The organism is Cohnella sp. GCM10012308 (assembly GCF_042649185.1).
Classification (GTDB): Bacteria; Bacillota; Bacilli; order Paenibacillales; family Paenibacillaceae; genus Cohnella.
In genome coordinates this window covers 1-57671 of the sequence record NZ_JBHRYU010000035.1, presented here as the reverse complement: position 1 = coordinate 57671, position 57671 = coordinate 1, and the positions used below count along the sequence as shown (strand labels likewise).

Annotated in this window: 46 protein-coding genes and 2 pseudogenes (1 of these 48 running past the window's edge); 9 read left to right on the top strand and 39 right to left on the bottom strand. The window is 57.3% G+C overall.

Features of this window, described 5'->3' with window-relative positions; translation table 11 throughout:
- Window positions 1-885: the 5' portion of a BMP family ABC transporter substrate-binding protein gene (locus ACFOTD_RS28295; RefSeq protein WP_378123308.1), read on the bottom strand. 267 nt of this gene lie to the left of the window's left edge; 885 of the gene's 1152 nt are visible here — the first part of the coding sequence; the start codon lies at window positions 883-885; its stop codon lies off the left edge, out of view.
- 321 nt (window positions 886-1206) lie between these two features.
- Between ACFOTD_RS28295 and ACFOTD_RS28290 the strand changes: the two genes are divergently transcribed.
- Window positions 1207-1719, top strand: a complete 513-nt coding sequence (locus tag ACFOTD_RS28290; protein ID WP_378123307.1) for an Lrp/AsnC family transcriptional regulator — start codon at window positions 1207-1209, stop codon at window positions 1717-1719.
- Window positions 1720-1869: 150 nt separating this feature from the next.
- Here ACFOTD_RS28290 and ACFOTD_RS28285 read toward each other — a convergent pair whose 3' ends face one another.
- From ACFOTD_RS28285 to ACFOTD_RS28230, 12 genes and pseudogenes are all read right to left on the bottom strand, one after another.
- Window positions 1870-2388 carry a gamma carbonic anhydrase gene (locus ACFOTD_RS28285; protein WP_378123306.1) on the bottom strand — a complete coding sequence of 173 codons (519 nt, stop codon included), beginning with the start codon at window positions 2386-2388 and terminating at the stop codon, window positions 1870-1872.
- Window positions 2389-2668: 280 nt separating this feature from the next.
- Entirely contained in the window at window positions 2669-3064 is a 396-nt protein-coding gene (locus tag ACFOTD_RS28280) for a hypothetical protein (protein WP_378123305.1), read from the bottom strand.
- Window positions 3065-3080: 16 nt separating this feature from the next.
- On the bottom strand, window positions 3081-8897 hold the full coding sequence (locus tag ACFOTD_RS28275; RefSeq protein WP_378123304.1) for an RHS repeat domain-containing protein: 5817 nt from the start codon (window positions 8895-8897) through the stop codon (window positions 3081-3083).
- A 46-nt stretch (window positions 8898-8943) separates the two neighbouring features.
- Window positions 8944-9384, bottom strand: coding sequence for a hypothetical protein (locus ACFOTD_RS28270; RefSeq protein ID WP_378123303.1), 441 nt, complete (start codon window positions 9382-9384; stop codon window positions 8944-8946).
- A 3-nt stretch (window positions 9385-9387) separates the two neighbouring features.
- A pseudogene (locus tag ACFOTD_RS28265) lies at window positions 9388-9528 on the bottom strand (fibronectin type III domain-containing protein); the annotation flags it as partial.
- 36 nt (window positions 9529-9564) lie between these two features.
- Window positions 9565-10056 carry a hypothetical protein gene (locus ACFOTD_RS28260; protein WP_378123302.1) on the bottom strand — a complete coding sequence of 164 codons (492 nt, stop codon included), beginning with the start codon at window positions 10054-10056 and terminating at the stop codon, window positions 9565-9567.
- A 419-nt stretch (window positions 10057-10475) separates the two neighbouring features.
- Entirely contained in the window at window positions 10476-10700 is a 225-nt protein-coding gene (locus tag ACFOTD_RS28255; protein ID WP_378123301.1) for a hypothetical protein, read from the bottom strand.
- Window positions 10697-11806: a GerAB/ArcD/ProY family transporter gene (locus ACFOTD_RS28250; protein WP_378123300.1), complete on the bottom strand. Its 1110-nt coding sequence runs from the start codon at window positions 11804-11806 to the stop codon at window positions 10697-10699. The genes ACFOTD_RS28255 and ACFOTD_RS28250 overlap by 4 nt, the downstream gene beginning before the upstream one ends.
- Window positions 11788-13032, bottom strand: a complete 1245-nt coding sequence (locus ACFOTD_RS28245) for a Ger(x)C family spore germination protein (RefSeq protein WP_378123299.1) — start codon at window positions 13030-13032, stop codon at window positions 11788-11790. Before ACFOTD_RS28245 ends, ACFOTD_RS28250 begins: the two co-directional genes overlap by 19 nt.
- Entirely contained in the window at window positions 13029-14576 is a 1548-nt protein-coding gene (locus tag ACFOTD_RS28240; protein ID WP_378123298.1) for a spore germination protein, read from the bottom strand. Before ACFOTD_RS28240 ends, ACFOTD_RS28245 begins: the two co-directional genes overlap by 4 nt.
- Window positions 14577-14734: 158 nt before the next feature.
- Window positions 14735-15007: a hypothetical protein gene (locus tag ACFOTD_RS28235; protein ID WP_378123297.1), complete on the bottom strand. Its 273-nt coding sequence runs from the start codon at window positions 15005-15007 to the stop codon at window positions 14735-14737.
- Window positions 14976-15884 carry a CPBP family glutamic-type intramembrane protease gene (locus tag ACFOTD_RS28230; RefSeq protein WP_378123296.1) on the bottom strand — a complete coding sequence of 303 codons (909 nt, stop codon included), beginning with the start codon at window positions 15882-15884 and terminating at the stop codon, window positions 14976-14978. The genes ACFOTD_RS28235 and ACFOTD_RS28230 overlap by 32 nt, the downstream gene beginning before the upstream one ends.
- A 296-nt stretch (window positions 15885-16180) precedes the next feature.
- On the opposite strand from ACFOTD_RS28230, the gene ACFOTD_RS28225 reads away from it, so the two are divergent.
- Window positions 16181-16720 (top strand): hypothetical protein, encoded by a 540-nt coding sequence (locus tag ACFOTD_RS28225; RefSeq protein ID WP_378123295.1) that lies wholly within the window; start codon window positions 16181-16183, stop codon window positions 16718-16720.
- Between the two features lie 57 nt (window positions 16721-16777).
- On the opposite strand, the gene ACFOTD_RS28220 is transcribed toward ACFOTD_RS28225, so the two are convergent.
- Complete coding sequence (locus tag ACFOTD_RS28220; RefSeq protein WP_378123294.1) at window positions 16778-17701, bottom strand: S66 peptidase family protein; 924 nt, start codon at window positions 17699-17701, stop codon at window positions 16778-16780.
- Between the two features lie 117 nt (window positions 17702-17818).
- Between ACFOTD_RS28220 and ACFOTD_RS28215 the strand changes: the two genes are divergently transcribed.
- Together ACFOTD_RS28215 and ACFOTD_RS28210 are read left to right on the top strand one after the other, a co-directional pair.
- Window positions 17819-19324, top strand: a complete 1506-nt coding sequence (locus ACFOTD_RS28215; RefSeq protein WP_378123293.1) for an FAD-dependent oxidoreductase — start codon at window positions 17819-17821, stop codon at window positions 19322-19324.
- Between the two features lie 90 nt (window positions 19325-19414).
- Window positions 19415-19648, top strand: a complete 234-nt coding sequence (locus tag ACFOTD_RS28210; RefSeq protein ID WP_378123292.1) for a hypothetical protein — start codon at window positions 19415-19417, stop codon at window positions 19646-19648.
- 54 nt (window positions 19649-19702) lie between these two features.
- On the opposite strand, the gene ACFOTD_RS28205 is transcribed toward ACFOTD_RS28210, so the two are convergent.
- From ACFOTD_RS28205 to ACFOTD_RS28175, 7 genes are all read right to left on the bottom strand, one after another.
- Window positions 19703-20728: a DUF7309 domain-containing protein gene (locus ACFOTD_RS28205; protein WP_378123291.1), complete on the bottom strand. Its 1026-nt coding sequence runs from the start codon at window positions 20726-20728 to the stop codon at window positions 19703-19705.
- 183 nt (window positions 20729-20911) lie between these two features.
- The gene (locus tag ACFOTD_RS28200) at window positions 20912-22657 is read right to left on the bottom strand and encodes a cellulase family glycosylhydrolase (protein ID WP_378123290.1); all 1746 of its coding nucleotides are present in this window, start codon (window positions 22655-22657) and stop codon (window positions 20912-20914) included.
- Window positions 22654-23568, bottom strand: a complete 915-nt coding sequence (locus ACFOTD_RS28195; RefSeq protein ID WP_378123289.1) for a carbohydrate ABC transporter permease — start codon at window positions 23566-23568, stop codon at window positions 22654-22656. Before ACFOTD_RS28195 ends, ACFOTD_RS28200 begins: the two co-directional genes overlap by 4 nt.
- A complete protein-coding gene (locus tag ACFOTD_RS28190) occupies window positions 23565-24452 on the bottom strand; it encodes a carbohydrate ABC transporter permease (RefSeq protein WP_378123288.1) in 888 nt (295 codons plus the stop codon). The genes ACFOTD_RS28195 and ACFOTD_RS28190 overlap by 4 nt, the downstream gene beginning before the upstream one ends.
- Before the next feature lie 79 nt (window positions 24453-24531).
- On the bottom strand, window positions 24532-25875 hold the full coding sequence (locus ACFOTD_RS28185) for an ABC transporter substrate-binding protein (RefSeq protein ID WP_378123287.1): 1344 nt from the start codon (window positions 25873-25875) through the stop codon (window positions 24532-24534).
- Between the two features lie 130 nt (window positions 25876-26005).
- Entirely contained in the window at window positions 26006-27193 is a 1188-nt protein-coding gene (locus tag ACFOTD_RS28180) for a response regulator (protein WP_378123286.1), read from the bottom strand.
- Window positions 27183-29021: a sensor histidine kinase gene (locus tag ACFOTD_RS28175; protein ID WP_378123285.1), complete on the bottom strand. Its 1839-nt coding sequence runs from the start codon at window positions 29019-29021 to the stop codon at window positions 27183-27185. The genes ACFOTD_RS28180 and ACFOTD_RS28175 overlap by 11 nt, the downstream gene beginning before the upstream one ends.
- Window positions 29022-29144: 123 nt before the next feature.
- Between ACFOTD_RS28175 and ACFOTD_RS28170 the strand changes: the two genes are divergently transcribed.
- The 3 genes from ACFOTD_RS28170 (at window position 29145) to ACFOTD_RS28160 (ending at window position 31445) form a co-directional block, all read left to right on the top strand.
- Complete coding sequence (locus ACFOTD_RS28170; RefSeq protein ID WP_378123284.1) at window positions 29145-29480, top strand: L,D-transpeptidase; 336 nt, start codon at window positions 29145-29147, stop codon at window positions 29478-29480.
- Between the two features lie 140 nt (window positions 29481-29620).
- Entirely contained in the window at window positions 29621-30208 is a 588-nt protein-coding gene (locus tag ACFOTD_RS28165) for a hypothetical protein (protein ID WP_378123283.1), read from the top strand.
- A gap of 292 nt (window positions 30209-30500) precedes the next feature.
- Window positions 30501-31445, top strand: coding sequence for an IS1595 family transposase (locus ACFOTD_RS28160; RefSeq protein WP_378123282.1), 945 nt, complete (start codon window positions 30501-30503; stop codon window positions 31443-31445).
- Between the two features lie 323 nt (window positions 31446-31768).
- Here ACFOTD_RS28160 and ACFOTD_RS28155 read toward each other — a convergent pair whose 3' ends face one another.
- From ACFOTD_RS28155 to ACFOTD_RS28090, 14 genes and pseudogenes are all read right to left on the bottom strand, one after another.
- On the bottom strand, window positions 31769-35080 hold the full coding sequence (locus ACFOTD_RS28155; RefSeq protein WP_378123281.1) for an ATP-binding protein: 3312 nt from the start codon (window positions 35078-35080) through the stop codon (window positions 31769-31771).
- Window positions 35067-35729, bottom strand: coding sequence for a response regulator (locus ACFOTD_RS28150; RefSeq protein WP_378123280.1), 663 nt, complete (start codon window positions 35727-35729; stop codon window positions 35067-35069). The genes ACFOTD_RS28155 and ACFOTD_RS28150 overlap by 14 nt, the downstream gene beginning before the upstream one ends.
- Window positions 35730-36047: 318 nt before the next feature.
- On the bottom strand, window positions 36048-37097 hold the full coding sequence (locus tag ACFOTD_RS28145; RefSeq protein ID WP_378123279.1) for a lactonase family protein: 1050 nt from the start codon (window positions 37095-37097) through the stop codon (window positions 36048-36050).
- 38 nt (window positions 37098-37135) lie between these two features.
- Window positions 37136-38056, bottom strand: a complete 921-nt coding sequence (locus ACFOTD_RS28140) for a hypothetical protein (protein ID WP_378123278.1) — start codon at window positions 38054-38056, stop codon at window positions 37136-37138.
- 12 nt (window positions 38057-38068) lie between these two features.
- A complete protein-coding gene (locus tag ACFOTD_RS28135; RefSeq protein WP_378123277.1) occupies window positions 38069-38944 on the bottom strand; it encodes an ROK family protein in 876 nt (291 codons plus the stop codon).
- A 181-nt stretch (window positions 38945-39125) separates the two neighbouring features.
- The gene (locus ACFOTD_RS28130) at window positions 39126-39623 is read right to left on the bottom strand and encodes a hypothetical protein (RefSeq protein ID WP_378123276.1); all 498 of its coding nucleotides are present in this window, start codon (window positions 39621-39623) and stop codon (window positions 39126-39128) included.
- Window positions 39624-39747: 124 nt separating this feature from the next.
- Window positions 39748-42135, bottom strand: coding sequence for an ATP-dependent helicase (locus tag ACFOTD_RS28125; protein WP_378123275.1), 2388 nt, complete (start codon window positions 42133-42135; stop codon window positions 39748-39750).
- Between the two features lie 128 nt (window positions 42136-42263).
- Window positions 42264-43346 (bottom strand): lactonase family protein, encoded by a 1083-nt coding sequence (locus tag ACFOTD_RS28120; RefSeq protein ID WP_378123274.1) that lies wholly within the window; start codon window positions 43344-43346, stop codon window positions 42264-42266.
- Between the two features lie 731 nt (window positions 43347-44077).
- Window positions 44078-45156 (bottom strand): annotated as a pseudogene (locus tag ACFOTD_RS28115) (MFS transporter).
- 311 nt (window positions 45157-45467) lie between these two features.
- On the bottom strand, window positions 45468-45932 hold the full coding sequence (locus ACFOTD_RS28110; protein WP_378123273.1) for a DinB family protein: 465 nt from the start codon (window positions 45930-45932) through the stop codon (window positions 45468-45470).
- A 155-nt stretch (window positions 45933-46087) separates the two neighbouring features.
- Window positions 46088-46288: a CLC_0170 family protein gene (locus ACFOTD_RS28105; RefSeq protein ID WP_378123272.1), complete on the bottom strand. Its 201-nt coding sequence runs from the start codon at window positions 46286-46288 to the stop codon at window positions 46088-46090.
- Window positions 46289-46313: 25 nt separating this feature from the next.
- Complete coding sequence (locus tag ACFOTD_RS28100; RefSeq protein ID WP_378123271.1) at window positions 46314-47567, bottom strand: Ger(x)C family spore germination protein; 1254 nt, start codon at window positions 47565-47567, stop codon at window positions 46314-46316.
- On the bottom strand, window positions 47557-48660 hold the full coding sequence (locus ACFOTD_RS28095; protein WP_378123270.1) for a GerAB/ArcD/ProY family transporter: 1104 nt from the start codon (window positions 48658-48660) through the stop codon (window positions 47557-47559). The genes ACFOTD_RS28100 and ACFOTD_RS28095 overlap by 11 nt, the downstream gene beginning before the upstream one ends.
- Window positions 48657-50324: a spore germination protein gene (locus ACFOTD_RS28090; protein ID WP_378123269.1), complete on the bottom strand. Its 1668-nt coding sequence runs from the start codon at window positions 50322-50324 to the stop codon at window positions 48657-48659. The genes ACFOTD_RS28095 and ACFOTD_RS28090 overlap by 4 nt, the downstream gene beginning before the upstream one ends.
- 118 nt (window positions 50325-50442) lie before the next feature.
- On the opposite strand from ACFOTD_RS28090, the gene ACFOTD_RS28085 reads away from it, so the two are divergent.
- Entirely contained in the window at window positions 50443-51144 is a 702-nt protein-coding gene (locus tag ACFOTD_RS28085; RefSeq protein WP_378123268.1) for a class I SAM-dependent methyltransferase, read from the top strand.
- A 10-nt stretch (window positions 51145-51154) separates the two neighbouring features.
- Here the strand turns inward: ACFOTD_RS28085 and ACFOTD_RS28080 are convergent, their stop codons facing one another.
- Genes ACFOTD_RS28080 through ACFOTD_RS28070 form a run of 3 tightly spaced genes read right to left on the bottom strand, consistent with a single transcriptional unit; the run spans window position 51155 to window position 54396 of the window.
- On the bottom strand, window positions 51155-52990 hold the full coding sequence (locus ACFOTD_RS28080; RefSeq protein WP_378123267.1) for a glycosyltransferase: 1836 nt from the start codon (window positions 52988-52990) through the stop codon (window positions 51155-51157).
- Window positions 52987-53670, bottom strand: coding sequence for a glycosyltransferase family protein (locus ACFOTD_RS28075; RefSeq protein WP_378123339.1), 684 nt, complete (start codon window positions 53668-53670; stop codon window positions 52987-52989). The genes ACFOTD_RS28080 and ACFOTD_RS28075 overlap by 4 nt, the downstream gene beginning before the upstream one ends.
- Window positions 53671-53688: 18 nt before the next feature.
- Window positions 53689-54396, bottom strand: a complete 708-nt coding sequence (locus tag ACFOTD_RS28070) for a class I SAM-dependent methyltransferase (RefSeq protein ID WP_378123266.1) — start codon at window positions 54394-54396, stop codon at window positions 53689-53691.
- Between the two features lie 95 nt (window positions 54397-54491).
- Here ACFOTD_RS28070 and ACFOTD_RS28065 point away from each other — a divergent pair, with 95 nt between their 5' ends.
- Window positions 54492-56546: a glycosyltransferase gene (locus tag ACFOTD_RS28065; RefSeq protein ID WP_378123265.1), complete on the top strand. Its 2055-nt coding sequence runs from the start codon at window positions 54492-54494 to the stop codon at window positions 56544-56546.
- Window positions 56547-56796: 250 nt separating this feature from the next.
- On the opposite strand, the gene ACFOTD_RS28060 is transcribed toward ACFOTD_RS28065, so the two are convergent.
- On the bottom strand, window positions 56797-57671 hold an 875-nt coding region (locus ACFOTD_RS28060; protein WP_378123264.1), incomplete at its 5' end, for an IS256 family transposase.

The window sequence follows — 57671 nt, the reverse complement described above, 5'->3', positions numbered from 1 at the left end:
CCCTTCCTGGATCGCGCGGACGGTCTCCACGAAGTACGGAGTCCAATTCCACACGAAGTTGGTCAAATACGTGTCCGGCGCGTACTTGCTCATGTCGGAATCCTTGCCGCTGCCCCATACGCCGCGCTCGGCGGATGCCTGCAGAATCGTCGGCGCGTCATGGTAAGCGGCCAGGACGTCGACGCCCGTATCCAGCAGCGAGTCCGCCGCCTGCTTCTCGGTCGTCGGATCGAACCACGTGTTGCTCCACACGACGGAAACTTCGGCGTTCGGGTTCACGCTCTGCGCACCGAGCGCGAACGCATTGATTGCGGAGATCACCTCGGGGATCGGGAACGTCCCGACGTAGCCCAGCTTGCCGTTCTTCGACACCATGCCCGCCGCCATGCCGACGAGGTAGTTGCTCTGATATTCGCGCCCGGCGTAGACGCCCAGGTTAGGCAGCGTCTTGTAGCCCGTCGCGTGCAGGAACTTGACGTCCGGATGCTTCTCCGCCGCCGCATTCATCGCATCCATATAGCCGAAGGTCGTACCGAAGATGACGTCATACTGCTGTGCCAGATCCTCGAACACCCGGCCGGCATCCGATTCCGCGACGTTGTCCATCGCCATCGTCTCTACGCCGAGCTCTTTTTCCAGCGCCAATCTGCCTCTGTCCATCTCGTAGTTCCAGCCGGTCTCCCCGATCGGCGTCGCGTAGACGAATGCGACTTTTAATTTCTTCCCGCCCGCCGTCTCGGACGGCGAGCCGGCCGCGGCAGCCGTGCCTCCTGCTGAAGACGAAGACGCACCTGCGGCTGTACTGGTGTTTTCTTTGCCGCCGCAGGCAGCCAGAACGGAAATGACGGAAATGACGAGTACAATTAATGTTAGAGCTTTCTTCATGCGAACGCCTCCCCATTATCTAAAACCGATGTCACATTTTCTCCGAATCCATGGTTGAAACCCAAGAAGACACCCCGGCCCTCCTTGCGATTCGATAATATTTTCTCTTTATTATTGCTATTAGAAAGAATAAAATCATTATAAGAGCACTCCAGAATTCCCGTCAATCCACACGAGTTATGTTTATGTTATATAAATTAACATATCCAAGTCATGTTTAAGCGACGACTTTTACGATTCGCAAGAAGCGCAGCGCAAAATTGTAGGCTTCAATGTCAAAACGGCAGAGCCCGCCCATCATTCAAGCGAGGAGCTTGCGAAATGCAAATAAAAACGCTGCACGATCGCCCTTACGTAACTTTGGATTCCGTCGACCGCCAAATCATCGATCTTCTGAACGACAATGCCAGATTATCCTACACCGATATCGGAAAAGAGGTCGGCTTGACGCGCGTCGCGGTCCAGCTGCGGCTGCAGTCGCTCGTGGATAACGGCGTCGTCGAGCGCTTCACGCTGGCGGTCAATCCGGAGCCGGCCGGCTTCTACCTCACAGCGTTTTTCGAGATCAGCGTCGAGCCCAGAGAGCTGGAGAAGCTCGCCGAGGAAATGATGGACCATCCGCCGGTTACGCTCCTGTACCAGCTTAGCGGCCCTAGCAAGCTGCATATGTACGGCCAGTTCATCGACCAGGTCGAGATGGAAGGTTATTTGAAAACGAAGCTGTACGTGCTTCCGGGCATTACGAACGTCGATTTTCAAATCGTCATCCATATGTACAAGAACAGAATGGCGCTGAGACCGCTCGGCGATGCGGTCCGGTTGTACCAGCCTTGACGGGGCGATAACTTATCGGACAGACGTGGAATGCAGCAGAAAATACAAATAGCCGACAGGTGTGCCTGCCGGCTTCGTAGGGATATTAATTCGGAGCTTCGGCCGTGCGGGTCGGTGCCCGGTCGGTCATAGCTACTTTAATTGCTCTTGCTACTGCTGCTGCTTTTTATAGAACTGCCCTTTTTCCACGTACTCTCTCACGATTCGCCGCATATCCGCCTCGTCCGCTTCGTTCAGCTCGCGCATCGGCTTGGCCGGCGAACCGACAACAAGCGTACGCGGCGGTATTTTTTTGCCGGGAGGCACCAACGCCCCCGCGCCGACCATCGCGCCTTCCCCGATCTCCGCGCCGTCCAGTACGATCGCGCCCATTCCCACCATCGCCCCGCGTCTGACGATACAGCTATGCAGCACCGCATTATGTCCGACGATGACCTCGTCTTCAATGATCAGGGGTTTGCCCGGACTCTGATGCAGCGTCGAATTATCCTGTATGCTCGTCCTTTCGCCGATGACGGTCGGCGCGACATCGCCCCGAATCACGGCATTGTACCAGATGCTTGTGTCCTTGCCGATCTTCACGTCTCCCGTCACGACGCTACCCTCGGCGAGGAAGACCGAGTCATGAATGTCGGGCCGCTTGTCGCCGAACGGTTGAATAGTCGCCATGTTGCCGCCTCCTTTAATGCGTTTCGTCGAGTTCCCCGCCATTCAAACAAGAGGAAAGCAGCGACTTTTCAAATCGGACGTTGTGCAGATGCTGCCGGCAATCGCTTTCCACCGCATGCACTGCTTGTACAATTTTCTCGACAGTCACCATCGAATATTTTGCGCCATTTTTATATGTAAAGTCCAGCATCGCTTTTATAGTGCGTGTACGTCAAGCAATTCTAAAAAAAAGAAAACACATGGAGGTGTTATACTCGCATGTGGTTTAAGATACAACTAGTTACTCATCATGAGATAAACTTGCATGTTTAGCATTACGTACAAGATGGGTTAGAAACTGATCACTATAAGAGGGGAGTATTATACAATCTGTACCGTTATAAATATAAACGGTATTCCCTCTGCGTTTCTTAGTTCTAATTAAAAGTATCTCCTCAATCCTCCATTTCTCAACTTTAATGCTAAATAAGCGATGATAAACCAGATAGTCATTTGACAGTTCAACATAAGATAATTTACCGAGCCCTAGAAGGATAAATCCTACAGCGGCTATAGTTGTCGAGAAAAGTGCAAACATATCTAGAAAATTATTCATTTGCATTAATATCGCTACATCTACACCTAACAGAAATAATCCAATTATTATCCATCTTTTACTTGGAGTGTAAATTTCCACCCAACCACCTCCATCACTACATTACTAATTCTCGAATTGCTATTGCTTGTAATTCTGAAATGCCCCATCCAAGCCCGCCACTTAGGATTATACCTGCAGCAAATCCACCAGGCCCGCCAATTGTGGTTGATAGCCACACAACTTCTGAACCAATTTTATAACTAACATAAGTGCCTGTCGCAATGATAGCAGCTTTTCCCACTTTTTGTCCCGTGGATAGCGTCGAATCAGTAACTACTCCGTATAAATCCACACTTAATAATCCAGCAGTAGTGACTTTTGAGACAATACCTAGAGCTGAATATGGTTTACTCGCGACTGGATTCAGAGAATAACCACTTATTGATCCAACTTCACTGTAAAAAGGAGTTATTGCTCGCCTCACCACATCCGAACCGTAATCGGTTGTGAAACCCGCCATTGCTGCTACACTATCCGCAGGAGGCGTTCGACTCTGAACAGCCTTCAAAATACTATCTAAAGAGGCTTTTACTTCACTCCACTTAATCCCACTACCTGAGACAATGCTATTCAAGTTAGCTCGTCCACCGCTTGCTTGTAATATTGCATTTACATCACTGTCGGACATATACATCGATGTAGAGCTACTACAAGTTCCATAGTGACCTATCTTACCGTCCGCTGACGCACAGTAATGACCAGTTGGGTCAATGTTCGACAACGGATTATTATGCACATAGGTATACAAATTCTGACTCAGTGGATTTGTCAATTCCCCCTCATACGTATCCTCACTAATAAAGCGACCAACAGTTGGATCGTAATATCTTGCCCTTAAATAGATATAACCATTTTCCTGATCGTGAAGTTCTCCCGTGTAACCGAAAGAATTGTCGAAGGGCTTGCCAGAATTGCCACTCACCTTCTTAATATTGCCCCAGATATCATATTCATAGGACTTTAAGACATCCAGGCTCCCATCCGCATCAACGATTTGCACGACATCTCCATGTCCATTGTGCAAGTAATATCCCGCTCGATTGTTTGTGTAATCCTTTCGATACAACAGTTCGTTTCCCCAGATATTCCTCGCTTTAAGGTTTCCGCTGCCATCCAGTTCTTCGACGATTTTCCCTTCCACATACACGTACCGAGTTTTCTGACCGTTAACCGTTTTCGTCGCTCGCAGCCCATCTGCATAATAGGTATAGATTGCAGTTGTTCCATTAGCAGCATCCTGCCAGACTCGTAACTGATTTAACGCGTTAAATGCTAGTGTCTGATCTGTTGACTCGAAATCAGCATTCTTTGTCGTTTCTAACGTTTGACGATTGCCCTGAGCATCATAAAAATAGCTGTCCTGCTCGGAAGGAGCGCTTATTGTTTTAATGCGGTTAAGCTTGTCGTAGGCATAAATGTTTGAAGTGCCGTCTTTAACTACTTGCGTGATATTGCCAAAACCATTAACAATGAATTGCTCTGCGCTAGGTGTCCCGCTACCTCGGTATTGCGTCTTGGAAACCAGGTGTCCGAAGGAGTCACGTTGCTGTTCTTCCTTAAGCGTACCTCCAGGGTAAGTCAAAATATATTTATTGTTGTCACTTACCGTAGAATAGGTATAGTTAATAATGCCTGTTTGCGAACTGTTTACGCTTTTAATACGGTTTAGTTCGTCGTATTGGTAACTTACTGATGTGCCATCTGGATAAGTTAAAAGATCCATTCGATCATACGCGTCGTAACCGAAAGTATAAACACGTCCTGCAACCGTTTTGGTATCGTTTCGTTTCCACATATCATAGTGATAACTTAACGCTTCATTGTCACTGTTAGAGACGCCCGTCTGCAAGTGAGTGAGAGGATCATAGCTGTTTACTTGCCAATAAATTTCGTTTCCCGTTGAATTCTGTATTGAAGATCGTTCCACCTGATTTAATGCATTATAGTTATAAATATAAGTCTGTCCTTGCTTGTCCACAGATCTGTCTATTAAGCCGTTATTCTTGTACTGGTTTTTGACTAAACGACCAGTAGCATCGGCTTTCGACAATAACCATGATACTTCATTGTAGACATACTTCTGTGTTGCTTGAGCAGCACCGTTAGTGTATTTCTCAATTAGATTACCGAAACGATTGAATACATATTGATAAGTTTGATCGAGGCTGTCCTTAACAAAGATCAAGTTTCCGGTCGGATCATAGCTGTAACGCGTAGTTTCTGTAACACCTGAACTTGTTGCATCCTTTTGAATTAAATTCCCAAAAGATGAGTATTGTGAGGTTGTCGAAATAAGCTTTACCCCATTGGGATTACGTTCTTGCAGCTTCGTTGCACGTCCATAAGCATCCGAATATGTCGTTTCCACCTTCCCATCCGGCGCTATGGTTTGTATTGTATTTTGCAGCAACTCATAGCCATTCGGCCCGTTCTTGTTTGCGAAATTCGAATAGAAATAGCGGGTTTGCTGTCCTAGACCATTCGTCACCATCTTTAGACGCCCTCGTGAGTCATAATCGTACTGTGTACGAAGCGTGGATTCTCCGTAGGGCAGTGTTTGACTTGGAAGAATACCATTATTTGATAGAGTGACTTTTGTTACTCTTGTGACATTATTAATTTTACGTTGCGATTTTAACTCCAAGCCAAAAGGAGAATAAAATGTTTCGTCAAGTTCCCCATCCGGCAAAGTCACACCTACCTTACGTTCCGCATTATTATATTGGACTGACGTAATGAGAGCGTTCCCTGTAACTGGTTTTACTTTATTCAATGTTACGCGGTTAAAAGAATCGTACTCATACTCCACATAACTATTGTCCGGGTATATGACTTTCTGCAAATTGCCGTTCAGAAAATAATAATAAGTATTGGTCAAAGTTGCGGGCTGCGCGCCATTCGACAGCGTCACCTTGGTGGAGTCAGTCAGAGTCTGCCCTGTTCCTGTATATGTGTAATCTTGCTGTGTTATTGTATTATCTCTTCCATATTGATATCCAGAACCATAAGTCTTCGTTTGTGTGACCAAATGATTGGTATTATAGAGGAGATTTTCCGTTACCTTAGTGTCAGTACGTGTGACTAGAGGAGAAACGGGATCCTTATAGCTCTGAATCTTAGTTGTTTTCCACAACTGATTTTTCTTAGGTTCCGTCGTTTCTGCAGTGTAATACTGGTAAGAAGTCGTAGTGCTCGAGGCTCCATCTTGAGCCATTACTTGTGATTGAGTTAATCCATGATACGGTCCATTGTATTGGTTCGTCGTTGTGTTACCAAGTTCGTCGGTTGTCGTGAGAGGCATTCCCCAAGAGTCATAAGTAAATGTTTTTTTTATTTTCGTAGATTTATTAGATATATTGAGAAGAATCGGGTTCTGAACATTGGCATCTACTAGCGGATTTGTAACAGCCGAATAATTTGGGATATCGTCCGCGTAAGTATATACCTCCTTCGGCTGGAGTTGGTTAGGTTCGTAAGCATAAGCAGTAACGGCATGTTTTCGATTTCCATACGCAATGTCATTTTCCGTGAAACTCAACATATTGTAATCGTTTTGGTATTCTGCCCATTCAAAGGCAAGCACAAAATCCTTACCGTTGTTCCGATAATGTCGGTAAGTAGGGCTTTCATTGTAAGTATCGTCTAATGTATACTTCTGAACCTTGAGCGTCTGCTTGTCTCCAAACCGCGAAGTGCTTCCTAAACGGGCAATTTGGCTCTTATCAGCCTTCCAGTATTCGAGAAAGTTATGTCCATGGTCAAAATGTACACTATTATAAAAGTCTACATTAACTTTAGTCGTGCCGTTCTCTGTGTAGGAATAATACACGATCCTAACAGGATGATAGGCAACATATTGCAAGATGTATTTGTCCATGTAAACTTTTGCGGGACCTTCAAAAAAGGGCTGAATAAGATTGGGGTCTATATTCCAAGCTGTGTTATAGTTCTCGTAGAAAAAATGAGCTGAGAGTCCATTAGAAAAATTGATTTGCTTTAGCAAGAGATAGGGAACTTCCCCATAACTGTTGCCATTGGCCCCAGATACTTGAGTAGATTCTATTGGTACCGAATCATTATCCCAATACCAGGCAGAAGTCGTATAATTCCCCCCGTTCCCCTTCACAATTTCCCCATTGGGTCCAACGCGGTTAAGTGTGTACCCATCGGGCTTAAAGTTAAATGCCGCTAGTTTAGTCGAATCAATTGGATAATAGGTATACTCTTCTAGCAGAACAATGTTTGAAGCGATTGTACTGTCTTTGATGTTGTTCAACTGCCAGTAGCTTATGTTCTCAGTGACATTCTGATAGCCGTTAGTGGTCCATTTGCGATACGTCATGCTTGTCGTTGGTTGTGTAACATTGTATTGTAACTGTTTAATGACCGTCCCGCCTAGCGTAGCAGTGACGCCTGTTATAACTAAAAAGCTATTTCGCGCAATGGTAATGATGCGTCCGAATGAGTCGGTGATGGTAATATCATTATTCGGCGCTGTTCCGTAGGTATATACAACTTGATCACCATACTGATTGCTCTTTGTAAGAATGCGTCCCTGATCGTCAAATTTATAGCTTATCTTGCCATTCAGAGTAATGGTGTATACAAACTTGCCATCGTCTAATGTTTTATTGTAACTGACATTCTGATATGGGTAGTTTTGTATGATACCATCGCGAAACTCGTAGCTGGATCCATTATCTAAAGTAAAATTTACCTTTTCATAAACGGTAATCGGTTGAAAGTAGTATGTGGATTGATAGCAGTAGCCTGTATTATTATAACTGTCTCCTTGACAGGTAACTGGAAAATGGGATTCAGCTACTTCGGCCTCAATCATAGCTTTCTCCATGGATGGGATGTTTAACGACCACCCTGCAGCGATATACCCTGTCCTTTTTGCAATATCAATTGGACTTGTGTGATTTCCGGCTTGTTGTGTGTAGGATCCAGCAGCAGCCGTATATTCAGGGGTTAATACTTTCCCGTCCATTGAATTGTATCTACGTACTAATGAAATATCCAAGCCGCTTTTTCCTGATAGTGACAGATCAGTTACCGTACGATTTGCTGTAAGGTAAAGGTCGTCTACCAGACCATCTGTTTTAACAGAATAACGATATTCATTTTTAAATTCGGTTACTGTATACGGGGAGGAGTTCAAAGCCGTAACTTTCTCCGACGAAGGCTTACTCCCATTAACGGATGCCTGCGTCTCTTTAATCTGCTGCTGCCGCGCTCGGATCTCCACAGACTTTTTTTTGGTTTCTAACTCGTCCGCCGCTTCATCCGCTTTAGTATATGTCTGCGGATGCTTCTGCAAATAACGTTGACGATTGGTGTTATAGTCGAAGTTCCCCATTGCGATTGGTGCATATTGCTCCATCAATGCTAATTGCGCGTTTGTTAGTGAGCGAATATTTTGGTTTATTGTATCCGTGCTACTATCCAGTAGAGCAAGTGTTTGTTCTTTAGTAAGCAATGCAAGCAACTCTGGGTAGAAATATGCCGCAATCTGCAACATGAGCGGCGTGAAATCACGTTGTATGGCAGTAATCCGTTCATTAGGTTTTAGTAATTTGCTCTGTTTCAGTTGATCCGCCTTATTAAGTTCAGTTGATGTATCTGAGGAGAACAGAATGTTCGATGCCGTTATTTTTTCTCTTTCTTCAACAGATGCTAGTCGCGATGGGGACTTTTGCACTTCAGTCGAATTTATTGCATCTTGTTCATTTAACGTATCCTGATTATTAGTAGGCTGTCCTAGGGGGGGCTCCACCGCCGGCGAAGCTTCTGTGAAATTGAACGCAGAAATCAGTATGACGAAACTCATTAAGAGTAAAAACGCGTTTCTAAGCAATTTTGCTTCCATATGGCCTCCGATAAATTAAAATATTGAATATTAATACTGTGATTTATTAAGACTGGAGGATCGTTGTAACCTTTCGTTTGAGGTTTCCATTTGCATCATACTCATAGCTTGTTTGATAACGAAGCGGAGCTCTACTGAGTTTCAATGTATAAAATTCATTGCCATAATTGCTATTCACACCAAACACCTTGATATAATACGTTGCACCAGAGATAACTTTATAGATCACTTCTTCGCTTTCACTTGCATCTTTAATACCTGCGCTCAAAGGTTTTAGCCCCGAATCGTAGATAATGACATCGTAGTTCTTACCTGCGGGGACAGTTAGGTTCACTTGTTCAATTCCATTTCCGGTAGCCGTATATTTATAGAAGTCTACATCTCCTAAGGTTTCGATGGCTGTTAGTACAGGACTATCATAATTAATTTGAGTTGCACCTGTGTAAGTATCATTTGAATTGGATGAGACGGTTGTGACGGTTACCACGTTGCTTGCACCAGATACATTATTCGCTGCATCCTTGGCCTTTACAGTAAAGTTGTAGGTTGTATTGGGGGTTAATCCTGTAACGATAGCAGAATTCGCCGTACCCAGTACGGTTTGAATTAACGAAGTGTTATTAAATATTTGGTAATTAGTGACGCCAACATTATCAGTTGAGCCTGTCTAGGAAAGACCGGCGGTTATGCTACTCTGGCCGGTTAGCATTAACTGAGTTGGAGCTGAGGGAGCCTGAGTGTCTACAAATGTGCCGAGCCACTCAACCTCGAGATCGTACCAGGTGTCCTCGATCAAGATGGGTCCAGAGTTCACAACTACATGTAAACTGAGTTCCAAGCTCGCTGCGTCGGAACCGGGAAGGATGAATGTAGTTAGGCCAGTAGTAGAATTGTAAGAGCCGTTGTAGAAAGTCGAACCGACTCTAATCTGTGGAAAGTACTGGCCTCCTTGCAATTTTAGTGTCACCGAGCCGACAGTATCGTCGATAACAGCATCACCAGCGATAAAGCCGCTCGTATGTTCATCATATTCCTCATCATATAAAAATTGATAGGCACGCGTGTGTGTAGCAGCGAATGCCGGTACGACACTCCCCAACGCCAATATCATCAAAAAAACCATTAGAAAAGAAATTGAACCTTTTAGCATTTTACTCACACTGTACACTCCTTAGGTGGTTTAGTTTTAGATAATGTGAAAATAATTATCATTATCAATTATTAATTAAGAGAAGCGAGATTATCCTTCCTTCGTATGTGTCAGCTATACGTCTGTAATCCAAATGCAAGCAACCTACAAATGTTTCCTTTTTAACAAATGGAATTTAGCATTGTATTATGAACGTCTTATGGACATTAGATTACAATTCAAAAGTGCAGTTATTTCACGCCACCAACCGAATTTCCGGTAGCGTCTTTGAATTTACCTGCACATTTGCATGCATTTCTCCAGGTACCGTTGGGTAGCAGAAAAAACATGTATGCATGCAGGCTTTGGGGCCAGCTAGCCACCGAAAAGCTCCGGCATGCCGAATGAGCGTTACCCGCCCAAAAATCACCGCCATTTTTTTGTCCCCGCTAGCCACGCCCTAAAATCCCGCGCTCCAACGGTCCGAAAATCGCTTCAACCCAGACGGCAATCTGAAATCGGTCCTTCATGACGAATAAAAATTCGCTCAGCAACAGCAGGAACGAAATCGACCCGAAAACGAGAAGAAAGGTGCTCTTCTTCCTCTTGTTGTTGCGAAGATATCGCCACTCGACGAAGGCAACCGATGTATAAGCCAATAAAATCGCGATCACTCGGACGCCGCCTCCTTCCGTTGACTCCATGAACGACGAAGGGTGTCAACAAGATAATAAACAATCGGAATCAGCTCGGAGATCCAAAACACGGTCAGGATGCCGCCGCCGATCATGCTTCTGAATTGGGTGTCGGACTTGACGATCACTAGCGAGCAGACCGCGATGAATACGGTAATCGGAAACACGAACGGCTTCGTATCCTTCAAACGAAGTGAACGCGCCAATATCAACGCGATAACATAAACGATAAAAGCGAGCTTGACGAAGAGGCTGATCAGCCATAGCGCGATCAACGCAGGGTCGAGCGTCTCCAGAAAGGAACCGCTTCGCATAAAGCGGAGCAGCTCCAACTCGGGGTAATTGAGATTGGAGCTTAGCTCCGGACCGAAGATGAGCAGCAGGGGAACGATATGAAGCAGCACGACGGCCGCGGCAACCAACGTCGAAGCGATGAGCGACCTGAACGTCTTGCCCGGCGAAGTCAAGTAAGGAAAAATAAACAACGCGAATGACATCTCGCCGAAGACGGAAGACGTATAATAAGCGGTCGGCCAAGCCTCCCTTACGTTGAAATAAGTCGCGATCCCCCGCATAGAAAACCAATTGAAATTTTCGCTCACCACGAACGGTATCAGCAAAAACGAAAGCAGGCTGACAAAAAAGAGGCCTTCTGCCGCTCTAAAAACCGATTTGACGCCAAAACGGACCGTATAGGCTACGCATAGACAACAAATCGAGACGACCGCCCAGGGCGGCGTGCTGATCAGATAAAACTGGATCATCACGTCTTGCAGCTCCCAGAAATTAATAATCGCGATCAACAGATTGGACAAGACGATGAACAGCAGCAGCGGATAGTGCAGCCACCGTCCGACGATCTCTGGTCCGTATTCGATAAAAAAGCGGTCGGGGCGGCGCAAACCCAGCTTGCAGGCAAAGTACGCGTAAGCCAGTCCGAGCAGGGCGCCCGTCAAAACGCCGAGCGGCGCGTTGTATCCGCTCGACTGCAGCATGATTCCCAGCATGAATGCGACCATCGTAGAGAACAAATGCAGCGCGAATAGCTTAAACAACTGCCCCTGCGTTACGGATTGAAGTTCCACGCTTCGTTTCCTCCTTTATTGTTTCCTTCCGATTGTTCGCGGCTAATAAATCCGCTGCGGAAAGAATCCGTGGAAGAGCCGACCCGCCTCAGCGAGATAACAGATTCAACCCGAATGCGCAGACGTTCTTTGTAGTACGCTCTCCAATCACTCTTGAGCTTGTCCCAATCCTTCGGGTACTGCACGGAGATATAGCGCCCGAAGTTGAAAACATCCGCGCCGGCCCCTTGGGTTAAGGAGATTACGGACAGCATCGTCGAGTCTGCGAATTTCTTAACTTCTTTTTCCAGACGCTCGACATTTGCCTGCTTGCTCAGATCGATGTCGGAGTCCGAAGCGATGACGCCCGCATTGGAATAGGAGCGAATGACGATGCCAAGCCCTTCCCTGGTTTTGAACGGTCTGATATGCGTCGTCAGCGAAGTGGTATAAAAGCCCATCTCTTTGCCGTCCGTGGGCGACTGCACGCTGTAGATATACTGCTTGAGCTGCCCGATCACCGCGCGCGCCGATGAAGTCTCTTCGGGCGACAACGTCGGAGACACCATTTTTCCTTCACGCAGAATCGCCGAGCCGGCCGTGCCGACATTAGCGGACGTATCCGCCTTGAGCGAAGGCTCTTTGCGCTCGAATCTCAGAATGGGAATGAGCCCATCTCCGCCGTTTGCCTTAGAGAACATTAAATCTTTGACCGTCGTGTTTAAAATCTGATGGTTACGCACGTAGCCGTTCAATACCGAAATAAAAAAACGTTCAAATGTCGCGGGCATCTCGGCAACCTTCTCGCGCGCGTACCCTTCGACTAGGAACAAATTCGTATTCAGCTTCAAAAACGGGTTGCGGGAAACAAACTCCAGAAGCGGCCCCACTCCCTTTTGCGCGAAACGGCTTCCCATGATAATGCTGTGCGTCTGGCCGAACGCGACTCTACGGGGAATGTCGCCCTGGATTTTCTGCAGCGCCTCCTCAAGAGTGCCGCCCCTGCGGGTAACATAAGCGATCGGCCGCTGGCTGCCGTCGCCGCCCGTTCCCCCGGTCTGTCCCGGAATAAGCCGATTCGTCAGGGGAATGCCTAGCGTGAGTTCAACTTCTTCGTTTTTTAAATCTACAATCATGACGCTCACGAACGCACGATTTTTAAGCTCGGTCGCAGACCAGCAGCCCGCAAGCATAACGATGGCAGCGCCAACCGCCGCCATTTTCCACAGCCGGAGAAGAACATTCAATCTTCTCCCTCCCCCTTGCTCTGCGCCCAGGCTCGCGCTCCTGCGGTTTGTCTGATCCGGTTGGCGCCGATCGCCGTCGGCGGCCGTTTTCGCATTTTCCACCAAGGCGCCCGAATGAACGTATCTTTGATCGCATTCGTAATCTGAGGCGTCAACGGAGACAGATACGGCATGCCGAACGATTCCAGATTGAGCATATGGACATAGATGATGATGAGGCCGCATGCGATTCCAAAAATGCCGAATGCGCCGGCGAGCAGCATCATGGGAAACCGAAGCAGACGAAAGGAAAGACCCAGGTCAAAGTTCGGAATAATAAACGAGGCGATGCCCGTTAACGAAACGATAATAACCATGGCGGCAGATACGATGCCCGCCTGAACCGCCGCCGTGCCGATGATAAGGGCGCCGATAATGGATACGGCTTGACCGATCGATTTAGGGATGCGAACCGACGCCTCGCGCAGCGCTTCGAACGCGACTTCCATCATCAGCGCCTCCATCAGCGCAGGGAAGGGAACAACCTCGCGTGAGGAGGAGACGGAGATCAGCAGATCGAAGGGAATCATCTCCGGATGAAACGTCGTAATCGCAATGTAAAAGGAAGGCAGCAGCAGCGAAGTGATCAGAAAGGCCAAACGAATCCAACGGATCCACGACGCTGCGATAAAAGGCTGGTAGTAGTCCTCCGCGGATTGAAGCATCATAAAAAAGTTGACGGGCGCAAGCAGCACGATCGGCGTATTGTCCACGACCACGGCGACTCTGCCTTCCAGAACGGACGCGGACACCGTGTCGGGACGTTCCGTATATTGCAGTTGAGGAAACGGAGAGGACGGGCTGTCCTCGATCGCTTCCTCAATATAGTTCGAGCCCAGGATGCCGTCGATATCGATGCAGGAGATTCTCCGCTTCATCTCTTGCACCAGCGCGGGGGGACAGACATGATTCAAATAAACGATAACGACGGCAGTCCTCGTGTTGCGCCCGAGCACAAGCTGCTCCGTTTTAAGGTGACTGCTGCGAATGCGGCGCCGCAGCAGTGTCAGGTTCGTATCCAGACTTTCTACGAAAGCTTCGCGCGGGCCGCGAATGACCGATTCGTTCGGCGCTTCCTCCAGCGCTCTTTTTTCGAACTTCGAGAACGGAAGACCCAGCATCTGAAGACTTCCGTCGAAGAGCAGGACCCCGAAGCCTTCCAAAATCCAATTGACGCTCTCGCCCGGATCGGCCAACGCCTTGCAGCCTGCCATCGGAATCCGACGCTCCGAGATCAGCCGCGCGATATCGCCATCCCACTCCCCATCGAACGCCATCAGCGGTTTTAGCAAATGAGCTTCTACGTCGCGATAATCGAACATCTCGCGTATATAAATCAACGCGCAGGCGACGCCTCCGCTCAAGATAAAGCTATAAAACACCGCGTCCGAACATCCGGCAAACCGAGACTTGAACCAGTCCAGTCTCGGCTCCAGCTGCAACGTCTCCGGGCAATCGCCTTCCTCGTCCGGCACAGCCGGCAAAGTCATGGTTTTTGCATTCACAGAGACGCCCCCCCCCTCAGTTTCCATCATTTTCTTAGCTTTTTCCGGGAAGAAGGAAAATATTCGAAATCGAGGTCATGCAGTGGCGAACCAATAGGCGATTAGGCAAAAAAAAGAACCTCGAAAGGCAATACGCCAATCAAGGAAAGAATAATACCTTACATTTTACTCGCGTTACTCGCGACTTTTTGATCGATGTAATCAAACGCTTCGCTAAGCGATTGAAAAGCTACATCGTGACCGCTAAAATCAATTTCCTCAAGATTTCGCCGATCAGTAACGCCTACTCCTACATGGGGTACGATCTGAATTTCAAAGAAATCGTTACCGTCGTTCATGCTGATCCACGTGGCTATGCCGAATTGATCATAGTAAACGTTCCAACGAGAATAGCGTTCATCAAATAATCTTTTGATTTCCTCCATTTCCATTCAACCATCCACCTCCAAGGTTTGTAAAGAATGGACTCCTCTTATTAATAATCCAAGCCGCCACTACCAAGGCGAGCGCCACTAAAATTCCCGACTCTCCCGTCCACAACAACGCATTGTTGCCGCTAGAAGAAGCATCGAAGACATCTTGAATAACGGCGTTCCAGGACGCATGCAAGAAGATCGCTGGCCATACGCTTCCGGTTACGAGCCGCAGTCGTCCAATGATCAAGCTGAAGGCGGTGATCGTGATCATAAATAGGATGACGGAAAGCGCCGGATAAGGGCCAGAGTAATAGTTGCCTGCTAGAATCACGGGAAGATGCCATAATCCCCAGACGATCCCGCTGGTCAGCATCGGGTAAGGGACCCGTGCGTCGATCAACCGGGTAAGCATATATCCCCGCCAACCAAGCTCTTCCCCCGCGCTGCCGATCAGACCCACTAGCGTGCCGACAACCATTTGCATGACGAGCAGCACCGTAAAGGTAACGGCAGGCGAAGCGTTAACGAACGTATCCGGTGTGACGAATTGCACCATTCCCGTGACCCAGGCAAAGCCATAGGCAAATAACCCAATACCTACAGGAAACAGCAGAATAAAAGGCAAGGTCTTCATCATCTGCCGTCCCCTAATCCGCAGGGAGATGTCCGCCATGCCTTCGCGCAGCAGCAAACGGGCGCAAATGGCGGACAATCCCGGTGCCCACATCAGGAGCAGAATAAAGAGCTCGATTTGCATTGCGGTCAAATAACCGATCGTCGTCAGCGGAATGAGTATGGCGAAATAAACGAGAAGGCCTCGCCTGGCGGAACGAATTTTTCCCCACTCCTCATTCGTAACATCGGCAGTTACACTTCCTTTTTCTGTTTTCACAGCAATGAATCCTCCTAATTCCATACGTATATTTTCCATAAGAAATATAGCACCCGATCCACTCCGACCAGAACGGACGCATGTCCGGACTTGCCCCGACATAAGCCCAGGCGCAGGCCTGGATGCTTAATCGCACGCTAGGTCCCCTGTCGAATTTCCCCGGAAATATCTCCAAAAATATAAGCCCTAGCGCCTCCTTTTCCCGGCAACAAAACGCCTGTTTAAAACGTCTACTAATTGTCTAAATAATAATGATACATATCACCTGTTTTTAACCGGAGAGAGGGGCTGAACCGATGCGCAAACTGTTGCTGTGTGTCGTATTGTTGGGAATCTGCCTGATTCCGCTCAGCGTGTCGGGCGTGAGCGACAAGCAGGAGACCGCCGTTGCAGAGGAGAATGGCATCGAGGCGATCAACCATGCATCGGCCCCCTCGTATCCCGCTTATATTAGCAAGATCACTTCGATGGACGGCGTCACTTATGTGACCGTCGACTACATTCAGTTCCTGCAAGGCGCGGAGGCCGACCGAGTATTCCGCCAGCAGGAGCCGGATGCCGGCATGGACGAGGCGCCTGACGGCTACTACATCCTGAACGAGGAAAAGAAGACGTACACGCTGCCGGTCGCTTCCGACGTGCAGGTGCTGATGCAGATCTACAATCGTTCCGGCAGCTGGGACGACGCGGATATCGTGGAAAACGAGCCGATCAGCATCGCGAAGCTTCGCTCGTTGTTCAGCGGGGACAATCAGGAGCTGATGGAAAACTTCCCTTATTACATCACGGTAGCCGACGGCAAGATCGTGCGCATCGTGCAGCAGTTCATTCCTTAAAGGAATGCAAAGAGAGCCGGCATCCCCTGGGGGTGCCGGTTCTCTTTTTGCGCAACGCTACACGGATACGGCCGGCTCCAGCAGCGTCAGCGTGCCGGCCCCTGCGTCGAGCCGCGCCTCGGCTCCGATCGGCACTGCCGCCTTGTATACGTCGTGTCCGCTTGCGAAGCCGGCGATCAGCGGCTTGCCAAGCGGCACGAGCACGTCGCGGATGAGGTCCGCATAGGTCCGGCCGTACGCGTCCGGACATTCGTGGCAGCCGCCCATCACGATGCCCGCGCAGTCCGCGAGCTTGCCCGCAAGCTTCAGCTGCTCGACGTAGCGGTATACGGTGTTCACCGGCTCGTGCGTCTCCTCGAGCAGCAAAATTTTGCCGCGGGTATCGATCTCGTACGGCGTGCCGAGCGAGCCCGTGAGCGACGTGAGATTGCCGCCTGCAAGCGGTCCAGAGACGACGCCGGGCACAAGCGGCCGAATCGGCATGCCAGGCGGGTTCGCGATGAGTCTGGGGACGACAAGCGACGAGGTCGCGGCGTAAAACTGCTCGAAGTTATAAGCCGGCGTTTCGGGCTTAAAGTCGATGAGCAGCAAGCTGTGCAGCGCGACAAGCTCCGCCAGCTGCGCGAGCGTATTGAGCAGGACGGTAATATCGCTGTAGCCGGACACGATCTTGGGATGCGTGCGGATATAATCGTAATCCAGGTAAGGCAGAATCCCCTCAACCCCGACGCCGCCGCGCGTCGGCAGGATCAGCCTGACCCGGTCGTCCGCGAACATCGACATGAGGTCCGCCGCCCGTTCCTCGTCCGTCCCTGCCAGATAGCCGTCTTCATCGTACACATGACGCCCGACGACGACGTTTAATCCCATTTGCCCCAGATAACCTATTCCAGCGTCGATCGTCTCCCGCGAGAGCGGGCTCCCGAGCGTGACGATGCCTACCGTATCTCCCTTCACCAGCGCCTGCGGCCGGATGGCCATCCAACCCTCCCCCTCTCCTCCTCTCAGCTTATGTGCGATTGCATTGGGGCATTGTATCTATTTCCGTGTAAAAAGGGAATGATGAGGATAAAACGTCCATCCGAGGAGGAAATCGCCATGCAGCTGCCCGAATACCCCGAATCCTATTGGCGCCGGACGGCGGAGCTCCCCGCCTTTCCGAAGCTGACGCGCGATCTCGAGACTGAGCTCGCCGTCGTGGGCGGCGGCATCACCGGCCTCACGACCGCTTACCTGCTCGCCAAGGAAGGCCGCCGCGTCGCGCTGCTGACGGCAGACAGACTGCTCGCCGGCACGACCGGCTACACGACCGCCAAGATTACGGCTCAGCACGACATTATATACGATGAATTAATCGCCCACTTCGGCGAGGACAAGGCAAGATTATATTACGAAGCCAATGCAGGCGCGCTCGCATTCATGCGCAGCCTGGTCGCCGAGCGCGGCGTCGCGTGCGACTTCGTCGACGAGGACGCCGTCGTCTACGCGACGCGCGAGGACGGGCTGCGCAAGATCGAAAAGGAATACGCGGCCTATCAGAAGCTCGGCATTCCCGGCGAACGCTACGATACGCTGACGCTGCCGTTCGGCGCGACCGCGGCGCTGTCCATGAAAAGGCAGGCGCGGTTTCATCCGACGCCGTACGCCGCTTTTCTGGCAGGCGAGATCGTGCGTCTGGGCGGAGAGATTTTCGAAGAGACGACGATGGACAAATTTCACGACGGACAACGGGCCACCGTCACGACGAAGGACGGGTATACGGTGACCTGCGATTCGGTCGCGGCCTGCTCGCATTTCCCGTTTTTCGACAACGGCTTTTACTTCGCGCGGCTGCACGCCGAGAGCTCCTACGTCATCGCGATCAAGTCCCCGTACGACTTTCCGGGCGGGATGTACATCACGGCGAACGAGCCGAAACGCTCGATCCGCGAGGTTACCTACGGCGGCGAGAAGCTGCTGCTGATCGGCGGCGAATCGCACAAAACCGGGCAGGGCGAATGCACGATCGAACACTACGAAGCGCTGAAGCGGTTCGCGGAGGATACCTTCGGCGTAGAAGAAATCCGTTACCGCTGGTCGACGCACGATCTGGTGACGACGGACAAGCTGCCCTACATCGGGTTCGCCCGGGAAGGCACTCCAAACCTGCTCGTCGCGACCGGGTACCGCAAATGGGGGATGACGACGAGCGCGGTCGCAGGCCGCCTTCTCGCGGACTTGCTGCTCGGCCGCGACAATCCGTATGCGGAGCTGTTCGGGCCGTCGCGCTTTCAGGCGGATCCGGACATGGGGACGCTCGCAAAGGAGACGGCCGATGTCGCTTATCACTTCGTCAAGGGCAAGCTGGAGTGGCTGAAAAAGGATCCCGAGGAGTTGGGGCTCGACGAAGGCGCCGCAGTCCGCATCCGCGGCCGCCGCTGCGGCGCGTATCGCGATCACGAGGGCAAGCTGCACGTCGTCGACACGACCTGTACGCATATGGGCTGCGAAACGGAGTGGAACGCGGGCGACCGAACCTGGGATTGCCCGTGCCACGGCTCGCGCTTCACCTTCGCCGGCGAGGTGATGCACGGCCCGGCCAAGAAGCCGCTGGAGCGGCTGTAGCGCCAAACGTCTGCCTATCTGGCAGGGTCCGTTTGTTTCAATCGCCCGCCCGAAGGGGAAAAGTCGGCATACGCAAAGGAGGAGATTCGCATGAACGAATTCGAACGGCCGCCGGATCTGGACAAGCCGGGCGCCGGCCCGCAGGGCGATCGCGATCATCCCGAGCAGTATCCGACGGACGAGAAAAGCCTCTTCGACCGTTTTCTGAGCGAACGCAACGTCGACGCGATCCCTGTCGAGGACCTCGGCATCGAGAACCGGGACGAAGCGAACAAGTCCGACAGCAAGGACGACTCGTCGAGCGAACGGAAGCTTAGAGAATAGCAAAACAGGCCGTCTCCCGAAGTGGGGGGACGGCCTTCGTTTGATGAGGCCGGACTATCCGAATCGCTGCTCCATCGCCGCGCGCGCTTCGGACAACGCGGGCAGCTCGGGAGACCACAGCAGCTCCAGCTTCAGCGCTTCGGCGAGCGGCAGCAGCGCGTCTCCCGCAGCTTCGCTGCCTACCCACACTTCTTTCGGGAGCACCCGATGCTGCTCGACCAGCTTCAACAGACTTTCCGCGGCAACGGTCGCCGCCTCTGCGCCTTTGCTTAGCGCGAACTTCAGGATTTGTCCCGTCGCCTGATCCACGATCAGGGTCATCTTCGGGTAATAAGGCCGTTCTTCCTCCTGGATGGGCATCGCTACGTAGAAGCTGTCGGCTTCCCAGACGCCCGCGCCGGCTTTGACGCCCTTGAGCGCTTTGACGATCCGGAGCTCATCCAGCGGCACTGCGCTCGCAGACAGCCCCTCATCCGTTTCGGGCGCCTCTGGCGCCAGCCATGCGTCGTGCCACTCAAGTCCGTTTCCTGACGAAGGACGAATCTCCCGTACTAGATAAACGTCCTTGTCTCCTTCGATCAGCTCGTCGGGATTGCGCTGGAATGCCTGTCCGACCAGCACCGCCTGCTCCAGCGCCAGCGCCAGATAATCAACCTGCGCCGCCGTAAGCTCCGGCCAGGGCATGAATCCCGGCTCGTGCAGCCGGAACGTCGGCCAGCTATTTTTGCCGCGATAGCTAAGTCCCAGCTGCTTGATGCGCTTGTACTCCGACGGCTCGAGCTCCGATCTGTCGTCCAGCGAGAACAACAGGCAGTGCTGGCTGTACATCGGATCCTCGTCCAGCTCGCCCGCGAGCATATCCACGATCATCCTCAGCCCCTCGCTGCCCATATATGCCGCAAGGCCAAACATCTCACCGCCGTTGCCGAAAACGCAACAATAGCCGATCTCTCCCGACGCCGGATCCCGGACGCCGAACAGATGACTGTTGGACAGCCACCTCCAGATGGCCGCCTTTTTATACCGTTCCGCAGCCTCGTACAATTCCTTCCATTGCTGCGCCGTCGGAGCTGTGCTCATCTTCATGCCTCCCTGTTTCGTCTCGCTTCTCGGACAGCGAACGCTCTTCTGCTTTATTTTTCTGCTTCTATTGTAATGAATCTTAGCCCGTCACTCAATCCGCCGAGTCGGAAGTCGCTTCAACAGTCGATATTCGCATCAAAAAGGCCGCCGTCTCTCCGAAGAGAAACGACAGCCTGCCGATTAAGCCAGTAATTCAAGCCACGCGACGCCGACCGGGCGATCAGCCGCCTTGATCACGATATGCCTGGCGGCACCCGGAAGCCCGACGCGCTCCAGCTCCGCCGTAACCGTCTGCCAGCCGCCATCCGTCCATTCGACCGCCGTCGCAGGCGCGTCCCGCCCAAAGGAAAGGAAAAGCTTGCCTCCGCCTTCGCTCTGTACGTGCAGACGAACCGCGCTTTTGCCTGTCGGACTGCCGTCAACCGATCCCCCGGCCGCCTCAAGTGCCGTTGCAGCCTCTCGTGCCGTATCAGCCTCGCATCCGTAAGCCAGCCAATCGCCAGGCTGTAAGGCCACGTACATCCATTCGTCCGCCTGCCATTCCTCGCCGCCGCCATGCTGGAAGTTCGGCGTCGTCCGTCCGGGGACGACGAAGCGGATGTCCGTGCCGTCGCCCGCACGGAAGCCTTCGGCCCGCCCGCCGGAGCCGAAGGCGGGCTGCGATGCCGTATCCCCTTCGCTCAGGCGGCGCGCCAAGCCAAAGCTCTTGCCCTCCCCCTCGTACCCGTAGAAAACGGCGGGAATGCGCACGGGCGCGCGTACGAACAGCGACTGCACGACGGCAGGCTCGTAGTCGCAGCGCGCGAGCGGCAGATTGTCGAGATACGCCCACAAAATGCGCTCCGCTTCGACAGGCGCCGGCTTATCTCCGCCCTCCAGATATCGCACGAGCAGCTCCCAGCCCTCGGGGCGGCGAATCGAGCAGGGCGAGTTGTCGGTGTCCATCTTTTTCCACGTCCAGAAGTTCCAAGAGATATCGTGATCCTCGAAAAGACGGAAGGCCCCCGCGTACCAGTCCTTGTTATTCTCGCCTCCCTCGCCCATGAACAGCGGCGCGTTCAGCCGCTCGCGATGGTCGAGATAGACCTGAATGCTGGCGGTGTCCGGCACGTTCCAGTACTTGTGGAACTGCAGCAGCACGTTGTCGTCGGGCAGCGCGTCGAAAATCGACCAGTCGGTCGCCCAGTGGACGCCCTCGAGGATGATCATATGCCGGCCGTCCACCTCGCGGATGGCGGCGATGACTTCTTCATAGAATGGCATCACGCTGCCGTTATGCGCGGCAAACCAATCCGGCAGCGGCTCGTTCAAGAGATCGTAGCCGGCGATGATCCATTCGTCGCGATACCGCTCCGCCAGCATGCGCCACAGCTCTACCGTGCGCACGCGGTTCGCCGCGTCCAGGAACAGCTCCGGCAGATCGCGCTCCGAGTCGTCGATATTCGTGCCCGTCTGTCCGCCCGGCGCGCCGTGCAGGTCCAAAATGACATAGAGACCGTACTGCTCGCACCAGCGGATGACACGGTCGATGCGCGCGATCATGTCCGGCTCGAACCGTACCGGCTCGCCTTCCTCCAGCAGCGTGCGCGCCAGAATCGGCACGCGCACGGAGTTGAAGCCCTCCGCCGCGATCCGCGCGATATCGGCTTCGGCGACATAACGATCGCAGTACAGCGCCCAGAATTGCGCCGCCTTTTCCTCGCCGACCAGCTCGCGAATCATACGCTCGATCCGGCGCGGGCGGTCGCCCCCCTCCGGGAAGCGCCACATATAGCCCTCCGGCAGCAGCCAACTGCCGAATCCGACGCCGCGCAGGAGGATCTCCTCGCCGCGGCCGTTGCGCAATACTTTGCCGTCCGCGCGCACGTAGCCGTAGACATCGCCGTTTTTGCCGCGCTCGGCGTTTACCGTTTCGTTTCCCCTCATCCTTTGATCGCTCCGTCCGCAATTCCGTTCAGAATGTATTTTTGAAGCAGCAAATACAATACGACGACCGGCAGCAGCGCCAGCACGAGCGAGGCGAGAATCGCCGACCAGTCGTTGTTGCCGTACTGGCCGAACAGCATGTTCGTCGACAGCAGCAGCGTATAGCTCGATGCGTCGGTGAGCATGAGCAGCGGCAGTAAAAAGTCGTTCCACATCCATAGCGCGTTCAGGATCGCGACGGTCGCGGTGACGGGCAGCAGCAGCGGCAGAATCACGGAGAAAAACAGCCGGAACTCGCCGCAGCCGTCGATGACCGCCGCCTCGTCGAGATCGCGCGGAATCGACTTGACGAAGCCGTGGTAGAGAAAGATCGCCATCGATACGCCCAGGCCGATATAGATGAGCCCGAGGCCGACGGTCGAGCCTTGAACCGTCATATTTTTGGCGATGCGAACGAGCGTGATCATGATGGAATGGAACGGAATCAGCATCGACAGCACGAACAGGCTGAACAAAAAGCCGCTCAGCTTGCCCGGCGTGCGAGACAGCTTGTAGCCCGCCATCGCGGCGAACAGCACGATGCCCGCGAGCCCGACCACAGTCACGGCCGCCGTATTGCCCAAGCTGCGCAAAAAGTCGATTTTCCGGTAGGCGTCCGCATAGTTGCTCCAAACGAAGTGTCGCGGCCAGGAGAGAATGCCGTTCAGCATCTCGCCCTCCGTCTTTACTGAGTTCAATGCGCCCATGTAAACGGGCAGCAGCGTGAACGCCGCGCCGACGATCAGCGTAAGCAGCGCAAGCAGTCCGGGCAGCGGGCTGCGGCTGCGGAAGCGTCCACCTGTCTCCGCCGTGCCGGTACCGCGAGAAACCCCGCGCCCCGCCTCCTTTGTTTCATAACGATGCGCGCTCATGCTTCCACCTCCCGCCGCTTCATCAGCTGCAGCTGGACGACCGTGATGACGAGCACGATCAGGAACAGGATCATCGCCTTCGCGCTTGCGTAGCCGTACCGGTTGCTGAAGCCGAACGCTTCCTCGAAGATATTAAGCGCGATGACCTGCGTCTCCCGCCCCGGGCCGCCGCCCGTCAGCGCGAAGACGGCGTCGAACACCTTGAACGACGAATTCAGCGTGAGAAAAATGCCGATCGTGAGCGCCGGGTAAATCATCGGCAGCGTAATATAGCGGAATGTGTGCCAGGCGCCGGCGCCATCGATGGCTGCGGCCTCCTTCAGCGAAGAGGGAACGCCCTGGAGCGCGGCGATGTAGATGACCATCAGATAGCCGACGCCGCCCCACAGCGAGACGATCAGAATCGCGTAAAAAGAAAAGGACGGGTCGCCGATCCAGGAGCGGTCGAGGAAGCTCAAGCCGGTTCGCACCGCCAGGTCGGGCAGCACGCGCGTGAAGACAAACATCCACATGAAGCCGCCGATGATCATGCTGAGCATGTTGGGCATGAAGAAGATCGTCCGGAAAAAAGCTTTGGTCTTGGCGCGCGATTCGATCAGCACGGCGACCAGAATGGCCAGCGCGTTTTGCAGCACGACCATGAAGAGCACGTATTTGAGCGTAAAAAAGACGGCATGCCCGAACGACGGGTCCTCCGTCAGCGCCTCGGCGTAATTGTCCAGCCCGACGAACGCATAGCGCGGGTTCAGGCCGTTCCAGTCGGTCAGGCTGTACCAGATGCCGCCGAACGCCGGCGCGAGCAGAAACGTCGCGTAGAACAGCAGCGCCGGGAGCACGAACGCGAGCAAGATGCCGTGCCGTTTGAGTCTGAGCCTGTCGATCATGTCGTAGATCCCTCCTTCGCCTGCGAAGCCGATCCGGCCCCGCGCCGCGGAAGAAGCCGCGGGACGGAGCCGGAAGGGATCACTTGCTGTTCTTGACGGCGTTCGCCCACGTGCGGTCCAGCGTCTTGATGATCTGCTCCTTGGTCACGCTCTTGGCATAGTAGCTCTGCAGCAGCTTCGCCGTCTCGTCGGTCACGCCGTTGGGCAGTGACAGATCGAGGTAAGCTTTGCCCTGTGCGACGTACGAGCTCGCCTCGGTGATCCACGGGAACGTATCGTACTTGTGCATTTCCGCGACAGGGTTAAACTTAAGCTCCTCGAACAGGGCGGAGGATGCGTTGTCGTCCAGCATGTAGTTGAGCAAGTCGAGCGCGACGTCCTTATTCTTGCTCGTCGGCGACACGGCTAGTGAAGTGGAGGTGGCGAGGTTGATCATCGTGCCGGCCGGATCGTTGCTCACCGGCAGCGGCGCGACGCCGAACTCCATGTCGGGATTCGCCTTCAGGATCGTCTCGGCCTGCCACGGTCCCATGACCCACATCGCGGCCTTGCCGTTCGCGAAGTCCGTCGAGCCGGCTGCGCTGCCGACCTCGAACGGCTTGGCCGTCCCGTTCGCCATGATCAGATCGATGATGTTGAAGACGTCCTGCACGTCCGCATAGGACGCCTCGCCTTTGTTCATCTTCTCGATCCAGTCCGGATGCGACGAGGTCACGACGCCGCCAAGCGACAATGCCATCATGAGCTGCGGAATCCACGACTCCTGGAAGCTCAGCTCGAACGGCGCCGCTTTTGTCGTCTTGAACTTTTCCACGGCGGCCTTCATTTCGTCGAGCGTTTGCGGCGGCGTAATGCCGAGCTCGGCGAACATTTTCTTATTGTATAAATAGCCCCAAGACAGGCTTTCGAGCGGCAGCGCGACCACCTTGCCGTCGTACGTCACCGTCTTGCGCACGCTCTCGTACACCTTTGGCACGAACGGCTGGTCGGACAGGTCGCTCAGGTAGCCTGCTTTGTAAAAAGTAGGGATATCGGCAATCGCATGCAGCGTGAACAGGTCTGGCGCGTCGTTGGAGGAAAGGCGGGTCTTGAGAATCTGCCCCGCCTGGTCGGAATTCGGCATCTCGAGCTTGATCGTGACGTCGACGTTTTTGTCCGCAAGCTCCTTGGCTTTAAATTGCTCGAAGTACTTGTCGAACTGGTCCTTGAAGCGCGGCAGGCTCATGAAAACCTTGAGCTCGACCTTGCGTGCCGGCTCCTGCGCGGATGCGGACGGCGAAGGCTGGGCTTCCGATGCGGATGCGGATGCCGAGCCGGACGGCACGGCGGGCGGCGAAGCATTGTCGTTGCCGTTGCCGCCGCAGCCGGCAAGCATGGCAGCCGCGAGCGTCATCGAGGACGCGGCGTAGAGCGCTTTTTTCATCTGGTGTTACCCCCTCTATCGAATGACTGCAAGCTCAGTATAGAGAGAAGTGAAAGCGGAAACATTCGAGAAAATTAGCTTAGCGAATTGGACGATATTGATATGAGGCTGACGACAGGCGCCTTTCCCTCTATTCTCCGCCCCTCAGCTCGCCGGGGGAGATGCCGAAGCGTCTCTTGAACACTCTGTAAAAATAAGCTAGGTCCACGTAGCCCGCGAGCTTGGCCGCCTGCTTGATCGAGACCTTGCCTTCGCGCAGCAGCGCCTCCGCATACACCATGCGCCGCATGGTAACGTAGTCGGTGACGCCCGTACCTACATGCGCCTTGAAGGCACGGCTGAGGTGCTCTTTACTGACGAAAAAGCGATGCGACAGCGACTCCAGCGTCAGCTCCTCGGCAAAATGCGCGTCGATATGGGCGCGAATCTCGTCCAGGTCGAGCCGGGTCCGGCCGCGAATTGCCTTCGCCGCCGCATCGGCGGCTTCTCCGAGCCGCTCCGCCAGCGCCATCGCCGCCTCATCGGGCGAGGAGCCGGGACCGAGCCGTCCCTCGATCCCGCTCCAGATCGGGACGATGTCGATTCCTTGCTCGGACGCGAACGTCTCGAGCATCGCCAGCGCGTCCTGCGCCAGCCGGGCAGGCAGCCCCTGCAGCTCTTCGGCGGTCAGCGCCCGCGTCAAGTATCTGCCGAGCGCGGCATAAGCCTCCGCGATGCCCGCCCGGTCCAGCTCCTGCAGGCTGGCATAGATACGGCGCTTCTCCAGGGCGTAGCGCTCCAGCACGGCCGAATCGGCGAACGCAGCCGGGAGCCGCCAATCGCCTGCAGACGCGCCGCTACCCTGCGCAGGCTTGTCTGATACGGCGTTTAATGCGGTTTTCGATGCGGCGTTTGATGCAGCGTCCGACGCGGCGCCGGCGCCCGCGCTTGGTGCGGACGCCGCTTCCAGCTCCCGAACGCAAGACGCCAGCGCGGCGTTCAACTCGGCCGGATCGAGCGGCTTCAGCAAGTAATCCACCGCCTTGGAACGAATCGCCTGCTTCAGATAAGCGAAGTCGTCGTAACCGCTCATGACAACGATCTTGGTCGCCGGGAAGCGCGCCCCAAGCTCGTTGAGCAGCTCCGTCCCGGACAGGCCCGGCATCCGCATGTCGGTCACGACGATATCCGGCGCGAGTTCCCCGATGCGGCGCAGCCCTTCCTCCCCGTCCTCGGCTTCGCCGGCGACCGCGAGTCCAAGCCCTTCCCAATCCGCGAGGTCCTTAACGATCTCGCGAGACCACGGCTCGTCGTCGACGATCAGAACGTTATACGCCATTCCCGTACCCTCCCTCGATAGACGCCGGCGCTACGATCGCTACCAGCGTTCCCTGTCCCGCGCCGCTCCAGACGCGGATTCCGTATTGCGTGCCGAACTGCAGCTTGAGCCTGGCATCGACGTTACGAAGCCCGATGCCGCGCCCCCGCTTCGGCTCGGCTGCCGACGCTGCGTCCGACGCCGTTCCTACGCCTCCGCCGGTGCCTCCGCTTCCGCCAGCGCCTTCGCCCAGGCGCCTGGCGCCTCCGGCGCGCAGCTCCGCCCTGATGCGGAGCAGCTCGTCCGCCTGCATGCCTGCTCCCTCGTCCTGCACGAGTATAACGATCCGTCCGCCGATGCGCCGGACGCGGATCGCAAGCCGCCAACTGCCGGGCTTGCGCTGAAGTCCGTGCTCGAAGACGTTCTCGACGATCGGCTGCAGCGTGAACTTCGGCAGGCGCCCCTCGAGCGCATTCTGGTCCGTCTGCAGCGAGATCGTGCAGCGGCCCGCGAACCTCCGTTCCTGAATGAACAAATAGTTACGGGTATGGGTCAGCTCGTCGGCAATCGGCACCGTCCGGTCCTCGGACCCGATCGCGTAGCGCAGCAGATCCCCGATGACCCGCGTCACCTCATAGATCTCGGGCGCCTTCTTCTTGAGCGCCATGCCGCCGATCATGTGAAGCGTATTGTTCAGGAAATGCGGGTTGATCTGCGCCTGAAGCGCCAGCAGCTGCGCGTCTTTCACCTCGATCTCCCGCTCGTACTCGTCCTCGATCAGCTGCCTGATCCGCTGCATCATCGAGTTGTAGCCGCGCTCGAGCAGACCGATCTCGTCGCGGCTGCGCACGGACATCGACTCGAAGCCTTGAACAGGCGTCGTCCGCATCAGGCGAGCCAGCCGGACGATCGGGCGGCTGATGCCGAGCGAGACGAGGACCGACAGCAGCGCGGACGCCGCGGCGAACAGCGCGCCCGTCCAGATGCCCGCCTCGATCGTCGGCCGCGCGCTGCGGCTGACCGACGAGATCGGGACCGCCTTGATTACCGCCAGCTGCCCGTCCCCGATTCTTTTCTGAAAAACGAAATAGCGATCCGTCCGTTGAAACTCCATGGCCGCGAACGCAGGCGCCGGACCTCGTAGCACCTCCGCCAGACGGGCGTCGTCCGGCGGCTCGGAGGAGCCCGACAGCAGCTCGCCTTCGTCGTTCAGCACGTAAACCAGGCTGTCGGGTTCCGAACGCAGGATCCTGCCGACCTCCTGCCACACCTCCCGGTCGATGCGGACGGATATGCCACCGATCAGGGCGCGGTCCTCGAACCGGTTAATGCCGTGGTACGCGTACGTGCCGTCCGGCGTTTGCTTGAAGTACATATTGACCGGCCCCTGCGAGATTCGCGTCCAAGGCGCATTGGCGGTTATGTCGAAAGTTCGAATCAGCCCGCTGGTTGTATAGTTAACTGTAAACGCTTTCCGATAAGCCTGCATGTACAACGTCAAATCGTCTACCTTGCGCGAATTGGCGTGAAACGCCGAGGTCAGCTTGTCCCGCAGCAGCTCTTGCGTCTTATACTGGACGACCGGGTCGGGGTTATCGATGTCGCCGAGCCCCCGCATCAGCTCCTGGTCGATTTGCAGCGTATAAAAGAGAATATCGATCTGCTCGATCAGCTCGTTCATGTACTGATCCGCCCACAGCATGCGCGAAGTGTCGGCGCCGACGATTTCCTTTTCGACCGAGCTTCTCGTATTGTTCGCCGCCAGCCAGGTGACCGTAACGACCGGCAACGCCGTCAGGCAAATCATCAATATGGTCAGCCGCATGCGCAGGCTCGTGCGTTTCAGCATGCAGCGTCCCCCTCTCCGTCGTCCGTCCTTGATGCCAAGCTTATCGAAAGCGCGCCTGACGCGCAAGATGCGAACACGGTACCTTTTTTCGCATAAGCTGGCGTTAGAACGGGAGGGATTCGCATGGCATACCGGATTATCGTCGATCTGTCGGACCGTATGCTCTACTTGCTGCAGGACGATACAGTAGTAAACGGCTACCCGGTCGGCATCGGCCGGATGGTGACGCAGACGCCGACGGGCGAGTACCGCATCGTCAACAAACAAGCGCAACCCGGCGGACCGTTCGGCGCGTTCTGGATGGGGCTGTCCAAGCCGCATTACGGCATTCACGGCACGAACGATCCCGCTTCGATCGGCCACTACGTATCTCACGGCTGCATCCGCATGTACAATGAAGACGTCCTCGCGCTCTCGCAGATCGTACCGATCGGCACGCGGGTAACGATCCGTCCGTAACTTTTCCAAGTCGATCGTCGGGATTTGGTGGCGTTTACGGGGCCGGCAGCCCTTTTCAGATTAACTTTTCCTGAGAAACTCGTATCCGGGCTCGTTCTTTGGTAGGATAGGAAGAATTCGAGTATAAAGGTTGGGATGACATGACGGAAGCTGCCGGCACGGAAGAACTCGATCTTCAGGAAGCGGCCGAACTGTTCAGATTAATTTATCCCGCTTTTGCGGCCCTTCTCGACAAAGCGGAGGCCGCGCGGGGACCGCTCAAGGAATTTCACTTGGCGATGGCGGCCGAGCATGCCAAGAGCGGCGTGCGGATTCTCGGATGGGACAGCCGCCGGGCCATTAACGCGATATTCGAGCTGTACAAGGAACACTATTTGGTGGAAGGGCGCATCGCTGCGGATCTGTGGGCGGCCGATCAGTTCGGCTGCGATCTCGAGGCCGCGATCGTCGAGTCCGAGGATATACGCGAGCTGGAGGAACGAATCAAGGCTGTCGTGATGCAGATCCGGCAGCGCGAATCCGAGCTGCAGCGGCTCCGCCGGGAGCTGGGCCAGCTGGAGGAGATTCGAGCCGAGCTCAGCCGGCCGGTCATTCTCCACGGCACCGCGGCAAGCGTGGCCGGAGGCGCGCCATCGGGCGATACGCCGGGAGCAAGCGGACAATCGGAGCCAACTGAGGCGGACGCCGTAGTGGCAGATCATGTGCCCTCGCCTACGCCGGCGCAATGAAAAAGACAGGATAGGCGGGAAGGTTCCACGTGGAATCGCCCGCCTCTTTATTTTCCGAAATCCATCGGCACGCCTCTGCTTTTCCCATAATTATACAGCATTGTTCCTATACACAATGTATCTTCTCCAGTTTTAACAATATCCCCTTCAATCAGGAACTTGTGGATCGAGACACCTACTCCCTCGCCTTCCCGCGCCTCCGCCATTTACCCAACTTTCACTCGAAAAAAGCTGTACTTTCCCATCCCAATCCGTTAAAATAAGAACAAATGTTCTCTATGGGGGGATCGTTATGCCCAGCCGCTACTTGATTCAGGACGCCATGCCCCGCTTCGGCCAAGAAGATTGCGAGCAGGCCCTGTTTGCCGCCAAGTGGCCGCATGGCTTCCTCTGTCCCCGCTGCGGGCATTCGCAATATTACGAGATATCGTCCCGCCAGCGCCCCCTTTTGGAGTGCCGCTCCTGCGCGCATCAGACCTCGCTTACGGCCGGCACTGTGCTCGAAGGCTCGCGTACGCCGCTGACGAAGTGGTTTCAGGCGATGTTTTTGATGCAACTTGGCATCAGCGCCCGGCTGCTCGCGGAGTTGATCGGAGTTACATATAAGACAGCTTGGCTCATGAACCACAAGCTCCGCCACGCCATCGGCGCATGGGATCTCGAGCAGCCGCTCGATGGAGATCTGCAGCTGCTGGGCGAGTATTATGGCTATGAGTACCACCGCTATATTGGCAGTCTCATTGCGCAGGGAGCGCTAAAGCCCCAGCCTATCGTCGTCGGTGCCTCTCTCAACGGCGCGGGAGATATCGTTTATCTCAAAATGAAAGCGGTCGAAGGTCCGGAAGTCGACGATACGACCAGGCCTGACGCGGACGGCGAGGAAGCAGCGGAACGTTTTACGCAAACACACGTCGCCAACGGAGTTGCGGACGATCGCATAGAACGGTTGGAGCGCGGCCACCGGGGGCAAACCGCGCTGCATGTCGCCTGGCGGGAAGCCGTGCGTTGGCTGACCTGGACGTTCGGCGGGATTGGCCCGAAGCATCTGCAGGCCTATCTGAACGAATTCTGCTTCCGTTACATCCTATGCCGCAACGACATGCTTGCCGAGTTGATCGCCTGCTGCGCTACAACAGAGACCATTACATATCGCCGACTGGTAGGCGCCCGCTCCGGCATTCGTCCGATCCCTTGGGCATTCAGGCGTTCCGCACGCAGCCAGCGGCATGCGGTATAGTATCAATAGTTCGTACGCATCCGATAACAAGGAATCCGCGTTCGCTTAGTTGACCGCTCTATGACCGCACGAATTATCCCTGATCGAACGGGATAGAAGCTTTTTTGTTTACGCCGACGTTTCGCTGTTCCCGCGTATGCACTTGCCTGAGCGAAGGGGATATTGTTAAAACGGCACGAAGAGTTGTTGCTTCTGATTCGACCCCCATTTTCTGGATATGAATTGCAAAACAGCGAGGCGAACCCACGCAATTGAATTCCTGCGTAAGTCCGCCTCGCTGTTTTGCTAGAATAAAGTCCGTCGCTCATCGCAGCTTCTTTTGCTTACGCGGGCAGATCCGGTCTCCTCACGCCGGTCTCTTCCAGCGGCAGCATGATGACCAGCCTGCAGCCAACGCCCGGCTCGGCCTCGCCGATCGTCACGGTGCCGCCCAGCAGGTGGACGCGCTCCATCATGGCGCTGAGCCCGAAGCCTGGCTTGGAGGCTCCGTAAGGCTCGCCGTCGCTGACGAGCTCGAACCGCACCAAGCCGCCATCCTCAGCGAGCACGAAGCGGAAGCGGCCGCACCGCCCATGGCGCAGGCCGTTCGTAATACCTTCCATCAAGGCATGGTATACGACCTTCTGTGCGAGCGCCCCCAGCGGCGGCAGCGGGTCGGGTCGATACTCGAACAACACGTCCGCCTGGCCCGTGCTGTCCCGGATCAGCTCACGCAACGCTTCCTGCAGATCGAAGCCCGCTTCGTCGTCCTTTAGCATCCGCACCGTTCGTCTCACGTCGTTCAAGCCTTTGCGGATCATCTCGCCGGCGGCGTTCATCCGCTCCACGGAACGCGGAAGGTCGCGGTCCGAGAGCTTCTTGGCCGCTTCGATCTGCACGATTGCCGCCGTCAGCGAATGTCCGACCAGATCGTGCATGTCGTGCGCGATCCGGCTGCGTTCCTCGAGTACCGACACCTCCGCCAACGCCTCCGCCGTCTCCTTGACCGATCCTGCCAGATGACGGTTGGCCTCTTCGAGCTCCTCGGTCCTTCTGCGCACGAGCTCCTCAAGGGACAGATGAAACTGCGCCAACTTAAGCTGAATATCCACTCTCGCGAGCAGTTCGCCCTGGGAAAAGGGCTTGGTCAAATAGTCGTTCGCGCCTGAGTCGAAGCCGAGCGTCAACCGGTCCAACCGGTTCTGCGCGGACAGCAGAATAATCGGCAGCTCGCTGGCCGTCCAACGCTCGCGCGCGAGGCGGCACACTTCGTAGCCGGTCTTGCCCGGCATCATGACGTCAAGAAGCATCAGATCCGGCTTCCCGTTTTGTTCCAGCCAGGCGGCCGCTTCCGCGCCGTTCGCCGTCTCGACGAGCCGATACCCGCTCCGGCGCAGATAGTGCCTCAGCACTTCCAGATTAACCGGTTGGTCGTCCGCAATTAGAATTAAAGGACGTCGCTCTTCGCCGCTCGTCGAACTTGCCCGCCTTTCCCCTGCATGCAGCTCTCCGTAGCTCCCAAGATCCAGCGGCAGCACCGGAAGAAAAGGATCTGTCTCCATTCCATCGTCGCCGGCTTCGCCCATATCGGTCCTTCCATTCGCTAGGCTAACGGCTTCCACGCCCGCGCTCGCAAGCTGGCGCTCCCCCGTCGCGACGATGCCGGCGTCTGTAGCTTCCTCTCGTCCAGTCGCGGCTGGCAGCAAAAACGAAGCCGTCGTTCCTAATCCCAGCTGCGAATCGAGCTTCAGCTCGCCGCCGTGCAGCCGGACCAAGCGATTGGTGATCGGAAGGCCGAGTCCCATCCCGCCTCCGTAGTCCGACGCGGCAGCCCCGAACGGCTCGAACAGCATCCCTAATCGCTCCGGCGAAATACCGGAACCGCTGTCCGATACGACGATTCGGACGCCCTCCTTTTCCCGCGCGGCCGACACAAGAACCTGTCCCGATTCGGTATATCGAATGGCGTTGCCGATCAGATTGTACAAAATCTGTTCGAGCCTGGCCGAATCTGCAAGGACAGTCAGCCGCTCGCCGCCCTTCTCGACATCCGCTCTTGCCACCGAGAGCTGCAATCCTTTGCGCTTCGCCAGCGGAGCAAGTGCCGCCGCAACCGTTTCGCACGCTCCCAAAGCGTCGACTTCCGCCAGCTTTAATTTGATATCTCCGTGACGGAGCCGGTCCATGTCCAAGATATCGTTGACCAGGTGCAGCAGCCGATCCGCGCTGCCCCGCACGAGCTGCAGATTGCGCTGCATCTCGCCGCCGACCGGGCCTGCGGCGCCGTCCAACAACGCGTCAGCCAAGCCTGCGATGCCATGAAGCGGCGTACGCAGCTCGTGGGAGGTATGGCTTAGAAAATCATCCTTTAATCTCGATAAAGTCCCAAGTTCCCGGTTGGCCGCCTCCAGCTCCGCGGCGTTGTGCTGCAAGGTCCGGTATACTTCCGAAAAGCGACCCAGCAAAATCATGCCAAGGCAGCCTACGAAAATCAGCAGGCTAAGCTGCAGACCATACAAAATGAGGAGAAACGTCCACATGGGCATGATGCGTTCCAGGTCGATTCCGAATAAGGTATCCGCCGAAATATTGATCAAGTGCAAGCATGCACCAAGTATAAGGACGCCGTAGCCGAGCAGCAGCCACTTGAATTCCTCGTTGCTCCGCAGCACGAGCGAGGCTCTGCTTCGCAGCACCGTGTAGCTCATCAGTACGAAAACCGCCGCAAATGGAATGACAGCCCATTCCAAAGCCAGCTTGCTGTACAAATAAGGAGATGTCAGCGATGATACGGCAGCGATAGCCGTATACCCGAGTACCGCCGCTCCCATCCAGCGATAGAACCTCCGATATCGGCCTTGAAGCATGTTGCCCATAAAGCCGATCAATCCGAACATGGCCAGCGGAAATAAAAGATCGCGAAAATATTGCAGACGGGTTACCGGCAAGTCCAAAAACAGGCGCAACGATACGAGCATGGAGAAAAATCCGATCCCCGCGCAACCCGTAATCAGCGCAAACCATAAATAAAGACGCTCCTGCCTTCGTCTGACAAATACCATAAACGCCGCGGCGGAAGCGCAGGCGAATACGATCGAGAAAACGGCGGGCACCCAATCGTTTTGCACCGTGAGACGGTCGATCAAATAACGATTTCCGATCACGTTCCAATTTTGCGGCAGCGCATGCCGATCCCATATCATTTTGAACGCCAGGTCCCGAGGCTGGTCGCCCGGCGTCAGCTTGACGACTTGATAGGTCAGGTAGGGGTTAAGATACGGATCCGGATTGTCCATATTGTACCGGAACAGGAGCTTGTCATTCTCATACACTTCAAATGACTTGGCATACAGCAGCAGTAAATTGGGATCGGCCGTTTCGAGCTTGGGCATCTCTTTTTCGAGCCAATACACGCCCCGATATGTTTTCAGCTTTTCTTTTTCCCGGGCATCGAAAGGTATCCAGCGGTCGGAGCCAGCGCCCTTCCGCTCGCCCCATAAGATGTTCCACTTGCTGCCGTAAGTGACTAAATACTCGCCGCCTGCTTCGCCGTGCGGCCCTTTGAGGCTCGCAGGCAGCAGCACCGTCATCAGGCATATGGCGATCAGGACCAAACTTCTCCACAAAAATGGAAGAGGCGCCTTAACGGTATTCACTCTGCAGCAGCTCCTTCATAATCGCGACGGCCGCGCGCCGGTCGTTGGTTCCGATCTTGCCGTAGATAACGCTGACGTAGTTTCGCACGGTTCCTTCGCTCATGAATAGCGTGACGGCGATCTGTTTGTTCGAGTAACCTTCGATCAGGAGCAGAATGATCTTGCGCTCGCGCTCGGTAAAAAACAGGCCCATCTTGTGCAGCTTCGTCTCGTCGAAGTCGTACGTATCGGTCGCCGTCAGTCTGGACGCCAGCTTTGCGGCAATGACCGGAGGCAGAAGCAGTTCGCCCTCCATCGCCTCCCGCACCGTCAGAACGACGCGTTCCGCCGCGATGTCCTTGAGCAGAAATCCGTCCGCGCCGCCCGCCATCGCGGCAACGATATATTTGTCCTCGGCGAACGTCGTCAAAATAAGCACGATCGTCTTCGGGTACTCGCGCTTGATCAACTTCATCGCCTCGATGCCGTCCATGACGGGCATTTTGATATCCATCAGAACGATATGAGGCCGATAGATGCCTGCCGCCTCGTAGGCTTCGCGCCCGTTCTCGGCCGTGCAGACGACATCCATATCGTCCTCCAGCTGCAGGATGGTCTGCAAGCCCTCCCGCATCAGCCGCTGATCATCCGCGATGACGATTCGGACCATGATGTGTGCCCCCGTTCTCTCGTTGCGCGCCGATTTTACGCATCCGTTGCACGCAACCATTCTCCTCCTGATTCTAGCAGACGCCCTGCAGGCCGGATATAGCCGCAAGCAAAGCAATGACTGATGCATGACCGATGCGGCCGCGTCATAGGTCTAACAACCCAAGTCATGTGACGGACATGACGAATCATGGTGACAGAGCGCTAACCAAATGTGCAGATCGCGGACAGTTAGGGGATAAATGGAAATAGGCGAAAAAAAGAGCAATTCCGAAGGAATTGCCTTCGAAATCGCCCTTTTAATATTTACTGCACCCGATCAGCCGCGGCGCACGCACACCGGTTTGATCATATGGTACTCGCTGCCCGCATGCTGCGGAAAGCCGTCGTCGTCGATGCGCATGACGACGATGTTGTCGCCGTTCTGGTTGGCCGCGAGCAGCCAGCGGCCGTCCGGAAGCGCCAGGAAGTGGCGCGGGAAGTGCCCTCCGCTTGGCGTATGGCCGACCAGCGACAAGCAGCCGTCTTCCCCGACGCGGAAGGAGACGATGCTGTCGTGGCCGCGGTTGGAGCCGTATACGTAATTGCCGTCGGCCGACACAGCTACCTCCGCGCAGTAGCTCTCCCCGCCGTATCCCTGCGGAAGCGCGGATACGGTTTGCAGCGGCTCGAGCGAGCCTTCGTCGGCGTTCAGCCTGAACACGATGATCCTGCTCATCAATTCGTCAATCAGGTAGACAAACGGACGGGTCGGATGCAGCGCAAGATGTCGCGGCCCCGAGCCCGGCGTCACGTCCGTCTCGCGCACGGCCTCGAGGCGGCCGGATGCAGCGTCCAAGCGGTACGTGTAGATCTTGTCCGTCCCGAGATCGCAGGACAGGTAATAAGACGTGCCGGGCACCGCGTAGATCGAATGCGGATGCGGGCCTTCCTGGCGCTCTGCGTTGACGCTGCCCCCTTGGTGGGCGATCGACTGCACCGGCTCGCCCAGCGCCCCGCGCTCTCCGATCGGGTATAGACTGATATTGCCGCCCGTATAATTGACAAGCGCAAGCCAGGCTCCCGACGGATCGATCGCAAGATGACAAGGAGCGCCGCCCTGCGAAGGCTGCCGATTGATCTCGGTCAGCGTATGCGAAGCCGCATCGTACGCATAGGCAACGACTCCGCCGGCCGGGTCGGTCTCGCTGACCGCGTAAAGCATGCCCGACTCGGAATGGCAGGCGAGAAACGAAGGATTATCGATGCCCGCGGCGCCGCCGATCTTGGTCAGCGCGCCGGAATCCGCGTCGAGCCGCAAAATATGAATGCCTTCTTGCTCCGCAGACTGATACGAACCGACGAACAGCGGTGCATAGGACTCCGACATATGAACCTCCTAAGTTATCGTTGCGAATTTGGGGCAATTTACTTGAGCAGCGAGAGCATCTGAACGACGGGTCTTAGGTCTCCCGTGAGAGAAGCCTCGCGGCTGCGAAGCTGCGACGAGCCGTCTCCATCGAGAAAGATGCCGTCCGCCAGCGCAGGACGTCCCTGCCGCCCAAGCAGCTCGAGAATCGCGCCGCGAAAGTCGGCTAACGTCCCACGATTCTCGCTGACAACGAGAAAAAGATTGCCTTCTTCGTCGTAAACGGCACCTGAGCGCAGGCGAGGCTCGTCCATGAACGGCGCATGCTCGGCAATCGCCTGATCGTGCCATGACGCGTCTTGGCCGAGGCTCATCGAGATCCCTCCCTGCGCCCAATAGCGTGATGGATCCGATACGCTTAGCTCCCCCGGCTTGCTCGCGACCTGAACGCTGAGCCGCTCCGACACGCGATCCCACACAAGCGTACCCCGGGCGTACTTCACATTTTCCGCACCCGATCCGAAGCCGCCCGTCGCGCTTCCGTCTCCCGCGACAGGCACGCCGTCGACGACCGCCATGCTGAGCAGCGAACTGTCGTAGAAGAAGCCCCCGTTAATGCCGTAAAAGGGCGCGATCGCGACATTGTCGCGGATCACGGTAAGAGCCACGTTGGAGGGCTCTGTCTGCAGGTAATGGAGCGTCATGCCGTTCGCGGCCGCGGCGGTGCCGTAATCGTAATGCGAAGGGGGATTCGGGATCGGCTTCGCCTGCAATCCCGATCGGCCGTCGCCCGTGCGCAGCACGAGGAAAGCCAACAAAGCAAGCGCGGCTGCAAAAGCCAGCAGAATGACGCCGATCCGCAGGATGCGCCTGCCCCGCTGCCCTTCCGTGCGCTCGGCCTCCGGCAGCGGAACCGGCCGGCTGCCGGCAGGCGCTGCGCCCGGCCGCTGCCCTTCGTTTGGCTTGGGCGACGTGTCCATCCGCCCGGCCCTTTAGCGGCCCAGCGCCCGCAGGCCCAGCGCCAGCGCGCCGGACAGACCGGCGTTATCGCCGAGACCCGGCGGCACGATATAACCGTCAATGCCCGCTGCCAGCGCGTCGGAGTGCACGTAGCCGTTCAGCGCCTTCAGCACCTCGGCGCGCACGAGCGGGAACAGCTGCGGCTGATGCATGACGCCGCCGCCGAGAATGACGCGCTTGGGCGACAGCATGAGCACCGCGTTAGCTACGGCTTGGCCGATATAGTAAGCCTCCATCGCCCAGGCAGGGTGATCCTGCGGCAGCTCGTTGCCCGGCACCTTCCACCGGCCTTTAAGCGCAGGGCCCGCTGCGAGCCCCTCGAGGCAATCTCCGTGATAAGGGCAGAAGCCCTCGTATTTGTCGTCCGGGTGGCGCCGCACGAGCACGTGGCCGCCTTCCGGATGCACGAGACCGTGCACTAGCTTGCCTTCGGCATAAACGCCGACGCCGACGCCCGTGCCGATCGTATAATAGACGCAGCTGTCGAGTCCCGCCGCGGCGCCCCAGGTCGCCTCGCCGAGCGCGGCCGCGTTGACGTCCGTATCCCAGCCCATCGGCACGTCGAACTGCTGCTTCATGGCCGGGAGGAACGGATAACCCGACCAGCCTGGCTTCGGCGTCGTCGTCACGTAGCCGTAAGCCGGACTTGCCTCGTCAATATTGATCGGACCGAAGGAGCCGATGCCGATCGACTCCACTCCCTTGCCTTTAAAATATTCGAACACTTGCGCGAGCGTCTTCTCCGGATGCTCCGTCGGGAAGCTCACCCGCTCTTCGATCGTACCGCTCTCATTGCCGATGCCGCAGACGAACTTGGTACCGCCCGCTTCGATTGCTCCAATACGCATGAAAAAACGTTCCTCCTATGTATCTGCTATATGTCCATTTTACTCTGAACCGAACGTCGAGTTCAACGAAGCGCGGCTTGTTCGCCCTCATTCCTCGCCAGTTCCGCCGAACAACGCGAAAAGGAGCCCTATGTAAGGGCTCTGCGAGGGCTCTCTTGTCTTGCAGCTTAGGCGCAATGAATCATCGGAATCCCGCTAACGCGATCGGATTCTCCCTCCGATCAGGCCTCCCGATCGCCAAAGCGTAAGGGACGCCCGCAAATCCGGTCGACCGCGGACGCCCTTTTTTCCGGAACACGAGCTTGCGGCCCGTCCACGTCTCGTCGATCTCGCATGCCTTGACGTCGGACAAGCCGCATGCCGCGCCGATCCTCGTTACGTCTTCTTCGCCGACGTCGGTATTTAACAGCGTCCGCCCCTTCGGCCAGGACACCCAGAGCATGCCTCTGGACGACAGCTGCCCGGCCAGCAGGGGGATCCGCTCTTCCAGCTTGGCCTGCGTCTTGACGAACAAATGAATAAAATCGATCGGCCCGGCCGGCGTATCCAGAAACCGTATGCCCGCGGGCGACGGACCGAGCGAGTCCAAGTAGATCAGCGGCGCGCCTTCGAAATAGAGCCTTTGGTAGGGCCTGAGCCCCAGTCTCTCGGAGAGGGGTTTGGTGGAATAGCGGGACACGCAAAGTCCTCCTTCTCGTCTGCTCCCCCTATCATAGCCCAATCCCCCGCCGCCATCAGTCACACCTGTCGTCCAAATGGTCACCGAAAAGCGTGACTCCAGTCACGCTCTTCATCGCGCCGCGTCATGTGACCCGCTGCTTTTCAGGCTTCAACAGCCCCATCTCCATGCACACCTGCGTGAGCAGCTTTTTGTCCCCCTCGGCAAACGACACCCGGATCGCCTCCGCGTCCGCAGACAGAATGACGCCAGAGCCGAATGTCCGGTGCGAGACCCGCGCCCCGGCTTTCAAGTACGCGGGCAGCTCGCCCTGCCAAACAGCCGTCGCAGGCGCCGATGTCTGCGCGAGCCGCCCCGCGACGCCGGCGCCCGGCCGCGACGGTGCGCGCGGTGCGCCTGCGCTTCCCGCATGCCCTGTGCTTCCTGCATGCCCTGTGCCTCCTGCATGCCCGGCCCGTCCCCCGCTGACCAATCCCGATGGGCCGGCTGAAGACCGCGTGCCTCCGGCTTCGCCCGCCGCCGCGCCAAAGCTGCGGACCGCCGTCATAAAGCGCGACTCCTTGACCGCCGCGCCGTCCTTCTTCTGATAGACGACGAGCTCCAGGTGCCGCTTCGCCCGTGTCATGCCGACGTAGAACAGACGCACGGCTTCCTCCATGTCGGCCGCGTCGCCCTTGTCGTACTTTTTGATGTCGTCGTTCGAAGGAATGACGCCCTCCGCGAGATCGATCATGTACACCCGGTCGAACTCGAGCCCCTTTGCGCTATGAAACGTCGACAACGTCACCGCCTCCGGATCCCGGCTGCGGGAACGGGCGCTGCGCAGCAGCGTCTCCAAATACTTCAGCCGTTCTGCGAAGTCGGTCATCGAATCCAGGCCGTCCGCGATGTCCTCTAGCGTGTTGAGCACGCCGAGCAGCATTTCCTGCCGGAAACCGAACCGTTCGCACAGCCGCTCGATGGCCCGTTCATAGCCGAGGTTGTAGCGGATCGTGCGGATCGCCTGCCGCGCGTTCATCGCCTGCATCCGGCCGAACGTATCTTTGTTCTCTTTGAGCTGCTTCACCTGGTACTCCTTGAGCGGCACCCGCTCGATCAGCGTGTCGAAGACGGACGCCGTTCCCCCTCCGATACGCAGCAGCGCGTTCATCTGCTCCCGCGTGATGTAGCCCGCGAGCTTCGGATAGATCTTCTCGAGCAGCTCGGGCCTGCGGTCCGTATATGCCATCCGCATGAAGTTCAGCACGTCCTCTACCACCCAGTGGGAAAAGAAGCGCTTATCCCCGTCCTTCAGGTTAAACGGTATGCCCGCCCGGTCGAGCGCATTGACGAGCACGAGGGCCGACGTATGGTTGCGGTACAGCACGGCGGTCGTACCGAAAGGCGTGCCCGCGGCCGAACCCGTCAGCGCCGTCGTCACGTATTTTGCCTGCGCCTTATAATCGGCCAGCATGCGCAGGGAGACGCGGCCGCCGGACGGATTTTTCGTATACATCGCCTTATCGTAACGGTTCTTGTTGCGCCGGATAAAGCGCGCCGCCGTCTCCACGATCTCGGGCGCGGACCGGTAGTTGCGCTCCATCTTGAGCACCTCGGCCGCCGGATAATGCGACTTGAAGTCGAGCAGATACCCGGGCTCCGCCCCGCGCCAGCCGTAGATGCTCTGATCGTCGTCGGCGACGACGCACAGGTTGCCGTGCGAAGCCGCCAGCAGGCCGACGATGCCGAACTGGACGAGCGAGGTGTCCTGGCTCTCGTCGGTCATGAGGTAGTCGTACCTGTGCTGATAACGGCGCAGCAGCTGCGGGTCCTCGGACAGCGCGAGGTGGCAGACCGTCAGCATGTCGTCAAAATCAAGCAGCAGCCTATCGGTCCCCTCGCGCTTGTAGCGCTCATAGGCGCGCAGCAGCTTGTCCGCATCCTTCAGCTCGCATTTCGCCTCGCTCCACCGTTCCTCGGGCAGCATTTTATTTTTAATATAGCTGATATAAGTCGTCAGATCCTCCATCTGATCCTCGGTCAGATTCCCGCCGCCCGTCATCGTCCGGTAGAGCTGGCGCAGGATCGGCTTCTTGTGCAGCACCGGCAAGTCCGCCGCGCGCAGCTCGTCCTCTGCCTCCTGCTCGATCTCGCCCTCGATGAGCTGGTAGGCTTCGCCCCGCGCACGGTAATACGCGCGCACCACCTCGAAGGCGAAGCTGTGGATCGTCGAAAAACCGACCTTAGCGCCGGCGAGCTCGGGGAACAGCGCCGCAAACCGCTCCGACATATCCCGCGCCGACGCCCGGCTGAACGTCACCGCCTTGATCCGCGCCGGGTTGACTCCCTTTTCCGCGATCAGGTACCCCGTCCGCATCATCAGCGTCGTCGTCTTGCCCGACCCGGGCGACGCCAGCAGAAGAAGCGGCCCCTCGGTATGAAGGACCGCCTGCTTCTGGACTTCGTTCAATTGGACGCCGGCTTCCCGCCGCTTGCGTTCAAAAAATCGTTCGTGATTCGTCGTCGTATTCATAGTTTCGATTATAACATGAAGGGCGTGGGAACCAGAACGTCTGATCGTGAAATAAGGAATGCCGGTATCTGGAACCATCCTGCTAATCCTCAACAATCCTTGGCTTAATCGTGCGCAGCGGCATCCGGTTATTCGCCGGCAAATTCCGCGAATCTTACGCACACCGGCTTGGACACACGCAGCTCGCTGCCTGTAGGTATCAGCTTGCCGGTGCCGGCGTCGCGGCTGAAGGTCACGATGTTGTTGCCGTCCCGATTGGCGACGAGCACGAACCGACCGTCTGGAGAGACCGCGAAGTTGCGCGGATGTCCGCCGAGCGTCGGCGCGTATTCGACCGGCTCGAGCAGGCCGTTCTCCGGATCGATGCGACAGACGATCAGGCTGTCGTGGCCGCGGTTGGAGCCGTACAGGAACTTGCCGTCCGGAGACAGATGAATGTCGGCGCAGGCGTTGTCGCCCTCGTACGAATCGGGCAGCGTGGAAAGTGTCTGCACGACCTCGAGCTTACCAGCTTCCGCATCGTAAGCGTACACCGTGAGCGTGCTGTTCAACTCGTTAATGCCATACCCGAAAGGAAGCTGCGGATGGAACACGAAGTGGCGCGGTCCCGAGCCCGGAGCGACGCCGGTCTCGCTATGGCGGGTCAGACTGCTGCCGGGCAGATCCACCTTGTAAAGGAACACCTTGTCGAGTCCCAGATCGGACACGGCGGCATAAAGGTTGTCGCGGTCGACGATGACCGAGTGAACCCGCGCCTGACTCTGGACGGGCAGCGCGCTCGTTCCCTCGTGCCGGTGAAGCTCAAGCGTCGGACCGATATGACCGTCGTCCCGAGCGGCCGAGACGCCGAACAAGCCGCCATGATAGCTCGCTGTCAGGATAAGACGGTTGGTCCGGTCAAGCGCAATGTGGCAAGCGGTCGCGGGAATCGTCTGCGCTTCGTCCAAGCGTTGGAGCCGACTCTCGGCGGAGTCGAAACGAAACGATGCGGCTGCGCCCCGGCGCGTGCCTTCGGCGTCTTTGACTTCGGTGAGCGAATATATCGTGTGACTTTCTTCGTTTACGGCGAGGAAAGTCGGATTCTGCAGTCCCTCCGCCTGGTCGAGCAGCGTCAGCACGCCGGTGCGCTCATCGTAAGCGCAAGCATACAGGCCGGGCCCGTCCGCATCCGCGTAGGAACCGATAAAGGCAAATGTTCGTGTCGCCGTCAAGGCAAGACACCTCCAAGTTTCGCTAATCTAGTCGCGCTTGGCCTGCATTTTATCACGATTCACCGGGGAAAGCACGCGGAGCGGCTCTCAATTCATTCTGCATTGTGCTACTATATACCGCTTCAAAAGCGCATTACTCGGTTACAGTAATCAACTAACTACCATATGCACAGCCCTGCGTTCCTCCCTTATAACCGGACAACTTAGCTGCGGCCTCGTTTTCCGCGCATTCAGGGGTCGGGAAGCAGAGTAACACGGAAAAATTGCCTCGGAAACCGCCGCCTGGGAGCAAAGCTACACGGAAAATTCGTGCTACTCCCTGGGAAACTGCCGCCGGGGAGCAGAGTTATACGGAAAAACCGTGCTACTCCCTCGGAACTGCCGCCAGGGAGCAATGTTACACGGAAAATCCGTGTAACTCCCTCGAAAACCGCCGCCGGGAAGCAGAGTTACACGGAAAAACCGTGCTACTCCCTCGGAACTGCCGCCGGGGAGCAGAGTTATACGGAAAAACCGTGCTACTCCCTCGGAACTGCCGCCAGGGAGCAATGTTACACGGAAAATCCGTGTAACTCCCTCGAAAACCGCCGCCGGGAAGCAGAGTTACACGGAAAAATCGTGTAACATTGTGCTGCTTCCTTCGAGTCGCCCAAAAAGAGGCCGATAAGCGCCTAGGGGCACTAACGCGAAAAAGCCGAGACCGCCTCCGGCCCCGGCTCCCCCTCTTCCCGCTAAACCGCGCTTCTCTTGCCTGCCGCCGCGGCGGCACGGCGCTCCGGCCGGCTGCCCGCCCAGTAAACAATCGAGGCCAGCAGGACGACCGCCGCCATAGCCGCGAACATCGTCCGCCCCCCGTATTCGCCGAGGAGCCAGCCGCCGGCCCAGGGGCCGATGAATTGGCCGAGATTGGTGAACGTCTGAGCGCCGTAGTAGGCGCCTCGCAGATGCTCGGGAGCCAGCTTGTCCAGCAGCATCGTGGCGGCCGGGTAGTTCAGGATCTCGCCTACGGTGAACAGGATCATCGCGACAACCTGCAGGGCAAACGTCTCCGCATAGCCGATGCCGGCGAGCCCGAGCGCAAAAAGCAGGTTGCCCGCATGCAGCGCGAACAGCGGCGGACGCTTGTTCGCCAGCCAGCCGAGGGGGAGCTGGAGTACGATGACGGTGACAGCGTTGATCGTCAGCAGGTAGCCGAATATGCGGTCTCCGTGACCGAACACCCGGTCCAGGTGCGGCGCCATGTTGCCGAACAGCTGGCTGTATCCGATGCCGACGACGATCCCGCCCAGCAAAAACAGCTGCAGCGCAGCGTCCCGCATGATGACGCGTCCGGCGTCCGCGATCGTCGCTTTTCCCGCCTGCTTGCCGCCCTCGATGTCCTTGATGTCGAAGCCGATCATCATGATATAGAGCGTGACTGCATAGACGAAATAAATCGCTCCCGTAATGATAAAAGCGATCCCGCCGTTCCCCAGACCGAGCCAGACGCCTAGCACCGGTCCGATTGCGACGCCGACGTTGGCCATCAGGTAGCGCATGGAGAAGACTTTCATCCGGCGGTCCTTCGGGGTGAGATCGGCCATAAGCGCAGCAGGACGACCGGGGAGTCGGTCAATGCGAAGCCGACGAACACGCCGCTCCATGCGAACAGGGAGGTGAACATGACCAGACGGCGGCTGTAACGATCGGACAGTGCGCCGCCGAGGAAGCCTCCGAACGTGGCGGCCAGCGCGCCGGCGCCCACGATAAAGCCGATCCCGCCCGGCCCCATATCCGTATGCGCGGCCAGATACAAGGCAAGAAACGGCATGCTCATCGAGGTGGCGACGCGGGCGATCATATGACCGATAAGCAGCGAAAATACGATAGGGTGATAGGAGGCCAAAAATCCGCGAAGTCTGTTCAAGCTGGCTGCACCACGATTCTGCGATAGTAAGCTTCTATCATAACGGATGGGCGCAGCGTTGTAGATAGGGATTATGTTCCATTTTTGAACAAATGATTAATTTTTAAACAATCGGTTAATCTATGATTGATTCGTGGTTGATCCATGGTTGATTCGCGGTTGATTCGCGGTTCATCCATGAGGCGTTTTTTCAGATACAATTTCCCCGACTTAGCTCACTCCATATTCATCGCCCGCAAATGATGCTCCAGATGCAGCACGTAATCTTCCGCCCATTGCTCCAGCGTGACCGTCGTTCCGTCCGGACGCGCAAAGGTCCATTCGCTTCCGCCCTGCGGCAGCCCCGCCCACACGTCGGCAATCCGCGAATTGAGCGCGAGCCACAGGCTTAGCACATGGTCGTAGGAAGCCGCCTGATAACGCTGTCCGCTCACCCAATCGTCCTGCGCGTATGGCGTCAGCGGCAATGGCTGCGGCTCGATCCGGATCCGGACGAATCGCATCAGGTTGTGCAGCGCCGAGTCGCACAAGTGTCCCAGGATCTCCAGCTCGGACCATTTGCCCGGCCCCGGGCGCGCCTTCAATCGTTCCTCGGACCTGTCCGCCAGCAGCGGCGGCAGCTCCCGGATCCACCCACGTAGCCTTGCTTCCGCCTCGCGCACCGTCATCGATTTTGTCATTCAAGTTCGCTCCTCTTCGTTCCGGAATATGAACTTGATTGTAGCGAATCGGGCGATGACGCAAGATGAATGTTATCGATGGCGATTATCGGCGATGGCGATGCCAACCGCTATCGCTAGCCGCCACCTCTATCTCCACTTTTCGGTCCACGGCTTCATACCACCCATTCCCGCACCAGAAAGCAGGCGCCGAGCGCGATATTCAGCCAGCCGGCGAACCGGGCGAACTTCTCGTCCTTCCGGTGCCCGGCCTCCCTGCACCGGCGCGCATCCACCAAGAGCACGAGCGCGCCGCCCAGGAACCAGATCGGAATCGAAAACGCATAATAATTGACGCCCTGGACAAAAATCGGCATGCCGCTCGTCCTCCCCTCGAAAAGATTACTCTGCTTTCATGCCGATGCGGCGGATTTTCATGTCGATGTGGATCTCGTATCCAATGTCCTTGTACATGCGCTGCCAACGCTCCTTGGTCCCCACGTTCCGGCTCCAGTAGCCCGGCGCCTTGGCTCGGACATACTCCCCCAGTCCCAGCACATCCGAGCCGAGCGACTGCGTTTTTCCGATGAACGACTCGATCAGCTTCGCGGCACCCTTTTTCTGGCTTTCCTCGATCTCGTGGATTACAGTCGGGTCCTGGATATCCAGTTCGTCATTGAGTTTTTCCTCCAGATTGAGCTCGAAGGAGACGTTAAATTTAAAATAAGGCTTACCGTCCCGAATCTCGAATGTCGTTTTCGCTTCGCGGTGCGTGACGTGCGTCATCACCTCCGTGTTCCTGATCTTTACGAAGGCGCTATACCCGCCCGGATTGTTGCCCTTGAGGGCCATATACACGGCGATATCGAGCGGCAGCGTCGCACCGACCATCTTGCTGTCCTGAAACAGCGCCAATCCCCGCGTTTGCAGCGACTGGTTCTTTTTTAACTGGACGTAGGGAAGGAAGCCTTCCTGCCCCAGCTTGGCCTTGCGGCTCCAGAAGAGGCCGATGTAGTCCTGCGGAAATTTCCCCATGCGGATACCTTCGTCGAGCGTCGTCATCAGGTACAGCGAAGGGACCCGTTCCAGCTTCGGCGAAGCCTTCATGAGCGACAGCGCCTCTCCCTTGGATACCATCATCCAGGCCATCCGCCGCACCTCCGAGTTGCGGTGAAAGTAGTCGTCGACGTTGTCCAGGCCGAACCGGGCCATCTCCTCCGACACGACAATGACGCGCAGATGACCGAAAAAGAGCCTGGCGGACAGCTCCTGCTGCAAATTCATGAGCGCATCGTTGACGGAATGACCGACGGCGTCGAGCACCCACACGGTCTTTTGCGGATCGTTGCCTCCGCCGCCCCCCCCGCTCTCCCCGGGCCCAAGCGGAATACGCCCCGGCAGCGCGATTTGCACGCCGACGCGGATCAAGTCCGACCCCGGAGGACCAAGCCCCCTCACGTAGTGAGTGACCGCTTCCTCCTCGCTCTCGTCTTCCGGCGGCACTTTGTCGATCGAGATGCCCAGCACGATGGCCCGGTCTTCGATCTCGGTCCTGTCCCAGCATCCGCACAAAAGCCCCGTTACAGCCAACAGCGGGACAAGCCGGGCAGCCAGGCGGGCGACCCGTTTCCAAGGATACAGCCCGTCAACGCTCAAGCGTGCTCCCTCTTTTCTTGCGCAAAATGGCGATCAGCAGCAGCAGGCCCGGGTAGGCGATCGTCAGGCCGAGCCCGATCCGCCCCACATACAAGACAGCCTCGTACATTTTGACGATATTGGTCGGCACCATCGCAATCACGAACACAAAGGGGAGCAGGAAAAACGAAAATATGCGGGGCTCCTGAAGACGAAGCAGTTGCGCGAGGGAATGCGTCGTCAAAAAGTAGCTGGAGAGCAGCGTCGTAAAGACAGCCGTGACCCATACCGCCAGAAAAGCGCCGTCCAGCCGCTCCAGCACATTGGCGGGCAAGGAAGTCGCCTTGGCCAGCTCCAGCGTCGGCCAAAGGAGCACTCGGATTTCTTCCACGCCGAAGACGCCGATGACGGCGATGACGATGACGACATACAAGCCGCCTGCAATCAGAATGGAGTAAAAGCTGACCGCAAGCGCCTTCTTGGGCTTGCGCATAGCGGGAATGATAAGGGTCATGACAAAGGAGCCCTGAAAGAGCGCGGCGATCTCCACGATCCCCTCGACCATGCCGCCCGGCTGGTTGCCCCAGACCGGTTGAAGATTGAGCGGCTCCGCATTTTTGAGCGACAGCGCAATAATCATCAGCACGGGCACGAGCAGCAGCGGGACATAGAAAAAATGGATGTATACGAAGGTAGACAGCGTATTGCGGGTGGAGATAGCCGCGAGCATCAGCATGACGATGACCGTCACCTCGACCGGCGTCTGCTTCAAGACCGACGTGACGACGACTTCGCCGAACTCTCTTGCCGTGAGCGAAGTGAGCAGCGCAAAAAACAGGATGACGCACGCGCCGATCGCGCGAGCCGGCCACTTGCCGATCAGCCGCTCGCTGTACTGAATGATCGTCTGATCGGGAAAACGCATGCCCAGCACAGTGATGAACAGCAGTCCGATCAAGGCGAGGACGCACGCCAGCAGCGTCACCAGCGGACCGCCGGTATCGGCCGCCCGAACCGCGAACAGCGGCAGGGGAAGCACGCCGACGCCGATGATGGTGCTGACCAGAACCGCCGAAGCCTGCGTGGCGGTAACATCCCGCGTTGTCTTCGTCATGGCTGTCCTTCCTTTGCGGTTGATGGGGTAGAGGCGTCGCCTTCCCCGCCGTTCGTCTCGGGCGGCTCGGTCATCTCCGGTCCGACACGGACGGAATCCTTAGGCTTGAGAAACTCGGGCCGTCGCTTCATCCACCAGAGAGGTCCGCGGATGAGCACGTCCTTCATCCCTTCGAAGTTGACCGGCACAAGCGGGCTCAGATAGGGCACGCCGAACGACTTGAGCGACAGCAGATGGTTCGCGATCAGGATCAATCCGATCATGACGCCGTACAGTCCGAATATGCCGGCGATGATGATCAACGGAAAACGCAGCAAGCGAAGCGCCAGTGCCGCGTTGTATGCCGGGGTCGCAAAGGAGCCGATCGTCGTCAGGGCAATGATGACGACCGTGATCGGGCTGGCGAACCCTGCCGCCACGGCTGCCTGGCCGATGACGAGCACGCCGACGATGGACAGCGCGCCGCCGACCTGCTGCGGCAGCCGGATCGTCGCTTCCCGCAGCACCTCCATCGAGATCTCGATGATCAGCACCTCGACGACCGCCGGCCACGGAACGCCCGCCCGGCCGCCGGCGACCGCGACGGCGAACTCGGTCGGGATCAACTCGGGATTAAACGAGATGACGGAGACATAGATTGAAGGAAAGACGAGCGAAAACACGAGCGCCACCAGTCTCGCCATCCGGATCGCGCTCATCTGCAAGAACCGTTCGGTGTAGTCCTCGACGGCCTGGTAGAACTGGTTGAACACGGTCGGCACGATCAGCGCCAGCGGCGAGCCGTCGACCAGAATCGCGACTCTGCCTTCAAGCAGGTTCGCCACGACTTTGTCCGGCCGCTCGGTATATTGGACCTGGGGAAACGGCGACCACTGGTTGTCCTCGATGAACTGCTCCAGGTAACCCGAATCGAGGATCCCGTCGATGTCGATCGCGCCGATGCGCCGTTCGACCTCCGCCAGCAGCGCCGGGTCCGTCAACCCGTCCATATAACAGATCACGACTTTGGAATGCGTCTTGCGCCCGATCGTCAGCTGCCGCATCCGAAGCTCGGCAGATTGCAAGCGGTAGCGGATGAGCGCGAGATTCGGGCCCAGCGGCTCTACGAAGCCCTCGCGGGGTCCCCGGATGACCTGCTCCGTACCGGGCTGGTCGATGCCGCGTTTGTCGATCTGCCGGGTGCCGATGACGAGTACGCTGGTCGAGCCGTCGGCGGCCATGATCGTATCCCCGCGAAGAAGGACTTGGATCAGCTCGTCGAAGTCCTGCGTATCGCTGCAGTCGGTATGCCACAGCGCTTCGTTCGCCAGCCGTTCCAGCAGCTGCGGGGCAGTCCATTCGGACGTGTCCAATCCGGGAGGCGCGCTCATCGCAGGCTTCAGGATCGTTTCGTTTATCGCCGTCTGATCGAGCATATTGGGAAAAAAGAGCATGGCTGCCGGAAACGACCCGAAGATGCGGAATCGGCGAATCGACAGCGTCGTATCCGTGCCGAGGACGCGGGCGACCTCGTCGAGCAGTTCGTCGAGCCGCCCGTTCAGCGGCTTGCGGACCAGCGATCCGTCTTTGCGCCCCGCATCCGGCCCGGAAGAGCCCGTCGGCGCACGGCTGCCTCGCTTGGGCTTGCCGGACAGCAGATGCGTACGATTTCCGAACAAAGGCAATGCAAGTCTCTCCCTGAAGGCTGACGTGGATGCAGAGTGTTATGCAGTGTCGGCTAAGCGCGGTACGTTTAAACCAGTCCGTCCAAAGTAGACGAGAGATCACTCGGGAGGAATGCGCATGTATACGTTTTGGGAGCCCGTCATCGAGATTTTGTTCCGGTTCCGCAAGCCCAAGCGGATCGTCGAGGTCGGCGCGGGCCACGGCTTTCACACGCACCGCATGCTGGAGTATTGCAAAAAGGAGGACGCCGTCCTGTACGTCGTCGAGCCGACCGATTTTCCCGCCTGGATGTTCCTCAAGACGAACTACGGCGACCGCCTGCGCCACATCCGGGACTACAGCCTCGACGCGCTGGCCTACCTGGAAGACTATGACGCGATTCTGCTGGACGGCGACCACAACTGGTACACCGTCTATCACGAACTGCTGGCGATCGAACGGACCGCGGAGCGAACGGGCAAGTTCCCGCTCGTGCTTCTGCATGACGTGGGTTGGCCATACGGCAGGAGAGATATGTATTACTTTCCGCAGACGATTCCCGAGGAGTACAGGCAGCCGAGCGCACTCCAGGGCGTGGAGCCGGGCAATCCGGGGCTGCTGGAGCGCGGCGGGCTCAACGATATCGTTCACAACGCGGTCGAGGAATTCGGGCCGAGAAACGGGGTATTGACGGCGGTCGAGGACTTTCTGGCGCGGACGAAATTCGAGCTGACGTTCCGCCATACGATGAGGCAGCACGGCCTGGGCATCTTGCACGCGAAGGAGCCGGCACTCGATCATCTCGTGCCGGCGCTGCTCGGCGAGCCGGTCGGGATATAAGCCTAGTGGCTCACACCGACGCCAACCTGCCTTCCAGATAGGCCCGGTTTGCTATAATCCGATCGTCATCCGGCAAAAAAGCGGCGGCGCGCTCGTTCTCCTCGCGGGCGAGCGCATACTCGCCGAGCCGGTCATAGCAGACGCACAGCTGCAAATGCGGCAGCCAAGTCCAGCAGGCATGATGCAGCAGCGCGCTCGTGTCTGCCGGCATCTCGAGCCCGGCCGCCATCCGGTACCACCAGGCGGCCTCTTTGTACTGATTTTCCGACAGGTAAAACAACCCCAGTCTGCAGCAATTCTCCGCGCGGGGAAGCGCATAGGAGAACGACTGCAGCGCCTTCTCCCTGGCGTGCTGGAGACGGCCGAGATGGAAGTAGCATTCCGCCGCGCGTCCGCAGGCGCCGATTCTGTCCTCGATCCACGTGTTCCCCAGCGCCAGGAATGCCTCGTAACGCGCCGCAGCCCGCTCCCAATGCCCGTGATCGAACAGCTCGTTGGCATAGTAGTACGTGTCGCGCGGGCCGAATGCTTCCCCGTCCGCTTCCTTGCGCTCGTATAGCCGCAGATTGCGGTCTGCGTTCGCATGCACCCTGTCATGCGTGATTCGGACCTCGCTGCGCCAGATCTGGCCGTATACCTCCAGATACTCATGCACGACGCCGATCCAGCGAAATCCCATGCTGCGCCGCACGAGGCGGTTTCTTCGCAGGCTGCTGATGACGTTCCCGTAGGCGTCGCGCCCCAGATCGTAATGCATGGACACGGCATCCGTCCCCATCGGCAGCGCCGCAACGAGCGCTCTAAATTGATTGCGGTCCGCAGGCAGCATGACGTCGTCCGCATCCAGCCACAGGATGTATTCCTGCGTCGCCTGGCCGAACGCATAGTTGCGCGCCTTGGAAAAGTCGTCGACCCACTCGAAATCGCGCACGCGATCCGTGAACTGCCCGGCGATCTCCTTGGTGCGGTCGGTAGACCCCGTATCGACGATGACGATCTCGTCCACCAGATCGGCAACGCTGGACAAGCAGCGCTCAAGCGTCTCCTCCTCGTTTTTCACGATCATGCACAAGCTGACGGTGACCGCGGACTGCCAGGCATACAGCAGATCCGTCAGGTCCGATCCCCATTTGTCGATGCCCGCCTGCCGGTTCAGCGCGAGCTGGCGGCTGGTCCGGTCGGGATCGCCTTCGAACAGCGGAGGCGGCGGCGTATAACGGACGAAGCTGTCCTGCGCGATATATAGAGAGCAGCCGGCCGTGAGCGCGCGATAACAGAGGTCGTCGTCCTCGTAAGACTCCAGGGCGAACCGCTCGTCGAAGCCGCCGAGCTTGTCGAAGACGGACTTGCGCGCGGCCAGCGAGAAGCTGAGCAGCCTCGAGGTCCGGCGATAGCCGCCGCCGCGGCCTGCCAGCGCCGCCCTGCCTGAGCGGTCCAGGGTCAGCATGATGGCGGGATCGACTGCCGCATGCTGGGCGCCGCTGACGCCGTGGCTGAGCGGGCCGGCCAATGCCGCCTTGGGATCGGCTGCCAGACAATCGACGAGCGGCTCCAGCCAATCGGGAGATACGGTCGCCGAATCGCGGAGGAATACGATGTATTCTCCGTCCGCCTCCGCAGCCCCCAAGTTGAAGCCAGCAGCCACGCCCGCCCGGTAGCCGGTTTTCAGCTCGCGCGCCGCGCCCTTTTCTCCGGCTTCGGCCGCAAGCGCCGATATCTCCGGCTGCGCGCCGTCGTTGACGACGATCAACTCGTAAGGCAGTCGCGTGCGAGTCGCGATCGCTTCCAGGCATTCCTTTGTCAAAGACGCATGCTGGGCCAACAATACGATGCTTACGGGCTTCATCGCGCGCCTCCTTTGACGGCCATGTATTCGCGGACAAACACGGCGCGGTCGGCATCATAGGCGCCGATGTCGAACGCATCCCCGCAGTCGTGCAGGCAAATCGGCTTCGCCTGTCTCGCCACGCCGACCTTGTAGCCCGCCCGGATGAACTCTAGCGACTGGGAGCTGTCGTAAAAGTGAAAGCCGTGAAACAGGTCGTCCCGCCAACGCAAATCGTATTGCGTCGCCATGAACAGCCCGTCGATCGCTTCGGCGTCTTCGACGCCCTCATCCGTATCGCAGCCATGCGCGAAGCGCAGGAGCCGGTCGGCCCCTCCCCGGCGCTCCAGCACCTGGCCCGAGAGACGGTCCGCATCCCACCAGATCCCATGGAGCGGCAGCGCCGCGCATCCGGCTACCCCGAGCAAGCCTAGCTTCAGGTCGGCACGGAACAGATCCAGCAGCCGGTACAGCAGTCGCTTGTCGAGGATCATCGTGTCCTGGTGCATATAAATCTTGTACCTGGCCGGATGTCCGAGCGCCTGATTGTAGCCGCCGGCCATGCTGCGCGCATGCTTCACGCTCAGCACCTGAAGCGTGAAGCCGTCCGGAATCTCTAGCTCGTCGATATGCCGCCTGCATCGGCCGAACAACGCTTCGTCGTTCACGCAGACGACGAACAGGAAGCTTTGCGTTTCGATCATGCCTCTCCCCTCCGCTCAGGCCGAAGCCGGGATCGGCACGGCCAGGACGACGTATTGATAGGCGGTGGCCTCCCGCTCCAGAAAGCCGCCGATCCTATGCTTGGCGCACAACCCGATGAGATCGGCCAGGAGCGGCGCGTAGACATCCATCCGGACCTCCACCCGCTCGACCATCGTTACCGCGTAACCGCACTCCACGAACATCCGCACGATTTCGCCGATCGTAAAAAAACGCAAATGCGTCTTGTCCAGCAACCCGCGGTCCTCATAGGAGAAGCTGCCTGCGAGAAGCGGCCCGATCACGCTGATATGGGCTAAATTCGGCAGGCTTGCAAGAATCGCGCCCCGCGCGTTCAAGTACGGCTTTACCTTTCGCAGCACGGCCCAAGGATCCACGAGATGTTCGAGGACGTCCCCGAACACGATGCAATCGAATTGACCTGCGTCATAGGGCAGCTCGAGCGACGCGATGTCCCCCGACAGCACGTGATCGAGCTTCTCCCGCGCGACGTTCGCCGCTTCCGGGTACGCCTCGATGCCGCTCACCCGAATGCCCTTGTCCTTGATGAGCGCGCCGAGTCCGCCCTCCGAGCAGCCGACGTCGAGCACTTCGCGCCAATCGTCTTGCACATGCTTGAACAGATGGGGGTTCGCGCCCCCGTAGTACCCTGCCGGCTTTTCCGCATACATCTTTTGCGTACCGTCTTCAGTCGCTCGGCTCATCGCGGTCCCTCATTCCTTTTCAAAAATAGGTATCTTTCGGCTCCTGCCGTCGTAGACATGGTGAACTAGGTCAAGATCGATGGGAGAGACGGCGCATGCTGACCAGCATCGTCATGGCGACATTCAACAAATTGGCGTTCACGCAGGAATGCATCAACAGCATCCGCCGGCATACCGAGCCCGGCGCCTACGAGCTGATCGTCGTCGACAACCGCTCGACCGACGGCACGCAGGATTGGCTCCGCGAACAGGAAGACGTCCGGCTCGTGCAGAACGACGACAATCTGGGCTTCACCGCCGCCTGCAATCTGGGCATAGCAATCGCGCGCGGAACGGACATTCTGCTGCTGAACAACGACACCGTCGTGACGTCCCGCTGGCTGTCGAACATGCTGGCTTGCCTGTACAGCGCGGACGATGTCGGGGCCGTCGGCACGGTCACGAATTACTGCTCCTACTATCAATCCATCCCGGTCGACTATGCCGACATGGACGGGATGCAGGCATTTGCCGCCGATTACAACCAGTCCGACCCGACACGCTGGGAAGAACGCCTCAGACTGATCGGGTACAACATGCTGATCCGCAAGGAAGCGCTGGACCGGGTCGGCCCGCTCGACGAGCGCTTCTCCCCGGGCAACTACGAGGACGACGACCTTTCCTTGCGGATCCGTCAGGCCGGCTATCGGCTGCTGCTGTGCAAGGACACCTTCATCCACCACCACGGCAGCGTGTCGTTCGGGGAGGCCCGCGAACGCTTTGCGGCGCTGCTGCGGACGAACGCCGCCAAGTTCGAGGACAAGTGGGACTTCGTCCCCGGCGACGCGACGTATATCCGGTTCGATATCGTCGAGCGAATCCGGCTGCCCCGGGATGAGCCGCTGAACGTGCTCGAGCTCGGCGCCGGCGCCGGCGGCACGCTGATGCGCATACGCGGCAGCTATCCCGGCGCCAGACTGTTCGGCGTCGAGGAGCGGGCGGGCGCCGCCGCTGCGGCCGGCTTGTTCGCGACGATGTTTCAGGGAGAGACGACGGAGGCCTATCCCCTGCTCCCGGACGGTTACTTCGACGTCGTGTTCCTGAACCGCCGGCTCGACGCGTTCCCCGACCAAGCGGAGGCGCTGCGGCGGACGCTGGCGCTGCTGAAGCCTGGCGGCGTGCTGCTGGCGGTCGTGCCGAACCTGCTGCAGCCGTCCCTGCTGTACGCGCTGTTGGACGGGACTGTCCCGCGGGAGCGGCTCAAGGCGGCAACGCTGCCGGAGCTGTATACATGGCTCGGGCAGGCCGGCTTCGAGGACGTCTGGATCACGGGCATTTACAATGATATGAGCGAGACCGACCGGCATATTCTTCTTGCGGCGAATTCCTTGCGCGGGCGGCCGGCGCCCCTGCACTTCGACATGAGCGAGTACGTCGTGCGCGCGGTACGGCCGGCGAGACGCGAGGGCGATGCGGGTAGCGTGGGCGGTGCGGGGAGCGTGGGCGGTGCGGGGAGCGCGGACGACGCGGGGAGTGTGGGCGGTGCGGGGAGTGTGGGCGGTGCGGGGAGCATGGGCGGTGCGGGGAGCGTGGGCGGTGCGGGGAGCATGGGCGGTGCGGGGAGCATGGGCGATGCGGGGAGCGTGGGCGGTGCGGGGAGCATGGGCGGTGCGGGGAGCATGGGCGATGCGGGGAGCGTGGGTGATGCGGGGAGCGTGGGTGACGCGGGAAGCAAGAACGGTGCAGGTAGCGTGGGTGACGTGGGGAGCGAAGAGCTCGAGCACGATAGCGAGACAGGTCATGTCGAGGGAAATATGAGCGAGCTTGCAGGAACCAGGAGTAGCGAAGGAAATATGAGCGAGCTGGTCGGGGCCGGGGCTAGCGGAGGAAATAAAAGCGAGCTTATCGGGGCCGGGGCCGGCGGAGGAAATAAAAGCGAGCTTGGCGGGAACGGGCCCGGCGGGGGGAACGGCAGCGATCGCGAATGCAAGGCGCGAACCGAGCTCCTCGACGGGTTGGGCGCCGGCGTCATGACCATATTAGAGTTGGCGGTGCTGCTCCGGGGTAAGCGAACCGTGGGTGCCCCGGTCTGCAGCAACGAATCTAACGCTTGCAGCAAACGCGGCACGCCGATGTGCCGGTGCGGCGGTGTCACTTCACGCTCGCGATGACCTTGGGTCTGTAAACGTCCCGCGTATCGTCGCCTGCGTCGCTCCTTCGCCGTAATACCTGCAAATCTACATCTTTTTCCGCCGATTTCGGCCCTTTTAAGCAGGATAACTGCAAAAGCGCAGTTATTTTACGCCGTCAGCCGGATTTGCGGTAGCGTCAAGAAGTTTGTGTAAGTAAGGCATCTCATCGTTATACGCATGTAGATGTCGAGAAGTTGGGGGACGCAGCCCAAGCGAAGGCGCGGGAGTTCTATTCCGCTTTTTCCATTGCATGAGCAGGGTATCGTTCCTCAAACATCACAGCGAGTTTTTTCTTTACAACAGGATCGCCAAAGCCGCGGATGACGCGGTTCTCGAAGCGTTCGTTGTAGTCCACGGCTTCGAGATAAACAATCTTTTCGGCAGCGTCCATGTTGGTCAGGCTGTTCATCGGTTTCAGACGTTTTCGGATTTCTTTGTTCATCCGCTCGATTGGATTGGAGGTGTAGATGGCGTCCTTGATTAAAGGCGGATATTTGTAGAAGGTCAGCAGCGTCGGCAATTGTTCCTTCCACGCTTTCATTTCTTTGGGGTACAACTTTCCCCATTTGGCGGTGACGGTATCGAAGGCGGCGAGCGCCAAGTCATGGTCCGCAGCCGTGTATATGGTCTTGAGATCGGCAATCACATCCGCGCGGTGCTGAACACGGATCTTGGGGAACGTAGCTCGAACCTTGTGCACGACGCAGTGCTGCACGTCGGCCTTCGGATAGGTCTCGCGGAAGGCCTCCTCGAGTCCCGACAAGCCGTCAAATACGCCGAGCAGGACTTCTGTGGCGCCGCGGCTATACAGATCCTTGAGTACCTCGCGCCAACCGTTTGAGCTCTCCTGGCCGCCGACGTAAAAGCCGAGGATTTGACGGCGTCCATCCTCGTCGACGCCCATGGCAAAGTAGATGACTTCGCCGCTCACGGTGCTGCGTTTCAGCTTGACGTAGAGACCGTCCAAGTAGATGACGGCATAACGCTTTTGCAGTGGACGCTGCTGCCAGGCCTGGATGTCTTCGAGCACGGTTGCCGTAATGTTGCTAATCGTTGTAGGCGAATAATGGCTGCCGAACATACCCTCAATAAAACGAGCCACGT

Excerpts from the sequence above, each read along its gene's own strand:
- ACFOTD_RS28290 (WP_378123307.1), top strand. The coding sequence starts at position 1,207 with ATGCAAATAAAAACGCTGCACGATCGCCCTTACGTAACTTTGGATTCC.
- ACFOTD_RS28285 (WP_378123306.1), bottom strand. The coding sequence starts at position 2,388 with ATGGCGACTATTCAACCGTTCGGCGACAAGCGGCCCGACATTCATGAC.
- ACFOTD_RS28275 (WP_378123304.1), bottom strand. The coding sequence starts at position 8,897 with ATGGAAGCAAAATTGCTTAGAAACGCGTTTTTACTCTTAATGAGTTTC.
- ACFOTD_RS28235 (WP_378123297.1), bottom strand. The coding sequence starts at position 15,007 with ATGGAAATGGAGGAAATCAAAAGATTATTTGATGAACGCTATTCTCGT.
- ACFOTD_RS28225 (WP_378123295.1), top strand. The coding sequence starts at position 16,181 with ATGCGCAAACTGTTGCTGTGTGTCGTATTGTTGGGAATCTGCCTGATT.
- ACFOTD_RS28220 (WP_378123294.1), bottom strand. The coding sequence starts at position 17,701 with ATGGCCATCCGGCCGCAGGCGCTGGTGAAGGGAGATACGGTAGGCATC.
- ACFOTD_RS28215 (WP_378123293.1), top strand. The coding sequence starts at position 17,819 with ATGCAGCTGCCCGAATACCCCGAATCCTATTGGCGCCGGACGGCGGAG.
- ACFOTD_RS28210 (WP_378123292.1), top strand. The coding sequence starts at position 19,415 with ATGAACGAATTCGAACGGCCGCCGGATCTGGACAAGCCGGGCGCCGGC.
- ACFOTD_RS28205 (WP_378123291.1), bottom strand. The coding sequence starts at position 20,728 with ATGAGCACAGCTCCGACGGCGCAGCAATGGAAGGAATTGTACGAGGCT.
- ACFOTD_RS28200 (WP_378123290.1), bottom strand. The coding sequence starts at position 22,657 with ATGAGGGGAAACGAAACGGTAAACGCCGAGCGCGGCAAAAACGGCGAT.
- ACFOTD_RS28195 (WP_378123289.1), bottom strand. The coding sequence starts at position 23,568 with ATGAGCGCGCATCGTTATGAAACAAAGGAGGCGGGGCGCGGGGTTTCT.
- ACFOTD_RS28190 (WP_378123288.1), bottom strand. The coding sequence starts at position 24,452 with ATGATCGACAGGCTCAGACTCAAACGGCACGGCATCTTGCTCGCGTTC.
- ACFOTD_RS28185 (WP_378123287.1), bottom strand. The coding sequence starts at position 25,875 with ATGAAAAAAGCGCTCTACGCCGCGTCCTCGATGACGCTCGCGGCTGCC.
- ACFOTD_RS28180 (WP_378123286.1), bottom strand. The coding sequence starts at position 27,193 with ATGGCGTATAACGTTCTGATCGTCGACGACGAGCCGTGGTCTCGCGAG.
- ACFOTD_RS28175 (WP_378123285.1), bottom strand. The coding sequence starts at position 29,021 with ATGCTGAAACGCACGAGCCTGCGCATGCGGCTGACCATATTGATGATT.
- ACFOTD_RS28170 (WP_378123284.1), top strand. The coding sequence starts at position 29,145 with ATGGCATACCGGATTATCGTCGATCTGTCGGACCGTATGCTCTACTTG.
- ACFOTD_RS28165 (WP_378123283.1), top strand. The coding sequence starts at position 29,621 with ATGACGGAAGCTGCCGGCACGGAAGAACTCGATCTTCAGGAAGCGGCC.
- ACFOTD_RS28160 (WP_378123282.1), top strand. The coding sequence starts at position 30,501 with ATGCCCAGCCGCTACTTGATTCAGGACGCCATGCCCCGCTTCGGCCAA.
- ACFOTD_RS28150 (WP_378123280.1), bottom strand. The coding sequence starts at position 35,729 with ATGGTCCGAATCGTCATCGCGGATGATCAGCGGCTGATGCGGGAGGGC.
- ACFOTD_RS28145 (WP_378123279.1), bottom strand. The coding sequence starts at position 37,097 with ATGTCGGAGTCCTATGCACCGCTGTTCGTCGGTTCGTATCAGTCTGCG.
- ACFOTD_RS28140 (WP_378123278.1), bottom strand. The coding sequence starts at position 38,056 with ATGGACACGTCGCCCAAGCCAAACGAAGGGCAGCGGCCGGGCGCAGCG.
- ACFOTD_RS28135 (WP_378123277.1), bottom strand. The coding sequence starts at position 38,944 with ATGCGTATTGGAGCAATCGAAGCGGGCGGTACCAAGTTCGTCTGCGGC.
- ACFOTD_RS28125 (WP_378123275.1), bottom strand. The coding sequence starts at position 42,135 with ATGAATACGACGACGAATCACGAACGATTTTTTGAACGCAAGCGGCGG.
- ACFOTD_RS28110 (WP_378123273.1), bottom strand. The coding sequence starts at position 45,932 with ATGACAAAATCGATGACGGTGCGCGAGGCGGAAGCAAGGCTACGTGGG.
- ACFOTD_RS28105 (WP_378123272.1), bottom strand. The coding sequence starts at position 46,288 with ATGCCGATTTTTGTCCAGGGCGTCAATTATTATGCGTTTTCGATTCCG.
- ACFOTD_RS28095 (WP_378123270.1), bottom strand. The coding sequence starts at position 48,660 with ATGACGAAGACAACGCGGGATGTTACCGCCACGCAGGCTTCGGCGGTT.
- ACFOTD_RS28085 (WP_378123268.1), top strand. The coding sequence starts at position 50,443 with ATGTATACGTTTTGGGAGCCCGTCATCGAGATTTTGTTCCGGTTCCGC.
- ACFOTD_RS28080 (WP_378123267.1), bottom strand. The coding sequence starts at position 52,990 with ATGAAGCCCGTAAGCATCGTATTGTTGGCCCAGCATGCGTCTTTGACA.
- ACFOTD_RS28070 (WP_378123266.1), bottom strand. The coding sequence starts at position 54,396 with ATGAGCCGAGCGACTGAAGACGGTACGCAAAAGATGTATGCGGAAAAG.
- ACFOTD_RS28065 (WP_378123265.1), top strand. The coding sequence starts at position 54,492 with ATGCTGACCAGCATCGTCATGGCGACATTCAACAAATTGGCGTTCACG.